Genomic DNA, 57671 nt, shown 5'->3' with positions numbered 1-57671 from the left:
GCACGCCCAGTGGAACGACGACTTCCACCACGCCCTGCACACCGCCCTCACCGGTGAATCCCAGGGCTACTACGCCGACTTCGCCCGGGAGCCGCTCGCCGCGCTCGCCAAGACGCTGACCCGGGTCTTCTTCCACGACGGTACGTATTCGAGCTTCCGGGGCCGGACCCACGGCAGACCCGTCGACCGTACGGGCACCCCGGCGACCCGCTTCCTCGGGTACGCCCAGACCCACGACCAGATCGGCAACCGCGCGCTCGGCGACCGGCTCTCGGCGACCCTCTCCCCCGGGCTGCTGGCGTGCGCCGCCGCGCTCGTCCTGACCGGGCCGCACACCCCGATGCTCTTCATGGGCGAGGAGTGGGGCGCGACCACCCCCTGGCAGTTCTTCACCGACCACCCCGATCCGGTCCTCGCCGAGGCCGTACGCAGCGGGCGGCGCCGGGAGTTCGCGGCGCACGGCTGGGCCGAGGAGGACATCCCCGACCCGCAGGACCCGGCGACGCGGAACCGTTCCTGCCTGGACCGCACCGAGATCGCCCGGGAGCCGCACGCCCGCCTGCTGGCCTGGCACCGCGAGCTGATCGCCCTGCGCCACGCCCAACCGGACCTCCGCGACCCGGACCTGGCGTCGGTACGGGTCGCCTACGACGAGGTGGCCCGGTGGATCGCGTACCGCAGGGGCGATCTGCGGGTGGCGGTGAACCTCTCCGACGGACCGGTACGGATCCCCCTGGGCGGCGGCGCGGGCCGGGTGCTGGCCGCCTGGGAACCCGTACCGCCACCGGACGAGGACGGCCTGCTGCGGCTGCCGCCCCGGTCATGCGTGGTGCTGGCCGACGAGTAGCCGGACCCCGCCTGGATGACGTACGCGCCGTAACCGGCCCCGGCGATCACCGCGCGCCGGCCGGTCCGGCTGTCAGTCCTTGCCCGTCAGCCGCTCCAGCAGCTCCTGGAAGTCGTCGCCGACGACGATCCGCAGCCCCTCCTCGTCCTTGGCGCTGAGCTGGGTGAGCGTGCCGCCGCGCCACCAGTAGACGTACGGGCTGACCGCCCCCGGGGTGTCCTCGTACCCCTCGGCGGCGAAGGACACCATCGAGGTCAGGGACGGGATGACGGTCGCGTCCCGGATGACATGGAACGCGAGCTGATGGCGGAAGGGCATCGCGACCAGCGCGCCCTCGGGCGGGATCAGCTCCCCGGTGACCTCCCGGACGAGCGATTCCAGGGCCAGGACCCGGCTGGCGGTGTAGAAGGAGTCACCGAGGACCACCTCGAAACGTGTCCCGCCGGGCTCCTTGACCGTCTCGCGCCCCTCGACCGGCAGCTCCCGCAGATTGCGCAGCGCCCGGTCCCGCAGCCACCCGACCTCGCCGAGCGGCTCCAGCGCCTCGTCGGTGAGCATCATGACGCTCTCGGGGAGGTCGAGGGCGAGGACTTCGTACAGCCCGGGGGCGACCGAGCGCGCGTAGCCGAACGCCTGCGGGTCGAGGCTGTCCTCGCTGATCACCCGGGGGTAGAGCTGGGCGCGGATCTGCTCGGGCTCCAGCGTGTCCAGCGCGGAGGGGCCGTCCATCGTGCGCAGCACCATCCCCGCGTGTCTGCGCGCCAGATCGCCCCAGACCCGGGGGCCGCGTTCGTCGTTGTGGCAGACCGCGGCGAGATTCCCCAGACCGAACCGGCGGCCGGAGCTGTCGGTCACCATGTCCGCGTAGAGCGTGACCTCCAGCCCGTGTTCCGCGAACGCCTCCCGGACCTGGCTGCGGAAGAGCGCGGCCTCACCGACCGAGAAGAAGGAGAACGCGGGGTCCCTCGGCGTGTCACGACCGTCGCGCTTCGGCCCTCGCCGGAACAGCCTCACTCCATCGCCTCCACCCGTGTCCGTATCGGCGGCACCCGCCCGATACACCGGCGCGTACCCGGCGATCTCCGCCGCTTCCGATGCTAGCTCCCGGCACTTTGCCCGTCGTGCCGCCCATCACGCCCTCCCCCGGCTGCTGCTGGGAGGTGCCCCCCCCCCGCCGAGGACTCCCGGCCGCCTTGCGCCGGGGTCCGCTTCCTGCGAGGAGCCCCGGCACGAGCCGTACGGTTCGGTCGGGGTCTTCGAGGACCTCTACGGCAAATCGCTGGGACCTGCTCCGGCCCGCGTAGGCGGTACGACGGACACAGCCGGACAGCACGGGCGGCCGGGGACGTCGGAAACGACGTCCGGGTGGCGTCCGGTGGGACGCCACCCGGCGTGTGCTGCCGGAGTCTCAGCCCTCGCCGTCCGGCGCCAGCCGCAGCGAGATGCTGTTGATGCAGTACCGCTGGTCCGTCGGGGTCGCGTACCCCTCGCCCTCGAAGACATGGCCCAGGTGCGAGCCGCAGCGGGCGCAGCGGACCTCCACCCGGCGCATGCCGTGGGAGCGGTCCTCGATGAGCTCGACCGCGTCCGTGTCCTTCGGGTCGTAGAAGGACGGCCAGCCGCAGTGCGACTCGAACTTGGTGTCGGAGCGGAAGAGTTCGGCGTCGCACGCGCGGCAGGAGTAGACCCCGGCCGTCTTCGTGTCGGTGTACTCGCCGACGAAGGCGGGCTCGGTGCCGGCCTGCCGGAGCACCTGGTACTCCGCGGGTGACAGCTCCGCGCGCCACTGCTCGTCGGGCTTCTCTATGTCGTACGCCATGTGGTCTCCCTCAGTCGGTCAGCCGGGCCAGGATCAGCGGACCGAGGTCCGTGACATCGCCCGCGCCCATGGTGAGAACGAGATCGCCGGGCCGGACCATTCCCGCGATGGTGTCCGGGACCGCGCCCTTGTCGGACAGCGGCGTGACCGTGGCGCCCGCGGCGGTGGCCGCGTCGGTGATCAGGGCGCTGGTGACCCCGGGGATCGGGTCCTCGCGGGCCGGGTAGATGTCGAGGACCACCGAGGCGTCGGCGAGGGCGAGCGCCCGGCCCATCTCCGTGGCGAGTTCCTGCGTACGGGAGAACAGGTGCGGCTGGAAGACCACCAGCAGCCGCGATCCGGCCGGGGCGGCGGAGCGCATCGCCTCCAGGTCGGCGGTCATCTCGGTGGGGTGGTGCGCGTACGAGTCGATGACCTGGACGCCCGCCTCCTCGCCCTTGAGCTGGAGCCGGCGCTTGACCCCGGTGTACGTACCGAGGGCCGAGGCCAGATTGTGCGCCGGGATGCCGAGGGCGACGCCCGCGGCCAGGGCGGCGACCGCGTTGTGGGCGTAGTGACGGCCGGGCACGGAGACGGTGAAGGTCAGGAAGCGGCCGTCGAGGACGACCGTGACCTCGCTGGTCAGGCCGCGGGCGGTGACCTTGTGGACGCGTACGTCCGCGCCCTCGGACTCGCCGTAGGTGACGACCTTGAGGTCCGGGAGGTCCCGGACCCGCCGGGTCAGCTCGACGGCGCCCGGCTGGTCGGCGGAGATCACCAGGGTGCCGCCGGGGACGATCTTGCCGACGAAGGTCTCGAAGGACTCGTAGATCTCGTCCATCGAGGCGTAGTTGGCGTGGTGGTCCAGCTCGACGTTGAGGACGACGGCGACCTCGGGGTCGTACTTCTGGAAGCTGCGGTCGCTCTCGTCGGCCTCCGCGACGAAGATCTCGCCCGCGCCGTGCAGCGCGTTGGTGCCGGGGCCCGCGAGGTCGCCGCCGATCGCGTACGACGGGTCGAGGCCCAGCCCGGTGAGGGCGACGGCCAGCATGGAGGTGGTGGTCGTCTTGCCGTGGGTGCCCGCGACGGCGATGGCGCGCGCGCCGCCCATCAGCGACGCCAGCGCGTCGGAGCGGTGGACGACGGGCACCGACAGCTCGGCGGCGCGGGCCAGCTCGGGGTTGTCGGCGCGGATGGCGCTGGAGACGACCACGCAGGACGCGTCGTCCGCGAGGTGCCCGGCGGCGTGGCCGATGTGCACGGTCGCCCCCAGCGCCCGGAGCGCCTCGGCGGTCGGCGACTCCTTGGCGTCGCTGCCCGCGACCTTGGCCCCGCGCTGGGCCAGGATCTTGGCGATACCCGACATTCCGGCGCCGCCGATACCGATGAAGTGCGGTCGTTCCATGGTCTCGGGGATACCGGAGCCGGGTGCCATACCTGTGTTCTCCCATGTTCTACGAGAAGGGGTCCGGCTTAACCCTATTCGCTGTGCGCGAAGAGTTTGAGCACCGGTACGCCGACCTTGTGACGGGCCCGGGAGGCCCAGTCGCGGTGGAAGAACTCCTCCACGTAGTGCGGCTGTGTCAGCACGATCACCTCGTCGGCGCCCGACTCGTCGACCACCGCCTTCAGATGGTCGAGCGGATGCTCCTCGACGACCTGGCCGGTGGCCTCGGCGCCCTGACCGCGCAACCCCGCGAGCGAGTGTTCGAGTGCGAGTTCCGCCGGCTGTCTGGCCTGCCTCCCCTCCGGTTCCTCGCCCTCCCTGACGGCTTCCCGCAGTTCGCCCGCGGCGACGTCGTCGATGGCGCGCAGCAGCAGATCCGCCTGGTCGCCCCGGGGCTGCATGAGCACGACGAAGGAGACCGTCTCGTCGCCGTGGAGGGTGGTGACGAACTCGACGTCCTCTGCGGACAGCGGCTTCTCGATCATCAATACGCTGGTGAACACGGCAGGCGTCCTTACTTCTCGAGGGGCCGTCCGGCCCACTGCTGAAACCATCCTTCCCCGTGCCCGCACGGGGTTGATGAGACTAAGTCTGCCCACCGCCGGCTAAGCGGAACGGCAAATTCCGCTGATTGTCATGGCGCGTCAGCCGATTGACCGGACACGCCGGTACCGGGTGAAAAGGAACCCGTCCCGCTCCAGCAGCGACGCCAGGGCGAACCGTTCCGGTACGGCGACGGCGGGGCCCGACGCGACGCGCTGCGCCGATCCGGCGGTGAGCGTGGGCGACACCGTCAGACACATCTCGTCCAGCACACCCGCCGCCACGAACTGGCCCAGCAGCCGGGGCCCGCCCTCGGTGAGCAGCCGTACGAGCCCCCGCTCCGCCAGCTCCCGTACGGCACGGGCGGGGTCCACCCCCGCACCGTCCCCGGCGATCAGCACCTCCGCGCCCGCCTTCCGGGCCGCCGCGATCCGCTCGGGCGGCGCGGCGGCGCCCGTCAGGACGAGCGTGGGGACCAGCGGCGCGGTGAACAGCGGGGCGGTGAGGTCCAGCTCCAGGCTCGCGCTGACCACGGCGATCACCGGCGCGGGCGACTGCCCGGCCGCCGCCCGGCGCGCGGCGAAGGCGTCCCGGGCGCGGGCGGGCCGGTACCCCTCCAGACGAACCGTTTCCGCGCCCACCACCACGGCGTCGGCGAGCGCCCGCAGGGTGCCGAAGATCCGCATGTCGGCGGCGGAGGAGAGGGACTGCGAGCGGCCCTCGTGCTGGGCCGCGCCGTCCAGCGAGGAGACCATGTTGGCGCGCAGCCACCGCCCGTCGTCCCACTCCCCGGGGGCGGGGTACGCGTACGCCTCCGCCAGCTCGTCGAACGTCCACTCACGGTCGGCGGTAGCGGAGAGTGTCGGGTCGGTCACAGGAAACAGGCGTCGCATGCGAAGCAGTCTGGCACGGCGCATAGAGTTATTAACTGTGTCGTCCTCCCCCGCCGCCTCCGGCCGCACCCCGATAGCCGAAGCGGCTCCGCTCTCCCTCTGCGCCCGCGAGCCGCATGTCCCCGCCGACCGGCTGGTCGCCGAGATGGTGCCGCCGCCGCGCTTCGATTCCGTACGGTTCGCCACGTACGTACCCGATCCCCACCAGCCGAGCCAGTCCGAGGCCGTCACCGTCCTCGACGCCTTCGCCGCCGGTCTCGGCGGCGCGCACGTGGCCGGGACGGGACACGGCAAGCGGCGCTGGTTCGCCAGAAAGCCGCAGGCGCCCACGGGGCCGCGCGGGGTCTATCTGGACGGCGGGTACGGGGTCGGCAAGACGCATCTGCTGGCGTCCTTGTGGCACGCCACCCCGGCCGCCCCGGAGCAGAAAGCTTTCGGCACCTTTGTCGAGCTGACGAACCTGGTCGGCGCGCTGGGCTTCCAGCAGACCGTACGGACGCTCGGCGGCCACCGGCTCCTCTGCATCGACGAATTCGAACTGGACGACCCCGGCGACACCGTCCTGGTCTCCACCCTGCTCGGCAAGCTGGTCGACGCGGGCGTGGCGCTGGCCGCCACCTCCAACACCCTGCCGGGCAAGCTCGGCGAGGGCCGGTTCGCCGCCGTCGACTTCCTGCGGGAGATCCAGGGGCTGTCCGCGCAGTTCCGCCCGCTGCGCATCGACGGCCAGGACTACCGCCACCGCGGGCTGCCCGAGGCACCCGCGCCGTACTCGACCGATCAGGTGACCAGGACCGCGTACGCCACCGAGGGGGCCAGTCTGGACGGCTTCCCCGGGCTCCTCGACCACCTCGCCTCGGTCCATCCGAGCCGGTACGGGGCGCTCACCGACGGCGTACGGGCGGTCTGCCTCACCGATGTCGTGGCGGTGCCCGACCAGTCGACCGCCCTGCGGCTGGTCGTCCTCGCGGACCGGCTGTACGACCGGGAGGTGCCGGTGCTCGCGTCCGGGCTCCCGTTCGACCGGCTGTTCAGCGAGGAGATGCTGAACGGCGGCTACCGCAAGAAGTACTTCCGGGCGATCTCCCGACTGACGGCGCTGGCGCGCGACGCGAAGGCGCTCGTCGCGCAGTAGGTTCGACGCGTGGTCCCCCGCCCCGGGGCGGGGGCCCGTCCGTTCCGCGTACGAAGCCTCCGTACGCGGACGTACGAAGGCGCACGCAGGCTTACGCAACCGGCAGAAGGGCTCCACCATGGCCACCACGCGTCAGGCACACACCGTCTGGGAGGGCGACCTCCTCAAGGGCACCGGGACGGTCACCTTCGACTCCTCCGGCATCCCCGACCAGGCAGTCTCCTGGCCCTCCCGGGCGGAGAGCCCGAACGGGAGGACCAGCCCGGAGGAGCTGATCGCGGCCGCCCACTCCAGCTGCTTCTCGATGGCGCTCTCCAACGGCCTGGCCACGGCGGGCACCCCGCCGACCCGGCTGACCACCGGGGCCGAGGTCACCTTCCGGCCCGGCACCGGCATCACCGGCATCCACCTCACCGTGCGCGGCGAGGTCCCCGGGCTCGACGCCGAGGGCTTCGAGCGGGCCGCCGCCGACGCCAAGGAGAACTGCCCGGTCAGCCAGGCACTCACGGGAACGACGATCACCCTGACCGCGTCGCTGGTCTGAGCACGGCACCGGTCCGGCCGCGCCACCACCTGCGCGTACCGGACCTTCCGCGCGTTCCCGGACGCCCGCGCTCCCTCCGGTACCACGCGCGACACCGGGGCACGCCGCGACCCCCGTGGTTCACGTGGCCCAGGGACACGTGCTAGACACATGCGGTCACCGTCTCCTGTCCGCCAGCAGGGAGTTGCCTCATGTCCGCGACACGCCGTCAGATCCTCGCCGCCACCGGCGCGGCCACCACCGGTATCGCCTTCACGGGAGCGGTGTCGGAGCTGTTCACCGGCTCCGCCGCCGCCCTGGGGCCCGGCCACAGCGGCTACGGTCCACTGATCACCGACCCGGACGGACTGCTCGATCTGCCGAAAGGTTTCCGTTACCAGGTCCTCTCCAGAGAGGGCGACCCGCTCCGCTCCGGCGAGGGCCTGGTCCCGAGCAACCACGACGGTATGGCCGCCTTCGCCGGACGCCGGGGCCGTACCCATCTCGTACGGAACCACGAGAACCGCAAGAACGCGCCCCTCGCCGTGCCCACCGTCGAGGGACTCACCTACGACCCGATGGGCAAGGGCGGCTGTACGGCCCTCGAACTCGACGGGCGGGGCAATGTCCTCGGCGAGCGCGTCGCCATCGCCGGCACCGCCGTCAACTGCGCGGGCGGGCCCACCCCTTGGAACACCTGGCTGACCTGCGAGGAGACCGAGGACCGGGCCGGCACCAACGGCTACACCAAGGACCACGGCTTCATCTTCGAGGTCGACGGCGCCGATCCGCACCGCAGCGGCGCCGTACCGCTGACCGCGATGGGCCGCTTCCAGCACGAGGCGATCGCGGTCGATCCGCACAGCGGCATCGTGTACGAGACCGAGGACGCGTTCGACCACCCGTTCGGGCTCTTCTACCGCTTCCTCCCGGAGAAGCCGCTCGGCGGCCTCGGCTCGCTGCGCGCGGGCGGGGCCCTGGAGGCCATGCGGGTGCCGGGGGTGCCGGACCTGTCCGTCATCCAGGAGGCCGGTACGGTCTTCGACCGGGTGGAGTGGGTCCCCGTACCGGACCCGCTGGCGCGCGAGACCGCCATCCGCTTCCAGGACTTCGGCCCCCGGGGCATCACCCACGCGCAGAAGCTGGAAGGCTGCTACTGGGGCGACCGCTCCGTCTACTTCGTCTCCAGCTTCGCGCGCGGCTCCGACGGATCGGGCGCGGACCACTTCGGCCAGGTCTGGAAGTACGAGCCCCACCGGCGCCGGCTCACCCTGGTGATCGTCTTCGGCCCCGACACCGATATCGACCTGCCCGGCGAGTCCCCGGACAACATCTGCCTCGCCCCGGGCGGCGGCCTGATGGTCTGCGAGGACGGCGGGGGCGCGCAGCACGTGTTCGGCGTGACACGGCGCGGCGAGGTGTACGCGATGGCCCGCAACGCCCAGGCCCTGACATCAGCCGCTACCGCGACGGGCGGCACCGCCGAGAAGCCCGAGTGGGGCGAGTTCGCCGGGGTCACCTTCGCGCCGGACGGCGCCACGATGTACGTCAACTGCTACACCCCGGGGACTACTTTCGCGGTGACCGGCCCCTGGCGTTAGCACCGGGAGCGAAGGCTCCGGAACGTACGTTCCGGAGCCTTCGCTCCCGCTGGACGAATTATCCCGAGGGAGCGCCGTCCGCCCCCTCGGAGCGGGCGGGGAGGTGTCAGGTGCGGGCCGCCGCACGGCGGAGGAGGGAAGCGACGCGGTGGGGCCCGTCCCGCTCCCTCAGGGCCGTGGGTGAGTCGTTGACCGACGGCAACGCCGCGTGGGGACTCCGTCCGGGGGTACCCCCGGACGGAGTCCGGGGGAGGTCGCCGGAGGAGCGCGCGCATGGCTCCTCCCCGCAGACGGGACTTCGGAATGACTCGTCTAATGTGGCGGCAGTGCCGACCCGCACAGAGGAAGAGCGATCATGACCGAACCTCTGAAGACGTTCGTCGGCGGCGCCGAAGTCGACGTGCCCAACAGCATCCCCGACATCCGTGCCGCGCTGCCCGACGAGAGACGCGATGACTTCGACCGTGCCATCAACGAAGCCGGTGTCGACGAGATCCACGCGGTGATGCGGCACTGGATGCTGGAGGCCGTACCCGATCCCGAGGCCGACGAGATCCTGCACCGGCTGGCACTGGACGAGGCCGAGCGGCGAGGTGCGGCTTGAGTTACCGCATCTCCTACGCGCCGCCCACGGACGACTCCCTGTCGAAGATGCGGGACGCCGGAGCGTTCCTGCACACGATGGAGGGGACGCTGGGCCTCGATCCGTACGGGCACGGCTCGACCCCGGTGAAGGGTGAGCACGACCGGCGCGAGTCGACGGTGTCCGGCGCCATCGTCCTGTACTACGTCTCGCGTTCGGTGCTCACCGTCACCGTGGTGCGGCTCGTCGCCCTGTCCTGACCGCCGGGGTTCCGGGGCCAGCGGTCGCAGACCGCGCGGATCCGCCGCACGCTCAAGGGAACCGACGGAAGGCGAGCGCCGTGGCGAAGAAGGACGGCAAGGAGAAGAAAAGCAGAGCGAGAGAGAAGGAACCGGCCAAGAAACCGGCCAACCCTTCCGCGAAACCCTGCCTCCGCAAGACGCTGCGCGTCCCCGGGGGCGACGGTGTCGATCTCTCCGCGTACGACACGAAGGCCACCCCGGGCGGCCCCGGCGTCCCGGCGGACAAGGCGGCGGCGCTGGCGGCCACCACCCGGATGGCGGAACGTCTCGGCGGGCTCCAGGACCGGCTGTACGCGGCGAGCACGGCGGGCGACCGGCGCCGGGTGCTGCTGGTGCTCCAGGGGATGGACACCAGCGGCAAGGGCGGCACGATCGCGCACGTCATCGGGATGTTCAACCCCTCCGGCTGCCGGATCAGGGCCTTCAAGACCCCGACCGCCGAGGAGCGGCGCCACCCCTTCCTCTGGCGGATCAAGCGGGCGCTGCCGCAACCCGGCGAGATCGGCATCTTCGACCGCTCGCACTACGAGGACGTGCTGATCGCCCGGGTCCGCGAGCTGGCAAGCCACCGCGATCTGGGCCATCGCTACGACCAGATCAACCGCTTCGAACAGGAGCTGGCCGACGACGGTGTGACCGTGGTGAAGGTCTTCCTCCACATCGGTTTCGAGGAGCAGCGCGACCGGCTGCTGGCCCGCCTCGACAATCCGGACAAGCACTGGAAGTTCAACTCGTCCGACCTCGACGAACGCGCCCTGTGGCCCGCGTACCAGAAGGCCTACGAGCTGGCGCTCCGCCGCTGCTCGACCGCCTCGGCACCCTGGTACCTGGTCCCCGCCGACCGCAAGTGGTACCGGAACTGGGCGATCAGCACGCTGCTGCTGGAGCATCTGGAGGCGCTGGCCCCGGAGTATCCGAAGGGCGGCTTCGACCGTGAGAAGAGCCGTCGGAGGCTGCTGGAGGGCGCGTAGGCTTCGCGTTCGGCGGTATCGGGGGAGCGCGAGAGGGCGCCGCGCGCCCCATGGGGAGATCATCATATATTTTCCCTGGGTGACCAGATATACCAGATATGTACGCGCGCTCACCGCCGCCGCCGTCCTGGGCGCCATCCTCACCGGATGCGGGGGCGGCGGATCCGGTCCCGCCCCGGCCGCCGCCCCCTCCGGCTCCGCTTCTTCTGCCGTTCGCTCCGGGGACGCCGCGCGCGCCGGGGACGCCGCTCCCGCCCGGAGCTCCCCCTCCCCACGCCCCGACGCGGTGGCGGGGCCGCCGACCCTGGCCCCCGGGCCCGGCGGGCTGGCCCCGGTCTTCACCCGTGGCGCGCCGGACGCCGGGAAGACCGTGGCGCTCACCTTCGACGCCGATATGACGGCGGACCAGGGCCCCCGGGCCGCGAGCGGCGAGCGCTTCGACAACCCCTCGCTGATCGCCCTGCTGCGCCGGCTCGACGTACCGTCGACGGTCTTCATGACCGGCCGGTGGGCGGAGGAGTATCCGGCCCAGGCCAAGGAGATCGGCAACGATCCGCTCTTCGAGATCGCCAACCACTCCTACAGCCACTACGCCTTCACCGCCGACTGCTACGGGCTGCCGGTCATCGGCGAGCAGCGGGCGGCCTCCGACGTCCGGCGCGCCTTCACCGCCTTCCGGGAGGCAGGGGCGCGCAATGTCGTCCCGTACTTCCGCTTCCCCGGCGGCTGTTACGACAAGGCCGCGCTGCGGGCGCTCGCGCCGACCGGGGTGACGGCGGTCCAGTGGGACGTCGTCAGCGGCGACGCCTTCGCGACGGACGCGGACGCCGTCGCGGAACAGGTGCTGGCGGGGGTGAAGCCCGGCTCACTGGTGGTGCTGCACTGCACGCGCAGCGCGGCCCCGGTGACGGAGGACGCCATCCGCCGGATCGTGCCCGAGCTGCGCGAACGCGGCTACCGCTTCGTCAAGGTCTCCACGCTGATGAGGAAAACCGGGCGCTGAGAACGGCCGGGTCGCCGCCCGGCCCCGGGCGGCGGCGCTCAGCCCGAGCACGCCGTCCGCTGGGCTTCCTGCCACTCGCAGACGGGGCAGAGCGTCGCGCCCCTGACCGTCTTCGGGTACTCGGTCGGCTCCTGGCACAGCACGCACGCGGCGTATTCGTCGGCGCCCCGGGCGCCCTCGGCGCTCTCGGCGCCCTCTTCCGTCACGCGTTCGAGCGTACTCACTCCCGGCGGGTGGCGGCCCAGCAGGCCGCCGCGCCCGCCACGGCCGCCACCAGCGCGGCGGCCACGAGCGACAGTCCCGGCGTGTGGACCGTGCCGGAACGCGAGCCGGTCACCAGTCCGACGATCGCGTACTTCGCCGGGGAGCCCGTGGTCACCAGGGCGGCCAGCGACACCAGGATGCTCGTCGCGATCGGCCAGGCCCGGCCCGGCAGCACCGGCCTGCTGCACAGCGCGCCGACCGCCGTGCCGAGCAGCAGACAGACGGCGGCGGCCAGCAGTCCGGCCGCCCCGGCGGGCAGCAGGGGCACCCCCACGGTGTGGTCCGCGTTCTTCGCCTCGCTGATCAGGACGACGATCAGCGTGCCGGCCGCCCCGAGCGCCCCGGCGACGGCCACGGCGGCCAGCAGCGCCGCCAGATGCACCCGGCGGGCGCCGGTCGCGGCAGTGGTGACGGCACGGGCGGCGGCCGGTTCCTGGGTGACACAGATCCGTACCAGCCAGGCCGTGACGGGCAGCAGCACGGCCGCCGCGTAACCGAGCGAGTCCAGGACCGGCTGCCCCACCTGCACCCCGACCACGAGGAAGATCCCGTACAGCAGGATCGGCGGCAGCCAGCGCTGCGAGCGCAGGAGCAGGGAGATCTGATAGCGCAGCAGTGCGGTCATCGGGAGGAGCGCCCCGTCGTCGTGCCGGAAGTGGAAGCCGCTGAAGCGGAAGCCTCTGAGGCAGAAGCCGCCGTGGTGGAAGCCGCCGTGGTGGAAGGTTCGGCCGCGGAAGGTTCGGTTACGCAAGGTTCGGTTACGGAAGGTTCGACCGGGGAAGGCGCCGTCCCGGGGAGCGGTACCGCCTCGGTCCGTACCTCCCGGATGTGCCAGGCCGGACGCGCCGTCAGCAGTGCCCGCAGCAGCTCGTCGGAGTACGTCTGCTCCGCGCTGAGCAGGACGGAGCCGTCCTCGCCCGGTTCGCACACCGGCGCGCCCGGCAGTCCGGCCGGTGGCAGGGCGCCCTCCGGGCCCGCCGCCACGATCCGTACCCTCGGACCGTCGTCGTCCGCCGGGACCGGGTCCTCCCCTTCGCGCCGTACGAGGGTGAGGTCCGTCACCGCGTACACCTCGTCGGCGACGCCCGCCAGCCGCCGTGGGTCGTGGTCGACGAACACGACCGTGCCGCCCGCCGCGACGCGTTCCCTGACGGCCAGGTCCAGTTCCGTACGGGCCATGGCGTCGAGTCCGGTCCATGCCTCGTCCAGCACCAGCAACTCCGCCTCGGCCAGCAGCGCCTGCGCGACCGCCACCTTCTGGCTGGTGCCCTTGGACAGCTCGGACATCTGGGTACGGGCGTGCTCACCGGCCCCGAAACGGTCCAGCCACTCGACGGCCCGGTCGGCGGCGACCGCGCTGCTCAGCCCGTGGACCCGGCCCAGGTTGACCAGATACCCGGCGGCCGTGAAGGGCATCGACACCGGGAAGCGCTCGGGGACGTACGCCGTGCGGAGACGATCCGTCAGCCGGCCTTCGGTGGGGGTGTCGATCCCCGCCAGCAGCCGCAACAGGGTCGATTTGCCACTGCCGTTGCCGCCCTCGACCCGGACCAGAGTGCCTGCGGTCAGACCGAGATCCACCCCGCGCAGCACCCATGGTCCGCCGAGGCCGTAACGGCGGCCCACTCCCTGAAGTTTCATCGGTACGTAATATCAGATCTGCGGAGTCGCCTCACTCGGCCGGTCGATCACGCACCCCTCTCCCCGAAGACCGGCGCCTGTGGCGTGACGGGAATCACCAATGGATCGCCCTGGAAGTACCGGTGGCGGTACAGGCGGAGATATGGGCGGAAAAGCCGTGGCGCCGGGCACGGGACCGGCTGGCAGACTGGCCGGGTGAGCACCGAGAACAGCAGCAGCGCCCCCGACAGCCCCTCCCCCCGCGCGGAGACCTCCCACGACATCGCGCCGCAGTACGTACTGCCGCTGCTGGTCCACATCGAGAAGGCCGCGCCGCCCGCCCGTACCGACGCCCTGGAGACGGCGGCCCGCGCGGTGCTCACCCTGCTCTCCGACGAACGGTCGCTGGGCGAGGGCGAGACCGAGGGCGAGTGGGCCCGCGCCGTCCGCGACTGGCAGGACACCCAGATCCGCAAGGTGGTGCGCAGGGCGCGCGGCGCGGAGTGGCGCCGCGCCACCGCGCTCCCCGGCCTCACCGTGACCGGCACCGGCCCCGCGACCGACACGGCGTCCACCGCCGAGGTACGGGTCTTCCCCCCGGTCCCGCTCGACGGCTGGCCCAAGGAACTGGCCAAGCTCCAGGTCTCGGGCACCGACCTGGACGATCCCGCGCCGCCGCCCCCGCCCGCCCCCGGGGTGCCCGTCCTGTGGCTGAGCCCCGGGCTGGAGATGTCGGCGGGCAAGGCCATGGCCCAGGCCGGGCACGGCGCCCAACTCGCCTGGTGGGAGCTGGGCGAGGCGGACCGCGCGAGCTGGCGCGCGGCCGGATTCCCGCTCGCCGTACGGACCGCCGGCCCCGCGCGGTGGCGGGAACTCGTCTCGGGCGGACTGCCGGTGGTCCGTGATGCCGGTTTCACGGAGATCGCCGCCGGATCAGCCACCGTGGTCTCCGACCACCCCTCGCTGAGGAGTTGAGACCTCACCGAGGAGCTGAGAAGTTGAACCCGCTAGGAGCTGAACACTCCGACCCTCCCGTGCGTACTTGCTATTACCGCCACGTATGTTGAACGGCCGATCGGCCAGCGGTTGATTCAGCAAGTGACATTTTTTCGGTACGGGAGGCAGCACATTGTTGCGACGCATCAACGGTACGGCGCTCATCATCGCGGCATTGACCGTGACAGTCGGGGCACTGGCATTCCCCGTCTGGTCGTACGCCGACCGTTCCGGAACAGGCCAGGCCAATGTCGCCGCGTCGACCGTCTCCACCCAGTGGGGGCCGTTGACCGCGACGGACCGCGACTTCCTCGTGAAGGTACGGCTCGCCGGTCTCTGGGAGCTGCCGGCCGGCCAGCAGGCCATCGACCGCGCGCCCACCGCGGCCATCAAGGAGTGCGGTGACCACCTCGTCGTCGGCCACAAGGACCTCGACGCGCGGGTGATATCCGCGGCGGCCAAGCTCGGGGTCGAGCTGCCCAACCAGCCCAACGAGCAGCAGCAGGGCTGGCTGGCGGAGCTGTCGGCGGCCCAGGGCGACGAGTACGAGCGGAAGTTCGCCAACCTGCTGCGCAACGCGCACGGCAAGGTCTTCTCGCTGGTCGCGCTGGTGCGCCACACCACCAGGAACGAACTGGTGCGGCAGCTGGCGAGTGACGCCAACATCACCGTCCTCGACCACATCACCATGCTGGAGGCGACCGGCAAGGTCGACTTCGACGCCCTCGCCAACGAGGCGGCCGGCAACCTGACGGCCAGCCCGACCGGCCCGCCGCCGCCGAACGGCAACCTGCCGCCGGCCGCCGTGCCGATCACCCCGAACGGGGACCTGAAGTTCTCCTCGTCGCCCTCCCCGGCGCCGCCGGGAGCCCCGGCCGCGATCAACACCAACCGGCCCGCCCCCGAGCCCGCGGCGAACTGAGCCCCGGCGCGCGACCCGTCCGTACGGCAGATCCCTCCGCAGCCCGCTGCGGAGGGATCTGCCGTTTGCCGCGTTCCGGGGCCCGCCCGGGGCGCTCGGACGGGCCCCGGAACGGGCCTGCGCGCGACCGAGCGGAGAAGGAACCTCAAATCATCCTCTGAACGTCCCCCTCCCTGGATTCACCGGCGCCGCCCGGGGTCATAGGCCCTCCACGCGGTACATCGCGCACGGGGGAGAACAGATGCAGGGGGAACCATGAACAGCACACCACGCCTGGGCATCGGGATCGGCTGGCGCCCGGAGATAGCCACCGCCGTGGAGGCGCTCGCCGGGATCGACTGGGTCGAGGCGGTGGCGGAGAACCTCTGCCCCGGCCATCTGCCCGAGTCCCTCGTCCGCCTCCGCGAACGCGGCGTCACCGTCGTACCGCACGGGGTCTCGCTCGGCCTCGGCGGCGCCGACCGGCCGGATCCCCGGCGGCTGGCGGACCTCGCGGAGCGGGCCGAGGCCCTCGGCTCGCCACTGGTCACCGAACACATCGCGTTCGTACGGGCCGGCGGGCCGCTCACCGCCTCGCCCACGCTCGAAGCGGGCCATCTGCTGCCGGTCCCGCGCACCCGGGACGCGCTGCGCGTGCTCTGCGAGAACATCCGGATCGCCCAGGACTGCCTGCCCGTACCGCTCGCCGTGGAGAACATCGCCGCGCTGATCGCCTGGCCGGACGAGGAGTTGAGCGAGGGCCGGTTCCTGGCGGAGCTGGTCGAGCGCACCGGGGTCCGGCTGCTGATCGACGTCGCCAATCTCCACACCAACCACGTGAACCTCGGCGAGGACCCGGCGAAGGCGCTGGACGAACTGCCGGTCGAGGCCATCGCGTACGTCCATGTCGCGGGCGGCGTCGAACGCGAGGGCGTCTGGCACGACACCCACGCCCACCCGGTGACCCGGCCCGTCCTCGACATCCTGGCCGAGCTGCGCTCCCGGGTCGACCCGCCGGGCGTCCTGCTGGAGCGCGACGACGACTTCCCGCCCGGGGCCGAGCTGGCGGGCGAGCTGACGCGCATCCGCGAGACGCTCACCATGACGTCCGGGCCTCCCCCCGTACGGTCCGGGCCCGCCCCGCGCCCGGATGACGGGCCACCGCGGAGCACCGGGACCGCCCGGGAGCGGCTCGCGCTGAGCCAGGCCGCGCTGCTGTCCGCCCTGGTCGCCGGGGGCCCCGTACCCGAGGGGTTCGACCCGCGGCGGCTACGGACGCAGAGCCGCGCCCTCACCGCCAAGCGCGCCGGGGTCGTCGCCAAGGTCGCCCCGGAGCTGCCCGGGATCCTCGGCGCCGGCTTCCGCCCGGCGTTCGTGGAGTACGCCGCCGCGCGGCCGCTGCGCGGCGGATACCGCCGGGACGCGCTCGACTTCGCCGAGCATCTGCTGATCGGGGACCGCCCCGAGGACCCGGCCGCCCGGCGGCGGCTGACCCAGTGGTGGCGGGAGCGCGCGTCCGCGCGGCCGCCGCGCCGGGCGACCCGGCTGGTCCGCGCGGCCCGTGCCGCCCTCGTCGGGACGGGGGGCCGGGGACGATGAGCGCTCTTCCGGTTCTGGTCCATCTCGCCGTCGTCATATCGACGGTGGCGCTGGTCACCGGCGTCGCCCGCTCCCGCCGCCGCGACGCGCCGGGGGCGAGCGCCCGGGTGCGGGACCTCTGGGAGGCCGCGTTCCTCGGCGGCGGGCCCGGCAGGGTCGCGGAGGCGGCGATCGCCGGGATGCGCGCGGACGGCAGACTGGCCGTGGGCGGCCCCGGCATCGTCGCCGTACAGCGTCCGCAGGCGTACGACCCGGTGGAGCGTTCGGTGCTCCTGGAGCACGCCGCCGCGCCCCACGGCGGGCTGCACACCCTGCGGCTCGCGGTGATGCGCGGCAGGACCGTGCAGGACATCGGGGACGCGCTCGCGGCGCGCGGTCTGCTGGTGCCGCGCGCGCGGATACGGGTCTGGCGGGTCTGGGGCATCGCCCAGGGGCTGGTCTGCGTCATCCTGCTGCCGCTGTCGTTCCTGCTGGCCTCGGTGGCGACCTTCGCCTTCCCCGACTCCCCGGTCGCGGGCGTGCCCGCCTACTCGGTGCTGCCGACCCTGTTCGTCGGCGCGTTCGCGGGGTTCGCCTGCTCGAACCTGGCCGGCAAGCGGATCACCCGGGCGGGCCGGCGGGCGCTGCGCGACTTCCTCGCCTCGACCGTCCCGTCCCCGGCGAGCCTGGTCGCGGCCCAGGGCCCGGCGGGCGTGGCCGACCCGGTGTTCCGGGCGCAGCTGCGGGAGGCCGCGCGGATGCGGCCGGGGCGGGACTTCCCGGCTCCGTACGCGGCTTCCTCCGGCGCGGCGGTGGTCGCCTGGTGCTCGGGCGCGGTGCCGGGGTCCGGTACGGCGTGCGGCGGGGCCGGAGCCGGCTGCGGGGCCGCCTCCTGCGGGGGCGGCGGGTCGGGCGGCGGCTCCGGTGACGGCGGAGGCGGCGGAGGCAGCTGTGGCGGGGGAAGCAGTTGCGGAGGCGGCGGGGGCGGCTGCGGAGGCGGGGGAAGCTGACCACGCGCCGGTCCGCGCGCCGGAGCGGACCGACGGCGCATCGGGGTCATTGGCCCCGACACCTTCCGGTGGTCCTTGCACAGCCCCGGCGCGCTGCCGACCCTCTGTTCTGCGGTTGATCCCACAACCGCACGCACGAAGGGAACGCGATGAGAGCAGTAGCGAAGTGCGGGGTGCTGACCGCCCTCGGGTCCCTGGTCCTGTCGGCCCTCGTCACCGTCCCGGCGGACGGCGCGACCGCCGACGGCGGCGCCACCGCGGCCCTGGGCACCGCCGCGCGCGGCGGTATCCGTGAGGCCCGTGGTGTCGCTCTGGCCGCCGCCCACGCCGCCGGCGCCGGTATCGCCTTCCGGGCCTGTCCCAAGACGGAGATGCTGCCCGCCTCCGTCACCTGCGGCATCGTCGAGGTCCCCCTCGACTACGCCGAGCCCGACGGCCGGACCATCAGCCTCACCGTCAGCCGGGCCCGCGCGAGCGGTACGGCCGAGGAGCGCCAGGGCGCGCTGGTCTTCAACCCCGGCGGCCCCGGCGCCTCCAGCATGTACTTCCCGCTCGCCGCCGGACTGCCCGAGTGGAAGCGGATCGCCAAGGCGTACGACATCGTGGGCTACGCCCCGCGCGGGGTGGGCCGCTCGGCCCCGCTCTCCTGCGAGGACCCGGCGGCCACACTGCGGGCGCCCACCCAGAACCCGACGCACCCGACCGAGGCGTACAAGCGGGAGCGGATCGCCGAAGCCGAGGCGTACGCGCGGGGCTGCGCGGAGAACGCGGGGGACGCGCTCCCCCACTACAACTCGCTGAACAACGCCCGCGACCTGGATGTGCTGCGCGCGGGCCTGGGCGAGGAGCGGCTGACCTTCATGGGAGCCTCGTACGGCACCTACTTCGGCGCCCTGTACGCGACGCTCTTCCCGTCCCACGTACGCCGGATGGTCTTCGACTCGGCGGTCGACCCGGACCCCCGGAAGGTCTGGTACCGCAACAACCTCGCCCAGTCGGCCGCCTTCGAGCGGCGGTGGGAGGACTTCCGTACCTGGGTCGCCAAGCACGACGAGGCGTACCACCTGGGCACCACCGCCGAGGAGGTGCAGCGGAGTTACGAGAAGGTGCGCGAGGGGGTCGAGCGGAAGCCCGCGGGCGGGAAGGTCGGCACCGGCCAGCTCCAGGGCGTGATGCTCTCGGCCGGTTACTACGACGACTACTGGGCGATCCGGGCCACCGCCCTGTCCGAGTATCTGAAGGGCAACCCCGAACCGCTGATCTCCCAGGCCTCGCCCCGGCCCGAGGCCGCCCCCGACAGCGAGAACGGCAACGCCGTCTACACCGCCGTCGAGTGCAACGACGCGCCCTGGCCCACGGAGTGGCGGGTCTGGGACCGCGACAACACCGCGCTGGCCGCGTGGGCACCGTTCGAGACTTGGGACAACGCCTGGATGAACCTCCCCTGCGCCTACTGGCCCGCGCCCCGGCAACACCCCCTGGACGTCCGCACCTTCCCCGGCCAGCTGCCCCCCACCCTGATCCTGGCGGCGGAACGGGACGCGGCGACCCCGTACGAAGGGGCGCTGGAACTGCACCGACGGCTGGCCGGCTCGGTCCTGATCACCGAACGGGACGCCGGCACCCACGGAATCGCGGGCTCCGCCAACGCGTGCGTCAACACCTATCTGGAGGACTATCTGCTGCGCGGTGAGGCGCCGGCGCGGCGCGCGGAATGCGCGCCGCACGCGGAGCCGAAACCGGTGTCGCTGGAACCGAGCGACAGCCGTGCCGGCCTGCCGAAACGGGGCGATCTGGCGCCTCGCTTCTGAACGCTTGCCCCGCACGGTCGAAGCCCTCTGGCCGGACAGGCAGGTCGTCCTCGGCCCTCGGTGCCCGAGCGTCACGTCCTACGTCCGCCGGGTCACGGTGGACGACGAGGAGCTGATCGCCAAGTACGGCCGGCTGGGCATGTCCCTGATGTCCATCCTGCGGGGCGCCGGAGCGGATCGTGGCGGGGACGTCCGTTCTGTGGCTCGGCCCCGGTGCGGAGCCTGGATCGGGCGTGCTCCCGTACGGAACACCGACCCGGGTTCCATCGGCCGCGACCGGGCGGAGCGGGCCGGCGCGGGGAAGGACGAGGTCCTTCCCCACGGGCCAGCGCGTTTCCGCGGGTCAGCGGCCGATGGGAACCCGGAGCCGAACCCGGTGTCGCTGGACGAGCGGGCGCGCAACAGGGGGCTGCCGCCGGTCGTCTGATCTTCCGGGTGGGATGGCCGGGGCCCGCGGGATGCGGGTCCGGCCATGTTCATGCGGGTCCGCCTAGGCGAGCCCGGCCACCAGGTCCGCCACCGACTTGCGGCGGCCGGTGTAGAACGGCACCTCTTCCCGTACGTACAGCCGCGCCTGGGAGCCGCGCAGATGACGCATCAGGTCGACGATCCGGTGCAGTTCGTCGGCCTCGAAGGCCAGGATCCACTCGTAGTCGCCGAGCGAGAAGGATGCCACAGTGTTGGCGCGTACGTCCGGGAATCCGCGAGCCATCCTGCCGTGGTCGGCGAGCATCGTACGACGGTCCTCGTCCGGCAGGAGGTACCAGTCGTAGGAACGGACGAAGGGGTAGACGCTGATGTAGTCGCGGGGCGTCTCGTCGGCCAGGAAGGCCGGGATGTGCGACTTGTTGAACTCGGCGGGGCGGTGCAGCGCCATGTTCGACCAGACCGGCTCCAGCGCCCGTCCCAGCCGGGTGCGGCGGAAGCGGTTGTACGCGTCCTGGAGCTCGTCCGAGGTCTCGGCATGCCACCAGATCATGACGTCGGCGTCGGCACGCAGCCCGGACACGTCGTACATCCCGCGCACGGTGATGTCCTCGGTGCCGAGCCGGTCGATCAGCTCCTGAACCTCTTCGGCGTAGCCGGCCCGGTCCTCGGGGAGCGCGTCACGCAGCTTGAAGACGGACCACAGCGTGTAGCGGATGACCTCGTTGAGGTCCTTGGCCTTCTTGCCCGCGTTCGGGGTCTTCTCTGGAACAGCAGTCATGGGGCTATTCTCCCGCGCCCCGTCCGGTGCCTCGCGCCAGGGTCGACGTGGCGATGATCTCGTCCGCGGCGCGGCGGGCGCTCGCGACGCACGCCGGGATGCCGACCCCGTCGTACGCGGCGCCGCAGACGCGCAGTCCGGGCAGCGCGGCGACGGCCCCGCGGATCGCGGCGACCCGGTCCTGATGGCCGACCGGGTACTGCGGCAGGCCGCCGAGCCAGCGGGTCACCTCGGTGGCCACCGGCTTCGCGTCGAGCCCGACCGCCGCGCCGAGGTCGTGCAGGGATACGTCGACGAGGTCGGCGTCGTCGTGGTGGAGCCGCTCCTCCTCGCCGTACCGTCCGATGGAGGTGCGCAGGACGAAGAGATCGGGCGCGGCGTCCGCGACCCAGCCCCACTTCTGGGTGGAGAAGGTGGCCGCCTTGATCGTGTACCCGTCGACGGGCGGGACGAGAAAGCCGCTGCTGCCCGGGGGCAGGGTGGAGTCGAGGTCGGTGCGGCGGAAGGCCATGGTGACCAGCGCCATCGAGGCGTACTCGATGGCGGCGAGTTGGGCCGAGGCGGCCGGGGACTCGGCGGCGAGCAGCGCGGCGGCGGTCGGGGCGGGGGTGGCCAGGACGATGCCGTCGGCGGTCAGGACGCGGTCGTCCGTACGGATGTGCCAGCCGTCGGAGGTACGGGTGAGGGACCGGACGGGGGTGTCCAGGAGGATGTCGCCGCCCCCCACCCGTACGGCGTCGGCGACGGCGCCGGGCAGGCTGCCCACGCCGCCCCCGATGCCCGCGAAGACCGCCCCGGTCTGCTGTCGCGCGGCGGCCTTCTCCTGGAGGTCGCGGACGGCCGCCAGCAGTGAGTCGTGGCTCCTGATCGCGTCGAAGAGCTGGGGGACGGCCGCCTTCATGGAGATGCGGTACGAGTCTCCCGCGTAGACCCCGCCGAGCAGTGGCTCCACCAGCCGGTCGACGACCTCGCGGCCGAGACGCCCGGCGACGTACTCGCCGATCGCGACATCGTCGCCGACCTCGGCGGGGGCCGTCTCCGGTTCGCGGGCGATCCGGGCGAGCCCCTCGTCGGAGAGGAGTCCGGCGAGGGCGGCGGGGTCGCCGGGGACGCCCATCACATGGCCCTTGGGCAGGGGCCGCAGCCTGCCGCGCGTCCAGACCGAGGCGGTGGTGGCGGTGGGTGGCTGGAGCCGGTCGCCGAGTCCGACCGCCCTGGCCAGCTCGACGCCCTCGGGCCGGCGCGCGAGCATCGACTCGGCGCCCAGGTCGACGGGAGCGCCCTCGATCTCCCCGGTGCGCAGCTTTCCGCCGAGCCGTCCGGTGGCCTCCAGCAGGGTCACCCGGATACCGGCCCCCAGCAGCCGGTGTGCGGCCGCCAGTCCGGTGATCCCGCCTCCGATGACGACGACATGGCCCGTGTGTGTGTCCACGTACTGCGCGCTCGACTCCATGGCCCCACTCTCTCAAACCTCGGATCGCCGCCCGTTTCCGGCCGTGCCGCGTGCGGTGGTGCGCGCCGCGTCCGGCCGTGACCTCTTCGAAACCGTAAAAGGGCAACCACGGAGCGGGAGGCGGACCCGGGGTTCCTGGAGGCGCTGGGCGGCGGCTGGGAGGCGCTCGGTACGGCACTGCGCTGGATCGCGGTGGTGATCGGCGCCGTGCTGCCGTTCGCCGCGGTCCTGGCGGTGCTGTACGCGGTGTGGCGGCTGGTGCGCTCCCGGCTGCCGAAGCGGCCGGAGGCGGAGCCCACGGCCGCGCCCGCCGCCATCGCCGAGCGGGACTGACCCACCGCGCCACGCGTACCGTTCTCCGGAGACGACTCGAAGGGGACATCGCGATGGCGGCGGAGCGCATGGTGGTCATCGGCGGCGACGCGGCGGGCATGTCCGCCGCGTCGCAGGCCCGCCGGTTGAGGGGGCCGAAGGAGCTGGAGATCGTCGCTTTCGAACGCGGCCACTTCACCTCGTACTCCGCCTGCGGCATCCCGTACTGGGTGGGCGGCGACGTCCCGGAGCGCGACGCGCTCATCGCCCGCACCCCCGCGGAGCATCGAGAACGCGCCATTGATCTGCGGATGCGCACGGAGGTCACGGAGATCGATGTGGCGCGCGGACGGGTCCGCTCACGCGCTCTCGACGACGGTACGGAGAGCTGGACCGGCTACGACGAACTGGTCGTCGCGACCGGCGCCCGCCCGGTCCGGCCCGCGCTGCCCGGTATCGACGCGCCGGGGGTGCACGGGGTGCAGACGCTCGACGACGGCCAGGCGCTGCTGGACACCCTCGCGGCCACGGAGGGCCGGCGCGCGGTCGTGGTCGGCGCGGGCTACATCGGCGTGGAGATGGCCGAGGCGTTGCTCAGGCGGGGGTACGAGGTCACGGTGGTCCACCGCGGCGAGCAGCCGATGGCCACCCTCGACCCGGACATGGGGCGGCTGGTCCGCGCGGCCATGGACGGCATGGGCATCACCACGGTCGGCTCCGCCGAGGTCACGGCGGTCCGCACCGGGCCGGACGGCCGGGTGCGGGCGGTGGTGGCCGGGGACACGGAGTATCCGGCGGATGTCGTGGTGCTCGGCATCGGCGTCGAGCCGCGTACCGCCCTCGCCCGCGCCGCCGGGCTGCCCCTCGGGGAGCACGGCGGGCTGCTCACGGACCGGGCCATGCGGGTACGCGGCCACGGGAACATCTGGGCGGGCGGGGACTGTGTGGAGGTCCTCGACCTGGTGTCGGGGCTGACCCGCCACATCGCGCTGGGCACCCACGCCAACAAGCACGGCCAGATCATCGGCGCGAACGTGGGCGGCGGCAGCGCGATCTTCCCCGGCGTGGTCGGCACGGCGGTCAGCAAGGTCTGCGACCTGGAGATCGCCCGGACCGGACTGCGCGAGAAGGACGCCCGCCGGGCCGGTCTCCCGTACGTCACCGCCACCATCGAGTCCACCCACAGCGCCGGTTACTACCCGGGCGCCGCCCGGATGACGGTGAAGATGCTCGCGGAGCGGCGTACGGGCAGGCTGCTCGGGGTCCAGATCGTCGGCCGCGCGGGCGCGGCGAAGCGGGTGGACATCGCGGCGGTCGCGCTGACCGCAGGGATGACCGTGGAGCGGATGGTCACCCTCGACCTCGGCTACGCGCCGCCGTTCTCCCCCGTCTGGGACCCGGTCCTGGTGGCGGCGCGCAAGGCGACGGCGGCGGTACGCGCGGCGGGCGCGTAGCCGTTCAGCGGGCGGTCCGCTCGTGTACGTACGCGACCAGTCGGCTCAGCGCGTCCGGGTCCATGGACGGCAGGACGCCGTGGCCGAGGTTGAAGATGTGGCCCTCCAGTCCGGCCGCCGCGTCCAGCACCTCGCGGGTCTTGGCCTCGACCGCCTCGGTGGGGGCGAAGAGGACGGCGGGGTCGAGGTTGCCCTGGAGCGCCTTGCCGGGGCCGACGCGGCGGGCCGCCTCGTCGAGCGGGACGCGCCAGTCGACGCCGACGACGTCCGCGCCCGCCTGGCCCATCAGGGAGAGCAGTTCGCCCGTACCCACGCCGAAGTGGATGCGCGGGACGCCGTACCCGGCGACCGCGTCGAAGACCTTGGCGGAGGCGGGCAGCACGGAGCGGCGGTAGTCGGCGGGGGCCAGCGCGCCCACCCAGGAGTCGAAGAGCTGGACGGCGCTCGCGCCCGCCTCGATCTGGACCTTCAGGAAGGCGGCGGTGATGTCCGCGAGCCGGTCGAGCAGGTCGGCCCAGAGCTGCGGGTCGCCGTACATCATCGCCTTGGTGTGCTCGTGGTTGCGGGACGGGCCGCCCTCCACGAGATAGCTGGCGAGGGTGAAGGGCGCGCCCGCGAAGCCGATGAGCGGGGTGGTGCCCAGCTCGCCGGTGAGCATGCCGATCGCCTCGGTGACGTACCAGACGTCGTCCGGGGTGAGGTCGCGCAGCCGGGCGAGGCCGGCACGGGTGCGGATCGGCTCGGCGACGACGGGGCCGACGCCCGGCTTGATGTCGAGGTCGAGGCCGATGGCCTTGAGGGGGACGACGATGTCGCTGAAGTAGATCGCGGCGTCGACCTTGTGGCGGCGCACGGGCTGGAGCGTGATCTCGGTGACCAGCTCGGGCCGCATGCAGGATTCCAGCATCGGAATGCCCTCGCGCACCTTCAGGTACTCCGGCAGCGACCGGCCAGCCTGCCGCATGAACCAGACCGGTGTATGCGGTACCGGCTCGCGTCTGCACGCCTTCATGAAGGCCGATTCGTACGTCTTCGTCTGCTGGCCCGCTGTGCGGTCGATGGCGCTCACGTCCAGAATCTTCGCATGTACGGGGAAGCGCTTGCCCCGGGCCGGGTGTCCTTCCCCGCACGAGGCGCGGGTTCGGCCTACTCTTCCCCGCATGGCTGCGGCTCAGGGACAGTTTTCCGATCATTCCAACGGCACCGGGGGAAAGGACGGCGCGGAGGGGGATTCCGCGCCGTCCGCGTTCCTCACGGCGGTCGAAGCACTGCGGGCCGCGCGGCCGCGTCCGGAGATCGAGATCGACCCGGTCCCACCGCCGAAGCGGCTCGCGCCGTACGCGTACGCCCTGGAGGCCGCGGTCGTGGACGGGGAGGACGATCTGGCGGACGGCCGGCTCATCCTCCTCCACGACCCGGCCGGGCACGACGCCTGGCAGGGCACCTTCCGGCTGGTCACGCTCGTACGGGCGGAGCTGGAGCCCGAGATGGCGGCCGACCCGCTGCTGCCGGAGGTGTGCTGGTCCTGGCTGACGGGCGCGCTGGAGGCGCGCGGACTGTCGTACGGGGAGCCGAGCGGCACCGTCACCCGGGCGGGGTCGCACTATTTCGGCGGGCTGGCCGAGCGCAGGCCCGCGACCCAGATCGAGATCCGCGCGTCCTGGACCCCGCGCGAGGGCCGGGGCGGGGCGCCCGACACGACGGCGCATCTGGCGGCCTGGTGCGATCTGCTCTGCCAGATCGCGGGGCTGCCGCCCCTCTCCCCGGGGGCCGCGCCCGGCCCCGGGGAGACCGGGCGGGGCGCCGGTGTGGTGTCGCTGCCGCAGCGGCGCGGACCGCAGGTGTCCTGAGGGAGAACGGGGACGGACGGGGTCGGGCGGGCGTTCCCGCAAGGGTGCGGGACGGGGTCCGGAGCGGGGCTCCGGGATGGGGCCACTTGTAGGATGATCGATCACCCATCCGAATTGCCCGAATTGTTACTCACCAATTCGTGATCATTCTCTAAAGGCGAGCGAGGTTGCTGCCGAAGAGGTCAATGACCTTTAAACGCACCGGTACGCCCCGGCTTCATCCCCACTCCTCACGGCCGGCTCCGTCCCGCACCTTCCCCCAGGAGGCCTGGTGTCCGTTCTCCTCGAGCAGCCCGCAAGCCTGGTCGCCTACCGCCCGAACAAGCCGACGGCCATGGTCGTCGTGGCCGACCCGCGCGTCCGCTCCACCGTCACCCGCCACCTGTGGGCCCTTGGAGTACGTGACGTCATCGAGGCGTCGTCCATCGCGGAGGCCCGCCCCCGCGTCGGCAACCCGCGCGACATCTGCGTTGCCGACGTCCATCTGCCCGACGGCTCCGGGCTGACCCTGCTCTCCGAGACCCGGGCCGCCGGCTGGCCCAACGGCCTCGCCCTCTCCGCCGCCGACGACATCGGCGCGGTGCGCAATGCCCTCGCGGGCGGCGTCAAGGGCTACGTCGTGACCGGTACGCGTACGAACATCGGCCACCCCGGCCGTCCCGGCGCCGCCCCCCTCGGCGCCGGCCAACGGATGCACCGGCGCCCGCCGGGCGCCCCGAACCACCCCGGCGGCTACCGCGAGCTGTCCGGCCGCGAGGTCGAGGTCCTGCGGCTCGTCGCCGAGGGACAGTCCAACAAGGCCATCGGTGTGTCGATGGGCCTGTCCGCACTCACCGTCAAGAGCCACCTCGCCCGGATCGCGCGCAAGCTCGGCACGGGCGACCGGGCGGGGATGGTCGCCGTGGCCCTCCGTACCGGAATCATCCACTGACCACTTCTCGCCCCCACCGCCCGTCGACGGAACGTTCCGTCGACGGGCGCCGTCCGTTCACAGATACCCTTGACCGGTGACCGACGCCCAAGACACCGCAGCAGAGCCAGCACTGCGAACCACCGGGGGCCCGCGGCGCCAGCCGCTGATGTCGCAGCCCCCGGCCGACGTCGAATCGGCGCCGATCCCCTTGCTGGAGCCCCGCGAGGGCGTTCCACCGGTGGTCGCCACCGACGACGCGCTCGCCGAAGTGATCGCGGCCTTCGCCGCGGGCACCGGACCCGTCGCCGTCGACGCCGAGCGCGCGTCCGGCTACCGCTACGGCCAGCGCGCCTATCTGGTCCAGCTGCGCCGCGCGGGCGCGGGCACGGCCCTGATCGACCCCGTCGGCTGCCCCGACCTCTCCGGGCTCGGCGAGGTTCTCGCCGACACCGAGTGGATCCTGCACGCAGCCACCCAGGATCTTCCGTGTCTGCGCGAAATAGGCATGATCCCCACCCGGCTCTTCGACACGGAGCTGGCCGGACGGCTGGCGGGCCACCCCAGGGTCGGCCTCGGCGCCATGGTGGAGAACGTCCTCGGCTATGCCCTGGAGAAGGGCCACTCCGCCGTCGACTGGTCGACCCGGCCACTGCCCGAGCCCTGGCTGCGCTACGCCGCACTCGATGTGGAGCTCCTCGTCGACCTGCGGGACGCGCTGGAGAAGGACCTCGACCGGCAGGCCAAGCTGGACTGGGCCCAGCAGGAGTTCGACGCCATCGCCTCGGCGCCGCCCGCGCCGCCGCGCAAGGACCCCTGGCGCCGTACCTCCGGCATGCACAAGGTCCGCCGCCGCCGTCAGATGGCCGTCGTACGGGAGCTGTGGACCACCCGCGACCGGGTGGCGCAGCGTCGTGACATCTCCCCCGGCAAGGTACTCAGCGACACCGCGATCGTCGAGGCGTCCCTCGCGCTGCCGGTGAATCTGCACGCCCTCACCGCGCTGCCCGGGTTCGGCCACCGTATGGGAAGACGGCAGCTGGAGCAGTGGCAGGCGGCCATCGACCGGGCGAAGGAGCTGCCCGACAGCGAGCTGCCGCAGCCCGGCCAGACCATCGCGGGCCCGCCGCCGCCGCGCTCCTGGGCGGACAAGGACCCGGAGGCCGCCGCCAGGCTGTCGGCCGCCCGCGCGGCGGTCTCGGCGCTCGCCGAGCGGCTCAACATGCCGCAGGAGAACCTGATCACACCGGACACCGTCCGCCGGGTGTGCTGGGAGCCGCCGCACGAGCGGACCGTGGAGCAGGTGGCGGCCGCGCTGGCCGGGCACGGGGCGCGCCCCTGGCAGGTCGAGCAGGTGGCGCCGCTGCTGACGCGGGCGCTGTCGCCCGGGGAGCGGTAGCCCGCGCACGGGGTCGGGGCCGCCTCGGGGCGCAAAAAACCGGCCGGGGGTGGGCAGGGTGGTTACCCGCGAGTAGCATGGGGTGGAAGCGCGTCGCTGGCGCGCCCCGCAGCAGTGCCACCCCGCACCCTGGAGGAGAGCCATCGTGCCTCGTACCGTCAGGGATGTCGTCTTTGTCGACGGCGTCCGCACCCCGTTCGGCAAGGCGGGCCCGAAGGGCATCTATCACGAGACCCGGGCCGACGATCTCGTCGTGAAGGCGATCCGGGAGCTGCTGCGCCGCAACCCGGACCTCGACCCCGCCCGGATCGACGAGGTCGCCATCGCCGCGACCACGCAGATCGGTGACCAGGGCCTCACCCTCGGCCGTACCGCCGGGATCCTCTCGGGGCTGCCGCAGTCCGTGCCCGGCTACTCGATCGACCGGATGTGCGCGGGCGCGCTGACCGCCGTCACCACCACCGCCGGGTCGATCGCCTTCGGCGCGTACGACGTCGTCGTCGCGGGCGGGGTCGAGCACATGGGCCGCCACCCGATGGGCGAGGGGGTCGACCCGAACCCGCGCTTCGTGTCGGAGAAGCTCGTCGACGACTCCGCCCTCTTCATGGGCATGACGGCGGAGAACCTGCACGACCGCTTCCCGCACCTGACGAAGCAGCGGGCCGACGAGTACGCGGTGCGCTCGCAGGAGAAGGCCGCGAAGGCGTACGCCAACGGCTCGATCCAGCAGGACCTGGTGCCCGTCTCGGTGCGCCGCACCAACCCCGACGCGGGAGAGACCGGGTGGGGGCTCGTCACCGCCGACGAGCCGATGCGGCCGGGGACGACGCTGGAGATGCTGGCCGGGCTCAAGACGCCGTTCCGGCCGCACGGCCGGGTCACCGCGGGGAACGCGGCCGGGCTGAACGACGGCGCGACGGCCTCGCTGATCGCCGCCGAGGACTTCGCGCGCGAGCAGGGCCTGCCGGTCCGGATGCGCCTCGTGTCGTACGCCTTCGCGGGCGTCGAGCCCGAGGTGATGGGGTACGGACCGATCCCGGCGACCGAGAAGGCGCTGGCCAAGGCCGGGCTGTCGATCTCGGACATCGGGCTGTTCGAGGTCAACGAGGCGTTCGCCGTACAGGTGCTGGCCTTCCTCGACCACTACGGCATCGCGGACGACGACGCGCGCGTCAACCAGTACGGCGGCGCCATCGCGTTCGGCCACCCGCTGGCCTCCTCCGGGGTGCGGCTGATGACCCAGCTGTCCCGGCAGTTCGAGGCACAGCCGCAGGTCCGTTACGGGCTGACCACGATGTGCGTCGGCTTCGGCATGGGCGCGACGGTCATCTGGGAGAACCCGCACTTCGACGGAGGCAACAAGTGAGTACCGCTGAACTCCTGACGGGCGCGGCCGAGCTGTTCCCCGGCGAGGTCGTCACCCAGGCGCAGGTGCGCCACTTCGAACTCCCGGCGGGCGCGGGCAGGTTCGCCCTGATCACGCTGGACAACGGGCTCGACCACACCAAGCCGACGACGTTCGGCCCGCGGTCGCTGGCCCACATCGACGCGGCGCTCGACCAGGTCACGGCCGAGGCGGCGGAGGGCTCGATCGTCGGGGTCGGGGTGACCGGCAAGCCGTTCATCTTCGCCGTCGGCGCCGACCTCAAGGGTGTGGAGCTGCTGAAGCGCCACGAGGACGCCCTCGCGATCGGCCGGAGCGGCCACGAGGTCTTCAAACGCATCGCCGCCCTGCCCGTACCGACCTTCGCGTACTACAACGGCGCGGCGATGGGCGGCGGCGTCGAGATCGGGCTGCACTGCGACTACCGCACGGTGTCGGCGGCCGTTCCGGCGTTCTCGCTGCCCGAGGTCTTCCTCGGGCTCGTCCCGGGCTGGGGCGGCTGCGCGCTGCTGCCGAACCTGATCGGCGCGGACCGCGCGGTCTCGGTCATCATCGAGAACTCGCTCAGCCAGAACAAGCAGCTCAAGGGCGGTCAGGTCCATGAGCTGGGGATCGCCGACGCGATCTTCGAGGGCGCCGACTTCCTGGAGCGGTCGCTCATCTGGACCGCTTCGGTGCTGAAGGGCGAGACCGAGGTCGTACGCCCGGAGATCGACCGGGGCGCGGCCTGGGACCAGGCGGTGGCGCGCGGGCGGTCCATCGCCGACGCCAAGGTGCACGGGGCGGCCCCGGCCGCGTACCGCGCGCTGGAGATCATCGAGGCGGCGAAGGACGGCGACCTCCAGGCCGGCTTCGACGCCGAGGACCGCGCGCTGGCCGACCTGATCATGGGCGGCGAACTGCGGTCGGGGATCTACGCGTTCAACCTGGTGCAGAAGCGCGCCAAGCGGCCCGCGGGCGCCCCGGACAAGTCGCTGGCCCGTCCGGTCACCAAGGTCGGGGTCGTCGGCGCGGGGCTGATGGCGTCGCAGCTGGCGCTGCTCTTCGCCCGCAGGCTGGAGGTGCCCGTCGTGCTGACGGACATCGACCAGGCGCGGATCGACAAGGGCGTGTCGTACGTCCATGGCGAGATCGACAAGCTGCTGCTGAAGTCCCGGATCAACCAGGACAAGGCCAACCGGCTCAAGGCGCTGGTCACGGGTGTGCTGGACAAGGCCGAGGGGTTCGCGGACGCGGACTTCGTGATCGAGGCCGTCTTCGAGGAGATGGGCGTCAAGCAGCAGGTGTTCGCGGAGGTCGAGGCGGTCGCCCCGGCGCACGCGATCCTCGCCACCAACACCTCGTCGCTGTCGGTCTCCGAGATGGCGTCGAAGCTGAAGAACCCCGAGCGGGTCGTCGGCTTCCACTTCTTCAACCCGGTAGCGATCCTGCCGCTGCTGGAGATCGTGCGCGGCGAGCAGACCGACGACGCGTCGCTGGCCACCGCGTTCGGTGTGGCGAAGAAGCTGAAGAAGACCGCGGTGCTGGTGAAGGACGCCCCGGCGTTCGTCGTCAACCGCGTCCTCACCCGCTTCATGGGCGAGATCCAGAACGTCATCGACGAGGGCACCCCGGTCGAGGTGGCGGAGCGCGCGGTCGAGCCGCTCGGGCTGCCGATGTCGCCGCTGGTGCTGCTGGAGCTGGTCGGGCCCGCCATCGGTCTGCATGTCTCCGAGACCCTGCACGGCGCCTTCCCCGAGCGCTTCACCGTCTCGGAGAACCTCGCCGCGGTCGTCAAGGCGGGCAAGCGGGGCTTCTACCTGTACGACTCCGGCAAGCCGGAGCTGGACCCGGAGGTCGCGGCGCTGCTGAAGCAGGGCGGCTCCGTGCTGACCGAGGAGCAGACCCGGGTGCGGGTGCTGGACGCGGTCGCGCAGGAGATCGGGCTGATGCTCGACGAGGGTGTGGTCGCCGAGGCGCAGGACATCGACCTCTGCCTGATCACGGGCGCGGGCTGGCCGTTCCATCTGGGCGGCATCACGCCGTACCTGGACCGGGAGGGTGTCTCGGAGCGGGTGAACGGCAAGCCGTTCCTGGCCCCGGGTGTGGCGAGCGTTCCGGCGTAGGCCGTGTGGTAGGACGCGGGCGGGCCGTGCGGAGCTTCTTCCGTACGGCCCGCCCGTACGTCCGGACGGAGGCCGGAGGTCAGATACGGGTCCACGGCTCCAGCGCGAGACCGGGCTCCGCCTTCTGCCGGGTCACCCTGAGCGTGCCGTCCTCGCCGATCGCCGCCAGGACCACCCGGCCGAGGCCGTCCAGGGCGAGGGCGGGCGCGCCCGCGCAGCGTTCGCCGGTCCTGGTCCAGTGCAGGCCCGCCTCCTCGTGCTCCGTGGGGTAGGCGGCGATGCTGGGGTGGCCGTCGGTGCCGCGCTGGGCCAGGATCGTGCAGTCGTAGCCGTCGACGGGGGTGCGGAGCAGGGCCGGCGGGCCGGTGCCCCGGCCGCCCAGGGAGGCGGGTTCCGCGCCGGGGCGCCAGGCCCGGACCGTACCGTTGCCCGCGTCGCGCCAGAAGTGGGTGAGCCGGCCGGGGCCGGTGCGCTCGGCGGTGATGGTGCCGGGCGCGACCTTGACCCTCGGTTCGTCCTCGGCGCGGACCAGCTCCCCGTCGGCCTTCTCGCGGAGCCAGCGCACCACGGCGTCGCCCGCCGGGACGAGCAGGTCGATCGTCCCGTGGTCGGTCACGGCGGCGGCGCTCTCGCCGGTCAGCAGCGTCCCCCGGGGGTTGGCGCCGCCCCAGGGATGCCAACGGCCGCTGGGCGCCTGCCGCTTGGCGGACAGCCCGCCGTTGGTGTTGCGGAGGAACAGCTGCACGGAGCCGGTGTCGTCCAGGACGTGGGACGGCATCCCGATCTGGGCGCCCTTCGCGCGGTCCTTGCCGTGCGGATTGCCCAGCGACTGCCAGTCCCGCAGCGGACGGCCGGTCTGGAACTGGATCGCGTGCACCAGGTCCAGTTCGTCCGGGCCGTCCGCACACGGCCGGGCGCGTACCCCCAGCAGATGGACGAAGCCCTCGGCGCTCTGCGCGACGGACAGGTACGGCAGGAGCCCGGCGACGGCGAGCAGATCGGGCCCCGCCCACCCCGGACCGCCGACCCGGGCCTCGGTCCAGCGCAGGACCCCGCCGTCGGTCGGGGCGTACGCCGTGAGCCTGCCGTCCTTGCCGCGCAGCAGCCAGCCGGTGGTCGCGGGGAGCGCCGTGCCCGCCGGGGGGACCGAGACGCTCCGGGCCTCCCCTGCCGTGCTGCCGCCCGGCGGTTTCGGCGTCGGTCCGGACCGCGGTGTCATGGCCTGCTGCCGCCCTTCCCCGAGTGCCGGAAACCTGGAGCACGATAGTACTAGCGGGTACGCACCAGGGGCCGGGAGTCAGCGCGATCGGCCCAGCCTGCTGTGGCTCCGGCCGTACACGAAGTAGACGACGCAGCCGAGGACCATCCAGATGCCGAAGCGCAGCCAGGTCTCGGCGGGCAGGTTGAGCATCAGCCACAGGGACGCGAGCACGGACGCGATCGGTACGAACGGCACGAGCGGGGTACGGAACGAACGCGGCAGGTCGGGGCGGCTCCTGCGCAGGAGGACCACGCCGAGCGCGACGACGACGAAGGCGAACAGCGTGCCGATATTGACCAGCTCGGCGAGTTCCTGGATGGAGGTGAAGCCCGCGACGATCGCCACGATCACCCCGAGGAGGATCGTCGAGCGGTACGGCGTGCCGAACCGGGGGTGGACATGGGAGAAGGTCCTCGGCAGCAGTCCGTCGCGGCTCATCGCGAAGAACACCCGGGTCTGGCCGAGCAGCAGGATCATGCAGACCGAGGTGAGCCCGACCGCCGCGCCGAAGCTGATCAGCCCGGCCCAGAAGGGGTGTCCGACGGATTTGAAGGCGTCGGCGAGCGGGGCGTCCACGGACAGCTGGGTGTAGTGCTGCATCCCGGTGACGACGATCGAGACGGCGACATAGAGCACGGTGCAGATGAAGAGGGAGCCGAGGATGCCACGCGGGACGTCGCGCTGCGGGTCGACGGTCTCCTCGGCGGCGGTCGCGACGATGTCGAAGCCGATGAAGGCGAAGAAGACGACCGCGGCGGCGGTGAAGATGCCCATGACGCCGAAGTTGGTGGGGGTGTAACCGGCCATCAGCTGGATGATCGGCGCGGTCCAGCCGCCACCGCTCCCGGCCGACTCGGCCGGCGGGATGAACGGCTTGTAGTTGGAGCCGGTGATGAAGAACGAGCCGACGACGATCACCAGCAGGACGACGGTGAGCTTGACGGCCACGATGATGGCGGTGATCCGCGAGGACAGTTTCACCCCGGCGACCAGGATGCCGGTCAGGACGAGCACGAGGAGGAAGGCGAGGAGATCGAAGCCGAACCTCCCGTCGTTCGTCCCCGACAGCGCCTCCGGCAGGCTCAGCCCCGCGTTCTCCATCAGCGAGCGCACATAGCCGGACCAGCCGACCGCGACGACCGCGCAGCCGAGCGCCAGCTCCAGGACGAGGTCCCAGCCGATGATCCAGGCGGGCAGCTCGCCGAGCGAGGCGTACGAGAAGGTGTACGCGGATCCGGCGACCGGCACCGTCGAGGCGAACTCGGCGTAGCAGAGGGCGGCCAGCCCGCAGACGACCCCGGCGACGACGAAGGCCAGGGCGGTGGCGGGGCCCGCGGTCTGTTTGGCGACGACACCGGTCAGGACGAAGATCCCGGTCCCGATGATCACCCCGACGCCGAAGACCGTCAGATCGAGCGCGGAGAGCGTTTTCCGGAGCGCTGTCTCGGGCTCCTCCGTATCCCTGATCGATTGTTCTACGTTCTTGGTACGGAAGAGACCGTTTCCGACGGGTCCCGGGTCCTGCTGTGTACTCACCGGCGTACCTCCGTGTGCGCGTTCATCCGGCTCATCTTCGGGATGCCTGCCGCCCCCGGTTACCCGATAACGCCGCATTTCACACGGATGGGCCGGTCGAACCACCCGAACAGGGTGGCCCGACCGGCCCGGTCCCGCCGGACGCTCAGTCGCGGGCCGCGGTGGGCGACTCCACCAGCCGGCCGTCCAGCTTCGCGACCAGACCGGTGACCTGGCGCGCGATGTCCGGTGCGGTCAGCCCGATCTCGGCCATGACCTCCTTGCGGGAGGCGTGGTCGAGGAAGCGCGGCGGAATGCCGAAGTCCCGCAGGGGTACGTCGACCCCGGCGTCCCGCAGCGCCTGGGCGACGGCGGAGCCGACCCCGCCGACGCGGCTGTTGTCCTCGACGGTGACGACGACCCGGTGCTGCTCGGCGAGCGGGGCGAGCGCCTCGTCGACGGGCTTGACCCAGCGCGGGTCCACCACGGTCGTGGTGATGCCCTGCTTGTCGAGAAGATCGGCGATTTCCAGACACATCGGAGCGAGCGCTCCGACCGAGACGAGCAGCACGTCGGCGGCGCCCTCCTCGGCCCTGCGCAGGATGTCCATGCCACCGATCCGGCCGACCGCGGCGACCGCCGGGCCGACCGCGCCCTTGGAGTAGCGGACGACGGTCGGTGCGTCCTCGACCGCCACGGCCTCGCGCAGCTGGGCGCGGACCTGGTCGGCGTCGCGCGGGGCGGCGATCCGCAGCCCCGGTACGCACTGGAGCATCGACATGTCCCACATGCCGTTGTGCGAGGCGCCGTCCGTACCGGTGACCCCGGCCCGGTCCAGCACGAAGGTCACCCCGCAGCGGTGCAGCGCGACATCCATCAGCAGCTGGTCGAAGGCGCGGTTGAGGAAGGTCGCGTAGAGGGCGAACACCGGGTGCGCCCCTCCGGTGGCCAGGCCCGCCGCCGAGACCGCGCCGTGCTGCTCGGCGATGCCCACGTCGTACACCCGGTCGGGGAAAGCCTGCGCGAACTTCTCCAGGCCGACCGGCTGGAGCATGGCGGCCGTGATCGCGACGATGTCCTCGCGCTCGTGGCCGAGCTTGACCATCTCCTCGCCGAACACCGAGGTCCAGTCCATGCCGGCGGCGGCGACGGGCAGCCCGGTGTCGGGGTGGATGGGGCCGATCCCGTGGAAGTGGTCGGCCTCGTCCTGCTCGGCCGGTTTGTAGCCGCGGCCCTTCTCGGTGATGCAGTGCACGATGACCGGACCGCCGAAGCCCTTGGCGCGCAGCAGCGCGGACTCCAGGGCGCCGATGTCGTGGCCGTCGATGGGGCCGACGTACTTGAGGCCGAGGTCCTCGAACATGCCCTGCGGGGCGATGAAGTCCTTGAGGCCCTTCTTGGCGCCGTGCAGGGTCCCGTACAACGGCTTGCCGACGACGGGGGTACGTCCCAGGAGGTCCTTGCCACGGGCCAGGAAGCGTTCGTACCCGTCGGTGGTGCGCAGGGTGGCGAGGTGGTTGGCGAGGCCGCCGATGGTCGGCGCGTACGAGCGCTCGTTGTCGTTCACGACGATGACGAGCGGGCGGTCCTTGGCGGCGGCGATGTTGTTCAGCGCCTCCCAGGCCATGCCGCCGGTCAGGGCGCCGTCACCGATCACCGCGACCACGTGGTCGTCCTTCTTGAGGACCTCGTTGGCCTTGGCGAGCCCGTCGGCCCAGCCGAGGACGGTGGAGGCGTGGGAGTTCTCGATGACGTCGTGGTCGGACTCGGCACGGGACGGGTATCCGGAGAGTCCGCCCTTGGCCCTGAGCTTCGTGAAGTCCTGACGGCCGGTGAGCAGCTTGTGTACGTACGACTGGTGCCCCGTGTCGAAGAGCACCTTGTCCTTCGGGGAGTCGTACACCCGGTGCAGTGCGATGGTCAGCTCGACGACACCGAGGTTGGGGCCGAGGTGACCGCCGGTCTTGGAGACCGCCTCCACAAGAAAGGAGCGGATCTCCCCGGCCAGCTGCTCCAGCTGTTCGGGGCCGAGCCGGTCCAGATCGCGCGGTCCTGTGATGCGGGTCAGCGCCCCCCATCCATCGCCCGCCACCACTCCTGACGGGCGCGCTTCGCGCGACACCTGCTCCACTGTGCCTCCTTGCGTGTTCGAGCCGTACGAGCCTGCCGATCAGCCGAGTCTAATGTTCCACTCGCGCGAGTGGTCGGCGGGCGGCGCATTGCGCGTCACCCATTTGGCCGTACGTATGTCATATCTGTGCGTCATATAGATGGCATACATATACGGCCGTTGCCCGGCCCCCGGTGGAACGGGGGCCGGGCAACGGCCGTACGAACCCCTCGGTCAGGCGCGACCGGCGGTCTTCTGGGTCTTCCGGGTGACGGAGTCGATGACGACGGTCGCCAGCAGCACCCCACCGGTGATCATGTACTGGACCGGAGTGGCGATGCCCTCCAGCGCCAGCCCGTACTGGATCGAGGTGATCACCATGACACCCAGCAGGGCGTTCCAGGTGCGGCCCCGGCCGCCGAAGAGGCTGGTGCCGCCGATCACGGCCGCCGCGATGGCGTTCATCAGCAGGTCACCGGTGCCGGCGCCCTGGTTGGCCGCGGCGATCTTGGAGGCCATGAAGATACCGCCGACGGCCGCGAACGTACCGGCGATCGAGTAGACCGAGACCCGGATCAGCGTGACGTTGATACCGGCGCGGCGGGACGCCTCGACGCTGCCGCCGAGCGCGAAGACCTTGCGGCCGTAGGCGGTGCGGCGCAGGACGAAGTCGGTGACCACCAGGACCAGCAGGAAGATCACCAGGGCCAGCGGCAGCCCCTTGTACTGGTTGAACATGATCGCGGCGGCGAAGGCCACGACCGCCAGCACCCCCGTGCGCAGCGCGATCTCGCTGAGCGGCCGGGCCGGGATCCCGGCGGCCTCCCGGCGGCGGCTCTCCAGGAAGGACGTCGCGAAGAACGCCACGACCGCGACGACGGCGAGGCCGTAGGCGGCCGCGACATCGCTGAAGTAGTACGTGGTGAGCTGGGCGACCAGACCGCCGTCGTCCAGGTTGATCGTGCCGTTGCTGCCGAGGATCTGGAGCATGAAGCCGAGCCAGAAGAGCAGCCCCGCCAGGGTGACGGCGAACGCGGGCGCGCCGACCCGGGCGAAGAGGAAGCCGTGGAACGCGCCGATGACCGCGCCGCTGACGATGGCGACGACCAGTGCCAGCCATTCGTTCATTCCGTGGGTGACGCTCAGCACGGCGACGACGGCCCCGGACACCCCGCTGACCGAGCCGACCGACAGGTCGATCTCGCCGAGCAGCAGGACGAAGACGATGCCGACGGCGATCATCCCGGTGCCGACCATGGCCACGGAGATGTTGCTGATGTTCTCGGCGGAGAGAAAGTTCGAGTTCAGGCTCTGGAAGACCACACAGATGATCAACAGCCCGACGATCACGGGGAGCGACCCCAGATCACCGGCGCGTATCTTGCGCGAGAACTCGGCGAGATAGCCCGAGAACCCCTGCTCGCGCACGAGCAGCCGGGGGTCGACCGCGGTGACCGCGGCGGGCGGTGCGTCCACCGGGGCGGGGGCCTTGCCGCCCGAGCCGCCGGGGCTCTTGCCGAGCAGCGTGGAGGGCTTGTCCGTACTCACTTCTGAACCTCCACAGTGCGCGACGCGCGGCGGGTCACGGCGTTGTCCGTGGCGCCGGTGATGGCGGCGATGATCTCTTCCTGCGAGGTGCTCGCGACATCGAAGACACCGTTGTTGCTGCCCAGCCTGAGCACGGCCACCTTGTCGGCGACCGCCTTGACGTCCGCCATGTTGTGGCTGATCAGGAGTACGGCGAGACCGCGCTCCCGGAGCCGCTCGACGAGGTCGAGCACCTGAGCGGTCTGCTCCACGCCGAGGGCCGCCGTCGGCTCGTCGAGGATGACGAGCCGGGGGTCGCCGAGCATGGACCGGGCGATGGCCACGGTCTGCCGCTGGCCGCCGGAGAGGGAGGCGATCGGGATACGGACGCTGGGGATCCGGATGGAGAGGGTGGTCAGCAGCTCACGCGAGCGGCGCTCCATCTCCACCTCGTCGAGCACGCCCCAGCTGCGCAGTTCCCTGCCCAGATAGAGGTTTCCGACCACATCGAGGTTGTCGCAGAGCGCGAGGTCCTGATAGACGGTCGCGACGCCCAGGTGCTGGGCGTCCTGCGGCCTGCCGATCGAGACGGCGCGCCCCTCCCACTCGATGACGCCGTCATCGATGGGGTGTACGCCGGCAATGGTCTTCACCAGCGTGGATTTCCCGGCGCCGTTGTCACCCACCAGGGCGACCACCTCACCGGGGTGGATCTCCAGATCGACGTCGGTGAGCACCTGGACGGCACCGAATCGCTTGGAGACCCCTCGCAACGCCAGCACGGGCGTAGCGCTCACATGAACCATCTCCTTCGCCGCCTGACCGGCGGGGATGCCCACGCCGGGGGCGGCGCGGGAGGTGTAGCGGAAGAGCTGGGGAAAGGGGGGCGGGACGCCCGGGGCCCGCCGGCACCCCGCCCGTCCCGCCCCCGCCCCGGCTCCGGCCGCGGGGCCGGGACGGGCGGGGTGCCGGACGGACTCACCGGGGAGGGCCCACCGGACGTGGTCCGGGAGGGGCCGGGGCGGCCGGGCGGGGCCCGGCCACGGCCTACTTCAGGCCGGCCTTGGCGCAGTCGGCCTGGTACTTGGTGGTGCAGATCTCGCCCACCGTGTAGATGCCGTCCTTGATGACGGTCTCCTTGATGTTGTCCTTGGTCAGCGAGACGACCGGGACGAGCACGGAGGGGACGCCCTTGATGGTCGGGCTGTCCACGGTGACGCCCTTGGTGAGGGAGTCGAGCTTCTCGCCCTTGGCGAGCGCGACGGCCATCTCGGCGCCGATCTCGGCCTCACGCGGGTAGGACTTGTAGACGCTCATGAACTGCTCGCCCGCGACGATGCGCTGCACACCGGCGAGTTCGGCGTCCTGTCCGGTGACCGGGGGAAGGGTCGCGAAGCCGGCGCCCTTGAGGGCGGTGATGATGCCGCCCGCCATGCCGTCGTTGGCCGAGTAGACGCCGACGATCTTGTCCTTGCCGAGGGCGGAGATGGCGCCCTCCATGTTGGCGTTGGCGTTCTCCGGCTTCCACTCCTTGGTGTCGTACTCCTTGCCGATCTTCACCTTGCCGTCCAGCTCGGCGTGGGCGCCCTTCTTGAAGAGGGCGGCGTTCGGGTCGGTGACGGCGCCGTTCATCATGACGATCTCGCCGGACCGGGCCTTGGAGCCGAGGGCTTCGAGGAGGGCCTTGCCCTGGACCCGGCCGACCTCTTCGTTGTCGAAGGAGGTGTACGCGTCGATCGGGCCCTCGGCGAGCCGGTCGTAGGCGACGACGGGTATCCCGGCGTCCTTGGCCTTCTGGACCGAGCTGGCGATGGCCTTCGAGTCGACCGCGTCGATCAGCAGCACGTTGACCTTGTTGGTGATCATCGCGTCGACCTGCTGGCTCTGGAGCGTCGCGTCCTGCTTGGCGTTGGCGTAGACGACCTTGCCCGTACCGCCGGTCAGCTCGTCGACCTTCTTCTCGATCAACGGCTTGTCGAACTTCTCGTACCGCGCGGTCTGGTTCTCCGGCAGCAGCAGACCGACCGTGATCGGACCCTTCGCGGCCGACTTGGCCGGCTCCGCCTTGTCGCCGGACTCCTTGGCGCTGCCACAGGCGGCGAGGGAGAGCGCCATCGCGCTGGCGGCGGCAACAATGGCGGTGCGACGCATCTTTGCGTTCACGTGACAAACCTCCCTGACGAGGCCGCGTCGTTGCGGCCGAGGTAGCAGAGAGTCAACTCGGCCACGCGACTACCGTCAAGTATTAAATTCTTAATGAGACGACAACGGTGCCATTCGTTATCTAAGTGAAGACTCCGTGATCTATGTAAAGGCAGGAGTCCCGACCGGAAGGGCACTGTCGAGCAGGGTCGAGTCACCCATCTCGTTGAGTACGAGAGCGAGCGCGCCCAGCACCTCGGCCCGGCCGCCCAGCGCCCCGGGGAGGACCGACAGCTGCCGGGCCGCGCTCGGGATCGCGTACCGGGAGACGGATTCCCTGATCGGCCCGAGCACCAGCTCGCCCGCCTCGGCCAGCTCCCCGCCGAGCACCACCCGGCTGGGGTTCAGCAGGTTGCACAGGTTCGCCACGCCGCTGCCGATGTGGCGGCCGACGTCGGCGATGACCCGGCGGCAGCCGGGGTCGCCCTCCCTGGCGAGCTGGACGACTCGCTCCAGGGTCAGATCGGCGCCGTGGCTGGGCCTGAGCAGCGGCAGCACGTAGTGCGCCGACGCGAAGGTCTCCAGACAGCCGCGGTTGCCGCAGCGGCACACGGGCCCCGCCTCGTCCAGGGTGATGTGCCCGATCTCGCCGGCCGTGCCCCCGGGGCCCCGGTAGATCTGACCGTCTATCACCAGCCCGGCACCGACGCCGCTGGCGACCTTGATGTACGCCAGGTCCCGGACCCCGCGCCCGCTGCCCCAGACCATCTCCCCGAGCGCGCCGAGGTTGGCGTCGTTGTCCACGTACACCGGTACGCCGAGGCGCCCGGCCAGCTCCACGCCGGGGTTGATCCCGCTCCAGCCCGGCAGGATCGAGGTGGAGCCGAGCGTGCCCGATTCGGCGTCGATCGGCCCCGGCACCCCGAGGCCCACCCCGATCACCTTCTGACGGCCGGCCCCGGTGGTGACGATCAGCCGCTCGACGAGCGCCTCGGCCCGGCCGAAGCCCTGGGCGTACGAGGCGTCCACATCGAGGGGTTCCGACTCCTCGGCGAGCACCTGGTGCGCGAGGTTGCCGACGGCCACCCGCAGATGCGTGTGCCCGAAGTCCACACCGATGACGATGCCCGCGTCCCCGCTCAGCGAGACGGAGCGCGCCCGGCGGCCCCCCGCGGAGGTGGGTGTGACCTCGACCGTCCCGCCGTCCTTCAGTTCACGGACGATATTGGAGACCGTGGCCGCCGACAGTCCCGTGCTCCTCGCGATCTCCGCCTGGGTGAGGGAACCGGCCATACGCACCGCGCGTACGACCCGTTCGAGGTTGGCCCGGTGCAGAGAAGACTGCGACCCCGGAGTCTGCACGACTCATCCACTCCTGCCCTCGGCGACGGTACGACCACCGCCCCCGGTCGGGGCCGCGCCATAGAGACCCCGACGTCTCTCCAACTTGTGAACCCTAAGCTCAGCTTTCGGGCAGCTTCCCGTCAAGACCTTGAGCGAGTACGGCTGGGCGGGGGCGCTGTTCACAGCCAGGGAAACGGGGGGCACAACCCGTAACAAAACCGTCGGCGGTCCGGTCCGCCGGGGGGCTCCGTACGGTGATCCGTTACTTCAGGGCGCCCGCGGTCAGACCGGCCACCACCTGCCGTTGGAAGATGACGTACGCGGCCAGCACTGGCAGCATCGCCATCACCAGGCCCGCGAACATCCCGGACCAGTCGCCCTTGTAGCCCTGGCTGACCGCGAGTTGGACCAGTCCCTGGGAGAGCACCTTGTTGTCCGGATCCGTGTTGAGCACCGTCGGCAGCAGGTACTGGTTCCACTGCCCCAGGAAGTTGAAGATGCCGACACTGATCAGGCCCGGCCTGGCCATGGGCAGCATCACCTGGAAGAACGTCCGGGTGTGCGAGGCGCCGTCGATGATCGCCGCCTCCGCCACCGAGGTGGGCAGCGTGCGGAAGAACGAGGTGAGGAAGAAGACCGTGAACGGCAGCGAGTAGGCGATGTAGACCAGGATCAGCCCGTGGATGGTGTTCAGCAGGCTCAGATTGTTCATGACGTAGAACAACGGGACCAGCGCGAGAATCACCGGGAAGCTCATTCCCCCGATGAACAGGTAGTAGACGAAGCGGTTCCCGGGGAACGTGAAACGCGCCAGTACGTACGCGGCCATCGACCCCAGCAGCAGCGTGCCGATCAGCGAACCGGCCACCACCACCAGGGTGTTGAGGAAGTAGTCGCCCATATGCGCCTGCGCCCAGGCGCGCGACCAGTTCTCGAAGTGCGGCCGGTCCGGCAGCGACCACGGCTCGGTGAAGATGGACCTGTCGTCCTTGAAAGACGTCATGACCGCCCACAGCAGGGGCATCACCACCAGGAACGCCCAGATCACCAGCACACCGTGCGAGAAGACATTGAGCACACCCCCGGTCCGTGACTCCCCCGCGGCGCGCGCGGGGGGCTCGGCCCGGGCGGGTGCCCGCTCGACCGGCTCGGCGGGCTCGGTGGGCGGTGGTGTGTCGGTCGTGTCGGTGGTCTTCATCAGTACTCCAGCCGTTCACGTCGGCCCAGTCGCATCACGATGGCGGCGAAGGCCAGGGTGACGACGAGCAGGGCGACCCCGATCGCGGTCGCGTAGGCCGCCTGGCCGTCCCGGAACGCCCGCTGGTAGACGAGCAGTGTCAGTACGTTGGTGGAATCCGCGGGCCCACCGGGGCCCACGGTCATGATCTGGACGACCGCGAAGGACTCCGCGCCCAGCGCGAGGATGCCCATGTAGACCCATCCCGACTGCACGGTGTCCCACAGCAGCGGCAGGGTGACGCGGAAGAAGGTGGCGGCCCGGCCCGCGCCGTCCAGCAGCGCCGCCTCGTAGAAGTCCTTCGGGATCGAGGCCATGCCCGCCGAGAAGAGCACCACGAAGAAACCGGTGTTGGACCAGACGAGAACGGCCATCACACACCACAGCGCGAGCCTCGGATCACCCAGCCAGTCCGGTTTCACACTGTCCAGACCGATCGCGGCGAACGCCGAGTTGATGGCGCCGCTGTTCGGGTTGTAGGCGAACTGGAAGAGCAGCGCGACGATCACGATCGACAGCACCTGAGGGAAGAAGTACACGATCTTGTAGAAGGAGGAGCCCCGGACGCCCGACACCGCGGCGCCCTTCCGGCCCCGCCCGCCGACGTTCAGCATGAACGCGAAGAACAGCGCGAGACCGAGCACCACCACCGGCAGCAGCAGCGCGAACAGCAGGCTGTGCCGCAGCGAGCTCCAGAAGGTGGCGTCGTCGAGCATCCGGCGGTAGTTGTCCAGGCCGACCATCACGAAGTCCGGGCTGAGGCCGGTCCAGTCCGTGAACGAGTAGTAGATGGACTGGAGGAACGGCCATACGACGAAGAGTGTGTAGACCGCGAGCGGGCCGATGAGGAACCCCGCGATGAACCGGTACTTGCCGTGCTGCATGTCTCCCGACCCCGAATCTCCGGCGGGCGCCGCCGTACTGCCGTGGGTTGCGGCCCGGCGCACCGGGCCGCAACCGGAGCCCCGGGCGGGGCTCCGGCCGCTGTGCGCCGGCCCCTACCGGTGCCGGTAGTGCTTGATCGCGGTGTCCGCGGCCGCCGCGTCGGCGTACCCCTGGCACTTCTTGACGGCCTCGGCCGGAGTGAGTCGGCCGGCCATCATCTCGCCCAGCGCGCCGGTGCCGATCTTCTCCTTCTGGAGGGCGCCGTACCAGTCCTGGATCCGCGGGTTGAGTACGTTGTCCCCCGCCCTGGCCAGCGCGTCGACGCCCGACCGGAGCGCGGTGGACAGGGTGAGCCCGTCCGTACCGCCGTTGAAGGAGCTGAGCGACTTGACCTTGGAGGTGAAGTTCTTCGAGGACTCCTCGCTCAGCATGATGCGCAGCTGCTCCATGCCGCCGTCCGGGTTGTTGGCCTTGGCCGGCACGATGAAGGGTTCGCCGCCGGACGCCCAGATCGCGCCGAACGGGAGCTTGTCCGAGCTGTCGAGCCCCGACGGCGCGGAGACCTTCATCGCGAAATCCTCCGGTGTGGTCTTCGCCGTCTCGTTCTCCACCCAGGAGCCGTTCGGCAGGAACAGCGCCTTGCCCTCGGTCCACGCGGTCTGCGACTGGATGTGGTCGAGCCCGGGGGTGCCCTGGAGGACGTACCCCTTCTTGTACAGCTCGTAGTACGCCTCGAAAGCCGACTTGACCGCCGGGTGCTTCCAGGCGTTCGGCTCCAGGTTGTCGATGGCGTCGAGCACCTCGCGACCACCGATCTTGCCGATGAACGGGTAGAGCGAGAACGGGATGTAGTACGGGTACTTGCCCGCGTACGTCCAGCCCGCGATGCCCTTCTTCCTGGCCTTGGCGCAGAGGGCCAGCATCGCGTCCCAGTCCTCGGGGTACTCCGCGTCGAGCCGGTCCAGCGCGGTCTGCGAGTACCACACGCCGTACACCGTGTAGGCGTAGTACAGGATCCACACCGGGTCGCCGTCGAAGCGGCCCATCTCGACGACGCCGGGCCGCAGGGTGTCACGCACCTTCTTGGCGGGGTCGTCGTAGGAGGGCGCGTCCAGCAGCGGGGTGAGGTCGGCGAGCTGTTTCTTGGCGCCGAGGACGCCCATGTCCATCTGTTCGGCGCCCGAGTTGTCGATGAGATCGGGCGGGGTGCCCCCGTTGAAGCGCGGCTGGAGCTCGGACCGGATCTTCTGGGTCGGGGTGAACTTCACCTTCGCCCCGGGGAACGCCTTCTCGTACGCCTTGACGGAGTCCGTGGCGTACTCCGTACCGAACCCGCCGTCGAACAGGACGAAGTCGAGCGGTGCGGTCGCGTTCACACCGAGGGGGTTCCGCGCGGACGACTCGCCCTTCGCGACCCTCTTCTCGGTACCGCCGCCGCTCGCGCACGACGTCAGGAAGCTCATGGTCGAAGCGGTGACCAGGCCGATCGCGGCGGACCGCTTGATCAGATCACGACGGCCGAGGCCCTCGTCGTGCCGAGCGGAGGTGGATCCCATGCTCAAGTCCTCGCCTTCACGGTCAATTGAAGCGGGGTCGTGCAGGATGTCGTGCTCGAAGTGCCGTGCTCGATCGGGCTCGCGCGCATCGCTCGCCGTCCGGGGTGGACGCCGACAGGTATAGTCCACTCCCCGCCGCCGGAGCAAGATCAAAAGCGGATTCGGACGGGAGTCTTTCCCTAGTTGAGACCTCGTGGACATATGGCGGCGCCGGGACACGCCGCACCACCAACACCCTTGACATCACGGGCCACTTGGGCGTTCATCCGACTCATGTCCGTACGGGCACACGAACGGGGGCCGGGCCCGTACACAGAGGTACGGACCCGGCCCCCGGGTGGTGGTGATGCGGTGCTGTTACTTGCGGATCAGGTTGCGCAGCACGTACTGCATGATCCCGCCGTTGCGGTAGTAGTCCGCCTCGCCCGGGGTGTCGATACGGACGACCGCGTCGAACTCCACACCGGTGTCGGTGGTGACCTTGACCGTGCGCGGGGTCGTGCCGTCGTTGAGCTCGGTGACGCCCGCGAAGGAGAAGGTCTCCTCGCCGGTCAGGCCCAGGGACTCGGCCGAGGCACCCTCGGGGTACTGGAGCGGGAGGACGCCCATGCCGATCAGGTTGGAGCGGTGGATGCGCTCGTACGACTCGGCGATGACGGCCTTCACACCGAGGAGCGCGGTGCCCTTGGCGGCCCAGTCGCGGGACGAGCCGGAGCCGTACTCCTTGCCGGCCAGGACGACCAGCGGGATGCCCTGCTCGATGTAGTTGCGCGAGGCGTCGTAGATGAAGGCGACCGGGGCGCCGTCCACCGTGAAGTCGCGGGTGTAGCCGCCCTCGGTGCCCTGCGCGATCTGGTTGCGCAGCCGGATGTTGGCGAAGGTGCCGCGGATCATGACTTCGTGGTTGCCACGGCGCGAGCCGTAGGAGTTGAAGTCGCGCCGCTCGACGCCGTGCTCCGTGAGGTACTGACCGGCCGGGGTGTCGGCCTTGATCGCACCGGCCGGGGAGATGTGGTCGGTGGTGACCGAGTCGCCGAGCTTGGCGAGCACCCGGGCGCCGGCGATGTCGGAGACCGGGGTGGTCTCCATCGTCATGCCCTCGAAGTAGGGGGGCTTACGGACGTACGTGGACTGCGGGTCCCACTCGAAGGTGTTGCCGGTGGGGATGGACAGCGCCTGCCACTGCGCGTCGCCCGCGAAGACATCCGCGTAGGACTTGGTGAACATGTCCTCGCCGATGGCACTGGCGACGACGTCGTTGACCTCGGCCTCGGAGGGCCAGATGTCCTGGAGGTAGACCGGCTTGCCGTCCTGGTCCGTGCCGAGCGCGTCCTTGGTGATGTCCACCTTCATGGAGCCCGCGATGGCGTACGCGACGACCAGCGGCGGGGAGGCCAGGTAGTTCATCTTGACGTCGGGGTTGATCCGGCCCTCGAAGTTGCGGTTGCCCGAGAGCACCGAGGTGACCGCGAGGTCGTGCTCGTTGATCGCCTTGGAGACCTCGTCGGGCAGCGGGCCCGAGTTGCCGATGCAGGTGGTGCAGCCGTAGCCGACGAGGTTGAAGCCGACCTTGTCGAGGTAGGGGGTGAGACCCGCCTTGTCGAAGTAGTCGGTGACGACCTTCGAACCCGGGGCGAGGGTGGTCTTGACCCACGGCTTGCGGGTCAGGCCCTTCTCGACCGCCTTCTTGGCCACGAGCGCGGCGGCGACCATGACGTACGGGTTCGAGGTGTTGGTGCAGGAGGTGATCGCGGCGACGGTGACGGCGCCGTGGTCGATCTCGTACGTCGAGCCGTCGGGGGCCGTGACCAGGGTCGGCCGGGTCGGCACACCGTTGGCGGAGGCGGGGGCGTCGGAGGCCGGGAAGGACTCCTTGCCCGCCTCCTCGTCCTCGGAGACGTAGTTGCGTACGTCCTCGGCGAACTTCTCCTTGGCCTCGGCCAGGATGATGCGGTCCTGCGGGCGCTTCGGACCGGCGATCGACGGGACGACCGTGGAGAGGTCCAGCTCCAGCTTCTCGGAGAAGTCGGGCTCGGCGGCCGGGTCGAGCCAGAGGCCCTGCTCCTTGGCGTACGCCTCGACGAGGGCGACCTGCTGGTCGCTGCGGCCGGTCAGACGCAGGTACTTCAGCGTCTCGCCGTCGATCGGGAAGATCGCGGCGGTGGAGCCGAACTCCGGCGACATGTTGCCGATGGTGGCGCGGTTGGCGAGGGAGGTCGCGGCGACGCCCTCACCGTAGAACTCGACGAACTTGCCGACGACGCCGTGCTTGCGCAGCATCTCGGTGATCGTGAGGACCAGGTCGGTCGCGGTGGTGCCGGCGGGCAGCTCGCCGGTCAGCTTGAAGCCGACGACGCGCGGGATGAGCATGGAGACGGGCTGGCCGAGCATCGCGGCCTCGGCCTCGATGCCGCCGACGCCCCAGCCCAGCACACCGAGGCCGTTGACCATGGTGGTGTGCGAGTCGGTGCCGACGAGGGTGTCGGGGTACGCCTGGCCGTTCCGGACCATGACCGTACGGGCCAGGTGCTCGATGTTGACCTGGTGGACGATGCCGGTGCCGGGCGGGACGACCTTGAACTCGTCGAAGGCGGTCTGGCCCCAGCGCAGGAACTGGTAGCGCTCGCGGTTGCGGCCGTACTCCAGCTCCACGTTCTGCGCGAACGCCTCGTGCGTGCCGAACTTGTCGGCGATCACGGAGTGGTCGATGACCATCTCGGCGGGGGCCAGCGGGTTGATCTTCTCCGGGTCGCCGCCCAGCTCCTTCACGGCCTCGCGCATGGTGGCGAGGTCCACGACACAGGGCACACCGGTGAAGTCCTGCATGATCACGCGGGCCGGCGTGAACTGGATCTCCTGGCTCGGCTGTGCCTGGGAGTCCCAGCCGCCGACAGCGCGGATGTGGTCGGCGGTGATGTTCGCGCCGTCCTCGGTACGGAGCAGGTTCTCCAGCAGGACCTTCAGGCTGTAGGGGAGGCGGGCGGAGCCCTCGACCTTGTCCAGCTTGAAGATCTCGTACGACTCGTCACCCACGCGCAGCGTGGCGCGGGCGTCGAAGCTGTTCGCCGACACGACAGTCTCCTTCATCAATGTGCGCGTACTACCGTCATGCTGCCGCCATGGCTCTTGACCGATCCGCTAAGGTAAGGATTAGTTAGGCAACCCTTACCGTTTTGGCGACCGCGGTACGCCCTCGGCAGTTATCTCGATATCGAGATAACTCTAGTACATGGCCGCCGCGCGGTCATGCCCGGGTCCGGCGCGCCGGACCCTCGCTCGATACGCGCATGCCCCGACGCGCGCGTCTAACGTTCTGTCAGCCATCGGACACCGGATGCGACAGAAACGGAAGGGGAGCTTCTGTGCTGAAGAAGCTGGCGAGGCCGGAGGGGCCGAAGAGCCTGGGGAGGCCGGGGAGGCCGGGGAGGCCGGGGCCGCTCGGGATGTCCGGGCGACCCGAGGGGCCGCGGGGACCGGGGAGGCTGCCGAGATCGGGGAGGCTCGGGAGGCTGGGCGTTCTGGCGGGGGCGGCGTTGCTGGTGGGGGCTGTGGCCACACCGGCGCAGGCGCGGCCACCGATGCCGGACGCCACGACGGACACCTTCCTCCAGGAGGTCCTGACGACGGCCAACGCCCACCGGGCCAGGCACCACACCCCGCCACTGACCCTGGACCCGGCGCTCACCTCGTACGCGAAGAGCCGCGCCCAGCTGATCTCGCAGAAGGAGGGGCTCTCCCACGGGCACGCGGGGCTGCGCGCCGGGACGGGCGAGACGCTGTTCTGGGGCGGCAGCTCCCGGGGGGACATGTTCGGGGGCAGGGCCGCGGTCGACGTTTGGTACAACGAGGTCGCGTCGTACGACTTCGACCGGCCCGGCTACTCGCCCACCACCGGCAGCTTCACCCAGCTCGTCTGGAAGGGGACCACCCGGATCGGCGCGGCGCGGGCGTTCGGCGCGGGGACACACGCGGGTGAGACCTACATCGTCGTGAACTACGAGAAGCAGGGCAACATGGCGGGCGCGTTCGAAGGCAACGTACCGCGCCCCTGAGTCTCCGTCAGCCGCGCGCCCCCTCGTACGGCGGCGCAGCGGTCGCCCGAGCCGGTCCTCCGCTCCGACCATGGAGGGGAGGACCGCGCGCGACGGATATTCCGACACCCCGACAGCCCATCACGACAAGGCCCTTATCTCACAACTGAGATAACCTTCCGCCATGGAAGACGACTACCTCGAACGCATCGGCAAGCTCATCCGCGACGCCCGGCAGCACAGGGGCTGGACACAGAGCCAACTTGCCGAGGCGCTGGCCACAAGCCAGAGCGCCGTGAATCGCATCGAGCGCGGCAACCAGAACATCAGCCTTGAGATGATCGCCCGTATCGGCGAGGCGCTCGACAGCGAGATCGTGTCGCTCGGCTACGCCGGTCCCATGCATCTGCGGGTGGTCGGCGGGCGCCGGCTCTCGGGCTCCATCGACGTCAAGACGAGCAAGAACGCGTGTGTGGCGCTGCTCTGTGGTTCGCTGCTCAACAAGGGCCGTACGGTGCTGCGCCGGGTGGCGCGCATCGAGGAGGTGTTCCGGCTCCTGGAGGTGCTGGGCTCCATCGGCGTACGTACCCGCTGGATCAACGACGGTGTGGACCTGGAAATCGTGCCGCCCGCCGAGCTGGACATGGCGGCGATCGACGCGGAGGCGGCCCGCAGGACCCGCTCCATCATCATGTTCCTCGGCCCGCTGCTGCACCGGATGGACTCCTTCCGGCTGCCGTACGCGGGCGGTTGCGACCTCGGGACCCGCACCATCGAGCCGCACATGATCGCGCTGCGCCGCTTCGGCCTGGACATCGCGGCGACCGAGGGCCTCTACCACGCGCAGGTCGACCGTACGGTCTCGCCGGACCGCCCCATCGTCCTGACCGAACGCGGCGACACCGTCACCGAGAACGCCCTGCTGGCCGCCGCCCGGCACGACGGCACGACCGTCATCCGTAACGCGTCGTCCAACTACATGGTCCAGGACCTGTGCTTCTTCCTCGAAGCGCTGGGGGTACGGGTCGACGGCATCGGTACGACCACCCTGACCGTCCACGGGGTGCCGTCCATCGACGTCGATGTGGACTACTCCCCCTCCGAGGACCCGGTCGAGGCGATGAGCCTGATCGCGGCCGCCGTGGTCACCGAGTCGCAGCTGACCATCCGCCGGGTGCCGATCGAGTTCCTGGAGATCGAGCTGGCGGTGCTGGAGGAGATGGGCCTCGACCATGACCGTACGACCGAGTACTGCGCCGACAACGGCCGTACGCGGCTGGTGGATCTGACCGTACGGCCCTCCAAGCTGGAGGCGCCGATCGACAAGATCCACCCGATGCCGTTCCCCGGTCTGAACATCGACAACGTGCCGTTCTTCGCGGCCATCGCGGCGGTGGCGCAGGGCCAGACCCTGATCCACGACTGGGTCTACGACAACCGCGCCATCTACCTCACGGACCTCAACCGCCTCGGCGGCCGCCTCCAGCTCCTCGACCCGCACCGGGTCCTGGTCGAAGGCCCCACCCGCTGGCGCGCCGCCGAGATGATGTGCCCGCCCGCCCTGCGGCCCGCCGTGGTCGTCCTGCTGGCGATGATGGCGGCGGAGGGGACGTCCGTCCTGCGCAACGTCTATGTGATCAACCGGGGTTACGAGGATCTGGCGGAGCGCCTCAACTCGGTGGGCGCGCAGATCGAGATCTTCCGCGACATCTGACCTACGGACGCCACCGCGCCCCTTCCGACCTGCTGCGACACAGGTCGGAAGGGGAAGTAGTCCCGGTTGATCGCCGCGCGCTCGCGGCCGGTCACGAGCAGGTCGTACGTCCTGGGCCGACGGTGCTCGGCCGCCACCCGTGTCCGTACTGTCCCGTTCCCGGTTCGTGCGTTCAGGACGCCCCGCGCTGCCGCGTACCACTCACCGTTCAGGGACGGCAGCCAGGGCGTCGGCGCCGTCAAGAGAAGCCCCCCGGGGGGCCGGAGTCAGGAGTCGGGGCGGTGGGTGACGGTCATGGTGATGGGTGTGGGGCCGAGGGTGGCCGCCGCCACGGGGCGGGGCCTGCTGCCCGGTACCGGGTCGAGGTGCCATCGGCGGGCGACCGCCGCTGTGAGGAGGGTCAGTTCGGCCAGGGCGAAGTCTCCGCCGGGGCAGCCGTGCACGCCCGCGGCGAAGGGAAGGTAGGCGCCGCGTGGGGGCGCGGGATGCTGTTCGGGGTTCCACCGGTCGGGGTCGAACGTATCGGGAGCGTGGTACCACCGGGGATCTCGATGCAGGGCGTAGGGGCTGTAGAAAATCTGAACGCCTGGTGGGATCCGGTGGCCGCCCAGTTCGGTCTCGGCAGCGGTGTGCCGGGGGAAGAGCCAGATCGGTGGGTAGAGCCGGAGCGTCTCGCGCACCACTCGGCCGGTGAGGTCGAGGGCGGGGAGGTCGGTGGCCTTCACCGGGCGGTTGCCGATGGTCCGGTCGACCTCGTCGTGGACCCGGCGGCGGATGGAGGGGTGCCGGGCGAGCAGGATGAACATCCAGGCCGCGGCGGCGCCGCTGGTGTGGGAGCCGCCGATGAGCAGGGAGGTCACGTCGTCGTGGAGTTGTGCGTGGCCGGCACCGGTCGAGAGGCGGGTGAGGGCGGGAGTGTTCGGATCCGCTTCGATGAGGGAGTCCACGACTGCGTGGATGCCGGCGAGAGCCGACCGGTAGCGCCGTCGTTCGCGGCCGGGCCACCGGTCGAGGAGGGCGGCGGCGGGCCCGTAGGCCCTGAGGCCCAGTCCGGTCACCACGGTGGGCAGGGCGCGGTGGACGGCGCTCGCGAATCCGTCCGGGAGGGGGCGGCCGAAGAGGGTCGCGGCCACAACGTCGAGGGCCAGCCCGGCCGTTTCGGTGTTGAGGTCGATGCGTTGGCCGTGGTGCCAGGCACCGGTCAGGGCCTCGGCGAGTTCGGCCATGGTGTCGAGGTACCCGGGGAGCCGGGCCGCGTTCAACAGGGGTTGGACGACACGTCGGCGGTTGCGGTGGTGGGTACCGTCGGCCACAGCGACGCCCGTGCCGAACAGGGGGCGCGCTTTGGCGAAGATCTCGCCGCGGTCGAAACGTCCCCCGGGACCGGTGAGCAGGGCCATGACGAGGTCGGGATGGTTGAGGAGATAGACGGGGCGGCGGCCGATGCGGAACTCGACCACGTCTCCGTGGCCCCGCTGGGTATCGAGGAAGGCCAGCGGTGCCCGTACGAGGTGGAGAGCGTGCCCGATGAGTGGCAGGCCACCGGGGACGCGGGCGGGGCGGCCACCTGCCGTCTCGGCCGGCGTTGTCATGATGCCTCCGTTTGCGACGTGCCGGACGGATCGTCATATCGAGGCGTGCGCAGCCCCCATTCCAGGTGGCCGCGGACCCAGCCGATGAGGGCGTCGGCGGAGCGGTCGGCATGTTGTCGGAGGCGGGGCGGGACGTCGCGTGTCCGGGTGAGCGAGGAGAGGGCGTGGCGGGCCCGCTCATGCGTGAGCAGGCTGTCCTCGCATGCCTCTGCCACGATGCGGGCAGCGGTGTGCCGGTCGAGGCCGCGGTGGTGGGCGGTGACGAGGACCAGGTTGTGGAGATCGCCTTGAGCGGCCTCCTTCTCCACCGTCATGAGGTCGTTGGTCCAGCACACCAGGTTCGCCGCCGCGATCAGCACGTCCTGGTACGGGCGGGAGTAGTACAAGGACGGGGCAGGCAGCCGGACTCCGTTCGCTCCACCAGGTCGAACGAGGGGATGATCGCCCCGAACTCCCGGCGCCGGACCGGGAACGTGTCCGGACTCGGTGTCTGGCTCGCTTGCCGGTGGGCGGCCTGCCACACGCACGCCGAGAGGTAGTCGGCGATGTGGCGGCGGAACCTCAGCTGCCAGGAGTCGGACATGCCGTGGGAGGCCCGGTCGATGATCTCGGCCAGGGCCCGGCCCATCGGTGAGGAGGCCGTGCCGCCACCGACGGCGACCCCGAGCGGGTCGGCCAGGTAGTGGTCGAGGCGGTCCGCGTCCCGTCCCAGGTCGCTCTCGTCGATCCGGTCGTCGAGGAGGAACAGCCAAGCCATCCATCTCGCCACCAGGGCGCAGTCCGCGGTGTCGGCCCGGGGGTGGCACCAGGAGGCCAGCAGGCCGGGCCGGATCCGGGCGAGGCCCAGGGACTCCTCCGTCGTCTCGCAGAGCCCGGTGGCCTCGACCCACGTCAGGGCCGCCGCATCGGCAGTCCTGGCGTGGGGTCCGCACTGTGCGGGAACCGCCCAGACGGCCGAGCCCGCTAATGCTTCGATCATCCTGCGTACCTCGGTTCCATGCGCCGGGTCATGGCCGGACACCCCACATCGCGATCATCGCGTGAGCGATGTCGACGAAGCCGGGACGACTCATGTGGGCGAGAGCCCGGGTCCCCTCGGCCTCGGAAAGCACACCTGCTCGCGTCATGATCGGCAGCAGGTCGGCGACGGACAGGGCCCAGGCCCGTCCGGCCGCGTTCGTCGCGGTCAGCGTCGGGCAGTGCACCCGCATGCCGAGCCCGGCCAGGCCCAAACCGCTCAGCGGGGCGGGAAACGAGCGTGCCCAAGCCGCCACGTCGCTGCCGAGTGACGCGGCGAGGGTGGTCGTGACGGCATCACCGAGGCGTCGTACGACAGGGTCGGGAGAGGAGGCGGCGGGGAAGAAGGAGGGGTCCTCGATGTAGAGACGGCCGCCCGGTTTGAGCCAGGACACCATGCGCGCCGGAAGCTCGGTCCGGGCGGCAATGTGGCACAGCACGCTGCGAGCGACGATCAGGTCGAAGGAACCGGGCGGGAACCCCTGCGTCCGCACATCGTGCCGGAGCACCCGCAGGCCCGGGTGCCGCAGGTCGCTCAGGAACCGGAGGTCGGTGTCGGTGGCCGTCACCTCGCCGTCCGGACACCGGTCCGCCAGCCACAGGGCCAGGCTCCCGGTCCCGGCCCCGATCTCAAGACAGCGCGCCCCGGCAGGAAGGTCCCACCGGGCCAGATCGGCCGTCGTCACCGGGTCGCACAAAACACCCAAGGAGTTGAGGCGTTCTGTCTGCGCGGGGTGGGAGAACGAGAACACCTCTGCCCCGTACGACGGGGCGTCGTGCGCTACCGAGGGATCGTTCGCCATGCGTTCTTCCCTTCCGGTCCACGGGTAGGGCAGGGCAGGGTCCGCGGGCGCGTCCGGGTCCGGAACCGGAACCGGGTCCGTGGCCGGGTTCGGGTCCGTGGCCGGGTTCAGGTTCGGGTCCGGGTTCGGGTCCGGGTTCGGGTCCGGGTTCGGGTTCGGGTTCGGGTCCGGGTTCAGGTCCGGGTCCGGGTCCGGGTCCGGAACCGGGTCCGTGGCCGGGTTCGGGTCCGTGGCCGGGTTCGGGTCCGGGGCCGTGGCCGTGGCCGGCGGCTCCGCAGGCCGGCGGGGTGACATCGTCCGGGTTCTTGGTCGGGGTGTCCTCGCGGAGGGCACCCTGTGCGGCCGAGACCTTCACCGTCCGGTTCACAGCCCCACGCCTCCTGCGGCGGTGGTGGGCGGGAGACCAAGAACGCGGCGTGCGGCCTGTTCCCCCGTGGCGAGGGCGGCGCTGGTGGTGCTGTAGGAGAAGTAGTCGCCGCCCAGTTGGACGGGGGAGTTCCCGTCCAGGCTCGCGGTGAAGGCGGCGAGGTCCCGGTAACCGCCGGCGGGGCGGGCGATCACCGCGTTCTCCCAACGTTGGACGACGGCCATCTCGCGGTGTTCGTCGATGTGCGCGGCGAGGTCCGGCATCACCTCGCCGAGCGCCGCACGCGCGTCAGCGATCACGGCGTCGTCGGCGGCGGTCATCCTGGGGGCGTTCCAGTGGTGCCGGAAGATCAGGGTGACCAGGCCCCGCCCGGCCGGGGCCCGCCCGGGCCCCAGGTTGTGTTCGTACAGCACGATGCAGAGGTCCGGGTGTTCCCGGCCGGGAATCGAGACGCCCAGGGCCGTCTCGACGGGCGGTCGGCGCAGCCCGAAGGTCACGTGCACATCGCTGGTGTAACGCACCCCGGCCAGGTGGCGGCGCTGGTCCTGGTCGAGGCTGGTGACGATCCGTGCCGCGACCGGGGCGGGGACGGCGACGACACAGGCGCGGGCCCGTTCCGTACGGACCTCGCCGTCCCGCTCCCACACCACCACGGCCTCGTCGTCCGTCCGGCGGACCTCGGTGACCTGCGCGCCCAGTTCGACCCGGGTACCGGGGGAGTCCATGACGGGGGTGTCGAGGAGGTATTCGGGGAGGCGCCCCGTACCACCGTCGAAGGTGAAGCTCGCCGCTCCGAACGTGCCCCACATGATGCACAGGGCCCCGACGGCGGCGACCTCCTCGGCCGGCGCGAGGAACTGGCTGCCGCACAACGGCTCCACCAGGTAGTCCAGGAGCTCGCGGTCGAGTCGGCGGAGCGCTTACTCCTCGGCGTTCTCCCGGTCCAGCTCCGCGGCTCGGGACATGTCCTCCCAGCGCAGTCTGCGGCGGGCCGCCGCGAGGTCGCGCAGCAGGTTGACGGCCCTGAGCTTGGCGCGCCATCCGAGCAGTCCGGTCCGCAGCAGGCCCGAGCTTCGGACCAGGGACAGGCGGTGGACGCGACCGTCGCGCAACACACCCAACTCGTCCGAGCAGGGCAGCATCCGCCCGGTGAGCCCGGCGTCCTCCAGCAGTTTGATCATGGGGACGTAGTTGTGCGAGAGCCAACTCGCGCCACGGTCGACACGGTAGACAGTGCCTCCGGTCCGCACCTCGCGGGCAGACATCCGCCCCCGACGTGGTCCTTCCTTTCGAATAGCGTCACTTTCCGGCCCATTTGGCGCAGTCGAAACGCGGCGGCCGTCCCCGCGATCCCGGCACCGACCACGATCACATGGTCGGTGCGAGGCTCTTCCACCATGTGGCGCTCCTCGGACGTTCGGGCTGACTACGGCATGGAACCCTCCACCGCGTGTGACCACCGGAAGCGTGTCGGCGGGCGGAGATTCTCAGCGGTGGCGCGTGATCCGCGTGATGCCTGTACGAGGCATGTGCCCAGCTGCACCACACCGGTTGACGCTGGGTCGGTCTTCTGGGCGGGAGTCAAACTGCCCCTACCACCCCGACGTAAAACGGCTCCGGTTCCCACGAGCCGGGAACGTCTTGAAACGGCCGCGCCAAGGCCGGAAGGCTCCCTCGGCCGAGGTGGTACACCGGCCGCGCCCCGACCGTGGTGGTCACCTGCTCCCGGTCGACTCCCCCTCCGTCCCGCCTCGGCCAGCGCCACGGTGTGATGGTCGTCGACCTGGCTCTCCGCGATATCTGACCGGGGCCGATCGCCGGGTGTCGCTGGGGCCGGCCGCGTGGATGGCGGCGGCCGACCCGGCGGGTGTGTATATCGCTTCTCCTGGTGGGGTGGGGCGTGGCAACGTGGCCGGTATGACCTCCGAGACCTCTTCCGCCATTCTGCGTTACACCGCTTTCAGCTCGGACCCCTCGGGCGGCAATCCGGCCGGGGTCGTGCTCGATGCCTCGGGTTTCGACGACGCGCGGATGCTCGCCGTCGCCGCCGAGGTGGGGTACTCCGAGACGGCGTTCGTGACGGTCCGGGACGCGGAGCGGCGTCGGTTCGCGGTGCGTTATTTCAGTCCGCTCGCCGAGGTCGACTTCTGCGGTCACGCGACGGTCGCGACCGCGGTCGCGCTGGCGGAGCGCGTCGGTCCGGGAGAGCTGGTCTTCGAGACCCAGGTGGGCGAGATCCCGGTGGCGACGGCCGCCGACGCCGATGGGGTGACGCGGGCCACGCTCACCAGTGTGGCGACCGACTCCCACCCGGTCGAGGACTCCGTGCTGGACGCGGCGCTCGCCGCGCTGGGCTGGCAGCGGTCCGAGCTGGACCCCGGGCTGCCGCCGCGGGTCGCCTTCGGCGGGGTGTGGCATCTGGTGCTGGCGGTCGCGAGCCGGGCCCGGCTCGCCGACCTCTCGTACGACTTCGACGGCCTGGCCGGGCTGATGCGCGCGCGGGGGTGGACCACGCTGCAACTGGTGTGGCAGGAGGCGCCGGGCCGCTTCCACTCCCGTAACCCGTTCCCGGTCGGCGGGGTGGTCGAGGATCCGGCCACGGGCGCGGCGGCGGCCGCGTTCGGCGGTTATCTGCGCGCCCTGGGCCGGGTGCCGGAAGGCGGCGAGGTC

At 71.3% G+C, this 57671-nt stretch carries 49 protein-coding genes and 4 pseudogenes (2 of these 53 only partly in view); 25 read left to right on the top strand and 28 right to left on the bottom strand.

Annotation, left to right across the window (positions count from 1 at the left end; translation table 11 throughout):
- Positions 1–847, top strand: the final stretch of a protein-coding gene (treZ, locus tag ACIP8W_RS20495) for a malto-oligosyltrehalose trehalohydrolase (RefSeq protein ID WP_401956000.1). The gene continues 878 nt to the left of window position 1, outside the view; the window shows 847 of its 1725 coding nt (coding positions 879–1725); its start codon lies off the left edge, out of view; its stop codon occupies positions 845–847.
- A 72-nt stretch (positions 848–919) separates the two neighbouring features.
- Here treZ and ACIP8W_RS20490 read toward each other — a convergent pair whose 3' ends face one another.
- Positions 920–1861 (bottom strand): hypothetical protein, encoded by a 942-nt coding sequence (locus tag ACIP8W_RS20490; RefSeq protein WP_402204048.1) that lies wholly within the window; start codon positions 1859–1861, stop codon positions 920–922.
- Between the two features lie 196 nt (positions 1862–2057).
- Between ACIP8W_RS20490 and ACIP8W_RS20485 the strand changes: the two are divergent.
- A pseudogene (locus tag ACIP8W_RS20485) lies at positions 2058–2151 on the top strand (VOC family protein); the annotation flags it as partial.
- A 104-nt stretch (positions 2152–2255) separates the two neighbouring features.
- On the opposite strand, the gene msrB reads toward ACIP8W_RS20485, so the two are convergent.
- The 4 genes from msrB to ACIP8W_RS20465 all read right to left on the bottom strand — a co-directional run bounded on the left by msrB (position 2256) and on the right by ACIP8W_RS20465 (position 5528).
- Entirely contained in the window at positions 2256–2666 is a 411-nt protein-coding gene (gene msrB / locus ACIP8W_RS20480; RefSeq protein WP_401955913.1) for a peptide-methionine (R)-S-oxide reductase MsrB, read from the bottom strand.
- A 10-nt stretch (positions 2667–2676) separates the two neighbouring features.
- Positions 2677–4080, bottom strand: a complete 1404-nt coding sequence (gene murC, locus ACIP8W_RS20475) for a UDP-N-acetylmuramate--L-alanine ligase (protein ID WP_401955914.1) — start codon at positions 4078–4080, stop codon at positions 2677–2679.
- A gap of 44 nt (positions 4081–4124) precedes the next feature.
- The gene (locus ACIP8W_RS20470) at positions 4125–4595 is read right to left on the bottom strand and encodes an indole-3-glycerol phosphate synthase (RefSeq protein WP_401955915.1); all 471 of its coding nucleotides are present in this window, start codon (positions 4593–4595) and stop codon (positions 4125–4127) included.
- 141 nt (positions 4596–4736) lie between these two features.
- Complete coding sequence (locus ACIP8W_RS20465) at positions 4737–5528, bottom strand: pyrimidine reductase family protein (RefSeq protein WP_401955916.1); 792 nt, start codon at positions 5526–5528, stop codon at positions 4737–4739.
- Positions 5529–5565: 37 nt separating this feature from the next.
- Here ACIP8W_RS20465 and zapE point away from each other — a divergent pair, with 37 nt between their 5' ends.
- The 7 genes from zapE to ACIP8W_RS20430 all read left to right on the top strand — a co-directional run bounded on the left by zapE (position 5566) and on the right by ACIP8W_RS20430 (position 11646).
- A complete protein-coding gene (gene zapE, locus ACIP8W_RS20460; RefSeq protein ID WP_401956001.1) occupies positions 5566–6663 on the top strand; it encodes a cell division protein ZapE in 1098 nt (365 codons plus the stop codon).
- Positions 6664–6781: 118 nt separating this feature from the next.
- Positions 6782–7207 (top strand): OsmC family protein, encoded by a 426-nt coding sequence (locus tag ACIP8W_RS20455; RefSeq protein ID WP_401955917.1) that lies wholly within the window; start codon positions 6782–6784, stop codon positions 7205–7207.
- 191 nt (positions 7208–7398) lie between these two features.
- Positions 7399–8787, top strand: coding sequence for an alkaline phosphatase PhoX (locus ACIP8W_RS20450; protein WP_402204045.1), 1389 nt, complete (start codon positions 7399–7401; stop codon positions 8785–8787).
- Between the two features lie 355 nt (positions 8788–9142).
- Positions 9143–9391 carry a hypothetical protein gene (locus ACIP8W_RS20445; protein ID WP_401955919.1) on the top strand — a complete coding sequence of 83 codons (249 nt, stop codon included), beginning with the start codon at positions 9143–9145 and terminating at the stop codon, positions 9389–9391.
- Positions 9388–9630 carry a hypothetical protein gene (locus ACIP8W_RS20440; RefSeq protein ID WP_401955920.1) on the top strand — a complete coding sequence of 81 codons (243 nt, stop codon included), beginning with the start codon at positions 9388–9390 and terminating at the stop codon, positions 9628–9630. The genes ACIP8W_RS20445 and ACIP8W_RS20440 overlap by 4 nt, the downstream gene beginning before the upstream one ends.
- An 80-nt stretch (positions 9631–9710) precedes the next feature.
- Positions 9711–10643: a PPK2 family polyphosphate kinase gene (locus tag ACIP8W_RS20435; protein WP_402152030.1), complete on the top strand. Its 933-nt coding sequence runs from the start codon at positions 9711–9713 to the stop codon at positions 10641–10643.
- Positions 10644–10722: 79 nt separating this feature from the next.
- On the top strand, positions 10723–11646 hold the full coding sequence (locus ACIP8W_RS20430) for a polysaccharide deacetylase family protein (protein WP_402204042.1): 924 nt from the start codon (positions 10723–10725) through the stop codon (positions 11644–11646).
- 38 nt (positions 11647–11684) lie between these two features.
- On the opposite strand, the gene ACIP8W_RS20425 is transcribed toward ACIP8W_RS20430, so the two are convergent.
- The 3 genes and pseudogenes from ACIP8W_RS20425 to ACIP8W_RS20415 form a co-directional block, all read right to left on the bottom strand.
- Positions 11685–11852 carry a hypothetical protein gene (locus ACIP8W_RS20425; protein WP_402204040.1) on the bottom strand — a complete coding sequence of 56 codons (168 nt, stop codon included), beginning with the start codon at positions 11850–11852 and terminating at the stop codon, positions 11685–11687.
- 14 nt (positions 11853–11866) lie between these two features.
- On the bottom strand, positions 11867–12535 hold the full coding sequence (locus tag ACIP8W_RS20420; RefSeq protein WP_401955924.1) for an ABC transporter: 669 nt from the start codon (positions 12533–12535) through the stop codon (positions 11867–11869).
- A 149-nt stretch (positions 12536–12684) separates the two neighbouring features.
- Positions 12685–13551, bottom strand: a pseudogene (locus ACIP8W_RS20415) (ATP-binding cassette domain-containing protein); the annotation flags it as partial.
- A 195-nt stretch (positions 13552–13746) separates the two neighbouring features.
- On the opposite strand from ACIP8W_RS20415, the gene ACIP8W_RS20410 reads away from it, so the two are divergent.
- The 6 genes from ACIP8W_RS20410 (at position 13747) to ACIP8W_RS20385 (ending at position 20253) form a co-directional block, all read left to right on the top strand.
- Positions 13747–14505: a peptidyl-tRNA hydrolase gene (locus ACIP8W_RS20410; RefSeq protein WP_401955925.1), complete on the top strand. Its 759-nt coding sequence runs from the start codon at positions 13747–13749 to the stop codon at positions 14503–14505.
- 157 nt (positions 14506–14662) lie between these two features.
- Positions 14663–15448, top strand: coding sequence for a DUF4142 domain-containing protein (locus tag ACIP8W_RS20405; RefSeq protein WP_401955926.1), 786 nt, complete (start codon positions 14663–14665; stop codon positions 15446–15448).
- 255 nt (positions 15449–15703) lie between these two features.
- A complete protein-coding gene (locus tag ACIP8W_RS20400) occupies positions 15704–17026 on the top strand; it encodes a DUF692 domain-containing protein (RefSeq protein WP_401955927.1) in 1323 nt (440 codons plus the stop codon).
- Complete coding sequence (locus ACIP8W_RS20395; RefSeq protein WP_401955928.1) at positions 17023–18015, top strand: TIGR04222 domain-containing membrane protein; 993 nt, start codon at positions 17023–17025, stop codon at positions 18013–18015. The genes ACIP8W_RS20400 and ACIP8W_RS20395 overlap by 4 nt, the downstream gene beginning before the upstream one ends.
- A 149-nt stretch (positions 18016–18164) precedes the next feature.
- Complete coding sequence (locus ACIP8W_RS20390; RefSeq protein WP_402204037.1) at positions 18165–19826, top strand: alpha/beta hydrolase; 1662 nt, start codon at positions 18165–18167, stop codon at positions 19824–19826.
- Positions 19827–19830: 4 nt separating this feature from the next.
- Positions 19831–20253, top strand: a complete 423-nt coding sequence (locus tag ACIP8W_RS20385; protein WP_402204035.1) for a hypothetical protein — start codon at positions 19831–19833, stop codon at positions 20251–20253.
- A 63-nt stretch (positions 20254–20316) separates the two neighbouring features.
- Here the strand turns inward: ACIP8W_RS20385 and hemQ are convergent, their stop codons facing one another.
- Positions 20317–21033 (bottom strand): hydrogen peroxide-dependent heme synthase, encoded by a 717-nt coding sequence (gene hemQ, locus ACIP8W_RS20380; protein ID WP_401955931.1) that lies wholly within the window; start codon positions 21031–21033, stop codon positions 20317–20319.
- A 4-nt stretch (positions 21034–21037) separates the two neighbouring features.
- Positions 21038–22486, bottom strand: a complete 1449-nt coding sequence (gene hemG, locus ACIP8W_RS20375; RefSeq protein ID WP_402204033.1) for a protoporphyrinogen oxidase — start codon at positions 22484–22486, stop codon at positions 21038–21040.
- Between the two features lie 108 nt (positions 22487–22594).
- Here hemG and ACIP8W_RS20370 point away from each other — a divergent pair.
- Positions 22595–22819: pseudogene (locus ACIP8W_RS20370) on the top strand (DUF4349 domain-containing protein); the annotation flags it as partial.
- A gap of 53 nt (positions 22820–22872) precedes the next feature.
- Positions 22873–24252, top strand: coding sequence for an FAD-dependent oxidoreductase (locus ACIP8W_RS20365; RefSeq protein ID WP_402204031.1), 1380 nt, complete (start codon positions 22873–22875; stop codon positions 24250–24252).
- Positions 24253–24256: 4 nt separating this feature from the next.
- On the opposite strand, the gene hemE is transcribed toward ACIP8W_RS20365, so the two are convergent.
- Entirely contained in the window at positions 24257–25321 is a 1065-nt protein-coding gene (gene hemE / locus ACIP8W_RS20360) for a uroporphyrinogen decarboxylase (protein ID WP_401955934.1), read from the bottom strand.
- 91 nt (positions 25322–25412) lie between these two features.
- Between hemE and ACIP8W_RS20355 the strand changes: the two genes are divergently transcribed.
- The 5 genes from ACIP8W_RS20355 to ACIP8W_RS20335 all read left to right on the top strand — a co-directional run bounded on the left by ACIP8W_RS20355 (position 25413) and on the right by ACIP8W_RS20335 (position 31900).
- The gene (locus ACIP8W_RS20355; protein ID WP_401955935.1) at positions 25413–26102 is read left to right on the top strand and encodes a DUF3000 domain-containing protein; all 690 of its coding nucleotides are present in this window, start codon (positions 25413–25415) and stop codon (positions 26100–26102) included.
- A 271-nt stretch (positions 26103–26373) separates the two neighbouring features.
- Positions 26374–27033 carry a LuxR C-terminal-related transcriptional regulator gene (locus tag ACIP8W_RS20350; RefSeq protein ID WP_384911738.1) on the top strand — a complete coding sequence of 220 codons (660 nt, stop codon included), beginning with the start codon at positions 26374–26376 and terminating at the stop codon, positions 27031–27033.
- Between the two features lie 76 nt (positions 27034–27109).
- On the top strand, positions 27110–28411 hold the full coding sequence (locus tag ACIP8W_RS20345; RefSeq protein WP_401955936.1) for an HRDC domain-containing protein: 1302 nt from the start codon (positions 27110–27112) through the stop codon (positions 28409–28411).
- Between the two features lie 145 nt (positions 28412–28556).
- Positions 28557–29777, top strand: a complete 1221-nt coding sequence (locus tag ACIP8W_RS20340; RefSeq protein ID WP_401955937.1) for a thiolase family protein — start codon at positions 28557–28559, stop codon at positions 29775–29777.
- Positions 29774–31900 carry a 3-hydroxyacyl-CoA dehydrogenase NAD-binding domain-containing protein gene (locus ACIP8W_RS20335; protein WP_401955938.1) on the top strand — a complete coding sequence of 709 codons (2127 nt, stop codon included), beginning with the start codon at positions 29774–29776 and terminating at the stop codon, positions 31898–31900. The genes ACIP8W_RS20340 and ACIP8W_RS20335 overlap by 4 nt, the downstream gene beginning before the upstream one ends.
- Positions 31901–31979: 79 nt before the next feature.
- Here ACIP8W_RS20335 and ACIP8W_RS20330 read toward each other — a convergent pair whose 3' ends face one another.
- From ACIP8W_RS20330 to acnA, 11 genes are all read right to left on the bottom strand, one after another.
- Positions 31980–33119 (bottom strand): hypothetical protein, encoded by a 1140-nt coding sequence (locus tag ACIP8W_RS20330; protein ID WP_401955939.1) that lies wholly within the window; start codon positions 33117–33119, stop codon positions 31980–31982.
- Positions 33120–33197: 78 nt separating this feature from the next.
- Positions 33198–34697, bottom strand: coding sequence for an amino acid permease (locus ACIP8W_RS20325; RefSeq protein ID WP_401955940.1), 1500 nt, complete (start codon positions 34695–34697; stop codon positions 33198–33200).
- 145 nt (positions 34698–34842) lie between these two features.
- Positions 34843–36744, bottom strand: a complete 1902-nt coding sequence (gene dxs, locus ACIP8W_RS20320; RefSeq protein WP_402153584.1) for a 1-deoxy-D-xylulose-5-phosphate synthase — start codon at positions 36742–36744, stop codon at positions 34843–34845.
- A 276-nt stretch (positions 36745–37020) separates the two neighbouring features.
- The gene (locus tag ACIP8W_RS20315) at positions 37021–38310 is read right to left on the bottom strand and encodes a sugar ABC transporter permease (RefSeq protein WP_401956003.1); all 1290 of its coding nucleotides are present in this window, start codon (positions 38308–38310) and stop codon (positions 37021–37023) included.
- A 20-nt stretch (positions 38311–38330) separates the two neighbouring features.
- A complete protein-coding gene (locus ACIP8W_RS20310) occupies positions 38331–39119 on the bottom strand; it encodes an ATP-binding cassette domain-containing protein (protein ID WP_401955941.1) in 789 nt (262 codons plus the stop codon).
- A 241-nt stretch (positions 39120–39360) separates the two neighbouring features.
- On the bottom strand, positions 39361–40464 hold the full coding sequence (locus tag ACIP8W_RS20305; RefSeq protein ID WP_401956004.1) for a substrate-binding domain-containing protein: 1104 nt from the start codon (positions 40462–40464) through the stop codon (positions 39361–39363).
- Between the two features lie 153 nt (positions 40465–40617).
- Positions 40618–41817: an ROK family protein gene (locus ACIP8W_RS20300; protein ID WP_401955942.1), complete on the bottom strand. Its 1200-nt coding sequence runs from the start codon at positions 41815–41817 to the stop codon at positions 40618–40620.
- A 244-nt stretch (positions 41818–42061) separates the two neighbouring features.
- Positions 42062–42997 (bottom strand): carbohydrate ABC transporter permease, encoded by a 936-nt coding sequence (locus tag ACIP8W_RS20295; RefSeq protein ID WP_401955943.1) that lies wholly within the window; start codon positions 42995–42997, stop codon positions 42062–42064.
- Entirely contained in the window at positions 42997–43920 is a 924-nt protein-coding gene (locus ACIP8W_RS20290) for a carbohydrate ABC transporter permease (RefSeq protein WP_401955944.1), read from the bottom strand. Before ACIP8W_RS20290 ends, ACIP8W_RS20295 begins: the two co-directional genes overlap by 1 nt.
- A 114-nt stretch (positions 43921–44034) precedes the next feature.
- Positions 44035–45477 carry an N-acetylglucosamine/diacetylchitobiose ABC transporter substrate-binding protein gene (ngcE, locus tag ACIP8W_RS20285; RefSeq protein ID WP_401955945.1) on the bottom strand — a complete coding sequence of 481 codons (1443 nt, stop codon included), beginning with the start codon at positions 45475–45477 and terminating at the stop codon, positions 44035–44037.
- A 357-nt stretch (positions 45478–45834) separates the two neighbouring features.
- A complete protein-coding gene (gene acnA, locus ACIP8W_RS20280; protein WP_401955946.1) occupies positions 45835–48549 on the bottom strand; it encodes an aconitate hydratase AcnA in 2715 nt (904 codons plus the stop codon).
- 476 nt (positions 48550–49025) lie between these two features.
- Here acnA and ACIP8W_RS20275 point away from each other — a divergent pair, with 476 nt between their 5' ends.
- Together ACIP8W_RS20275 and ACIP8W_RS20270 are read left to right on the top strand one after the other, a co-directional pair.
- On the top strand, positions 49026–49529 hold the full coding sequence (locus tag ACIP8W_RS20275; RefSeq protein ID WP_401955947.1) for a CAP family protein: 504 nt from the start codon (positions 49026–49028) through the stop codon (positions 49527–49529).
- A gap of 163 nt (positions 49530–49692) precedes the next feature.
- On the top strand, positions 49693–51222 hold the full coding sequence (locus ACIP8W_RS20270) for a helix-turn-helix domain-containing protein (RefSeq protein ID WP_401955948.1): 1530 nt from the start codon (positions 49693–49695) through the stop codon (positions 51220–51222).
- A gap of 266 nt (positions 51223–51488) precedes the next feature.
- On the opposite strand, the gene ACIP8W_RS20265 is transcribed toward ACIP8W_RS20270, so the two are convergent.
- From ACIP8W_RS20265 to ACIP8W_RS20240, 6 genes and pseudogenes are all read right to left on the bottom strand, one after another.
- Positions 51489–52814, bottom strand: a complete 1326-nt coding sequence (locus ACIP8W_RS20265) for a cytochrome P450 (protein ID WP_402149075.1) — start codon at positions 52812–52814, stop codon at positions 51489–51491.
- Positions 52811–53571: pseudogene (locus tag ACIP8W_RS20260) on the bottom strand (terpene synthase family protein). Before ACIP8W_RS20260 ends, ACIP8W_RS20265 begins: the two are co-directional and overlap by 4 nt.
- Positions 53572–53821: 250 nt before the next feature.
- A complete protein-coding gene (locus tag ACIP8W_RS20255) occupies positions 53822–54634 on the bottom strand; it encodes a class I SAM-dependent methyltransferase (RefSeq protein WP_402204025.1) in 813 nt (270 codons plus the stop codon).
- Between the two features lie 363 nt (positions 54635–54997).
- Positions 54998–55882, bottom strand: coding sequence for an FAD-dependent oxidoreductase (locus ACIP8W_RS20250; protein ID WP_402149071.1), 885 nt, complete (start codon positions 55880–55882; stop codon positions 54998–55000).
- Positions 55883–55921: 39 nt separating this feature from the next.
- Positions 55922–56266 (bottom strand): hypothetical protein, encoded by a 345-nt coding sequence (locus ACIP8W_RS20245; RefSeq protein WP_402149086.1) that lies wholly within the window; start codon positions 56264–56266, stop codon positions 55922–55924.
- Positions 56179–56400 carry an FAD-dependent oxidoreductase gene (locus ACIP8W_RS20240; RefSeq protein ID WP_402149068.1) on the bottom strand — a complete coding sequence of 74 codons (222 nt, stop codon included), beginning with the start codon at positions 56398–56400 and terminating at the stop codon, positions 56179–56181. The genes ACIP8W_RS20245 and ACIP8W_RS20240 overlap by 88 nt, the downstream gene beginning before the upstream one ends.
- A 518-nt stretch (positions 56401–56918) precedes the next feature.
- On the opposite strand from ACIP8W_RS20240, the gene ACIP8W_RS20235 reads away from it, so the two are divergent.
- A protein-coding gene (locus ACIP8W_RS20235) for a PhzF family phenazine biosynthesis isomerase (protein WP_402204022.1) crosses the window boundary here: on the top strand, positions 56919–57671 show its 5' portion. It continues 108 nt past the right edge of the window; only the first 753 of its 861 coding nucleotides appear in the window; it begins with the start codon at positions 56919–56921; the stop codon falls past the right edge of the window.

This window comes from Streptomyces sp. NPDC088554 (assembly GCF_044752945.1).
Taxonomy (GTDB): Bacteria; Actinomycetota; Actinomycetes; order Streptomycetales; family Streptomycetaceae; genus Streptomyces.
Note: the sequence above shows the minus strand (reverse complement) of the source record. Positions and strands in the feature narration are given on the sequence as shown.

Coding starts and splice junctions, on each gene's coding strand:
- ngcE (WP_401955945.1), bottom strand. CDS start 45,477: ATGGGATCCACCTCCGCTCGGCACGACGAGGGCCTCGGCCGTCGTGAT.
- ACIP8W_RS20290 (WP_401955944.1), bottom strand. CDS start 43,920: ATGCAGCACGGCAAGTACCGGTTCATCGCGGGGTTCCTCATCGGCCCG.
- ACIP8W_RS20245 (WP_402149086.1), bottom strand. CDS start 56,266: ATGTCTGCCCGCGAGGTGCGGACCGGAGGCACTGTCTACCGTGTCGAC.
- ACIP8W_RS20450 (WP_402204045.1), top strand. CDS start 7,399: ATGTCCGCGACACGCCGTCAGATCCTCGCCGCCACCGGCGCGGCCACC.
- ACIP8W_RS20365 (WP_402204031.1), top strand. CDS start 22,873: ATGGCGGCGGAGCGCATGGTGGTCATCGGCGGCGACGCGGCGGGCATG.
- hemQ (WP_401955931.1), bottom strand. CDS start 21,033: ATGACTGCTGTTCCAGAGAAGACCCCGAACGCGGGCAAGAAGGCCAAG.
- ACIP8W_RS20455 (WP_401955917.1), top strand. CDS start 6,782: ATGGCCACCACGCGTCAGGCACACACCGTCTGGGAGGGCGACCTCCTC.
- murC (WP_401955914.1), bottom strand. CDS start 4,080: ATGGCACCCGGCTCCGGTATCCCCGAGACCATGGAACGACCGCACTTC.
- ACIP8W_RS20465 (WP_401955916.1), bottom strand. CDS start 5,528: ATGCGACGCCTGTTTCCTGTGACCGACCCGACACTCTCCGCTACCGCC.
- ACIP8W_RS20270 (WP_401955948.1), top strand. CDS start 49,693: ATGGAAGACGACTACCTCGAACGCATCGGCAAGCTCATCCGCGACGCC.
- ACIP8W_RS20265 (WP_402149075.1), bottom strand. CDS start 52,814: ATGACAACGCCGGCCGAGACGGCAGGTGGCCGCCCCGCCCGCGTCCCC.
- ACIP8W_RS20305 (WP_401956004.1), bottom strand. CDS start 40,464: ATGCGTCGCACCGCCATTGTTGCCGCCGCCAGCGCGATGGCGCTCTCC.
- ACIP8W_RS20445 (WP_401955919.1), top strand. CDS start 9,143: ATGACCGAACCTCTGAAGACGTTCGTCGGCGGCGCCGAAGTCGACGTG.
- hemG (WP_402204033.1), bottom strand. CDS start 22,486: ATGGAGTCGAGCGCGCAGTACGTGGACACACACACGGGCCATGTCGTC.
- ACIP8W_RS20295 (WP_401955943.1), bottom strand. CDS start 42,997: ATGAAGACCACCGACACGACCGACACACCACCGCCCACCGAGCCCGCC.
- ACIP8W_RS20355 (WP_401955935.1), top strand. CDS start 25,413: ATGGCTGCGGCTCAGGGACAGTTTTCCGATCATTCCAACGGCACCGGG.
- ACIP8W_RS20390 (WP_402204037.1), top strand. CDS start 18,165: ATGAGAGCAGTAGCGAAGTGCGGGGTGCTGACCGCCCTCGGGTCCCTG.
- ACIP8W_RS20420 (WP_401955924.1), bottom strand. CDS start 12,535: ATGACCGCACTGCTGCGCTATCAGATCTCCCTGCTCCTGCGCTCGCAG.
- ACIP8W_RS20400 (WP_401955927.1), top strand. CDS start 15,704: ATGAACAGCACACCACGCCTGGGCATCGGGATCGGCTGGCGCCCGGAG.
- msrB (WP_401955913.1), bottom strand. CDS start 2,666: ATGGCGTACGACATAGAGAAGCCCGACGAGCAGTGGCGCGCGGAGCTG.
- ACIP8W_RS20395 (WP_401955928.1), top strand. CDS start 17,023: ATGAGCGCTCTTCCGGTTCTGGTCCATCTCGCCGTCGTCATATCGACG.
- ACIP8W_RS20310 (WP_401955941.1), bottom strand. CDS start 39,119: ATGGTTCATGTGAGCGCTACGCCCGTGCTGGCGTTGCGAGGGGTCTCC.
- ACIP8W_RS20330 (WP_401955939.1), bottom strand. CDS start 33,119: ATGACACCGCGGTCCGGACCGACGCCGAAACCGCCGGGCGGCAGCACG.
- ACIP8W_RS20255 (WP_402204025.1), bottom strand. CDS start 54,634: ATGGCGAACGATCCCTCGGTAGCGCACGACGCCCCGTCGTACGGGGCA.
- ACIP8W_RS20240 (WP_402149068.1), bottom strand. CDS start 56,400: ATGGTGGAAGAGCCTCGCACCGACCATGTGATCGTGGTCGGTGCCGGG.